The organism is Rhodanobacter ginsengiterrae (assembly GCF_050026815.1).
GTDB lineage: Bacteria > Pseudomonadota > Gammaproteobacteria > Xanthomonadales > Rhodanobacteraceae > Rhodanobacter > Rhodanobacter ginsengiterrae.
In genome coordinates this window covers 1-57,671 of record NZ_JALBWO010000049.1, presented here as the reverse complement: position 1 = coordinate 57,671, position 57,671 = coordinate 1, and the positions used below count along the sequence as shown (strand labels likewise).

The following is a 57,671-nucleotide window of genomic DNA, read 5'->3' as shown; positions in this document are numbered from 1 at the left end:
CAGTTCGTTCTGCTCGGCGGCCGGCAGCGGGTCCTGATGATCGAGCGCGATGTAGCCCGACTGCGGCGTCCAGTCGATGCGGATCGCGTGCTTCTCGCCGGGCTTCATCGGCACGAAGAAGTCGCGGTACCAGGGGTTCCAGTTCTGCCGCCAGTCATCCAGCACCAGCTTGCCGTCGACATACAACTTGAAATACCCGCTCACATATAGCCGGAACTTGTGCAGGCCGGCCACGTCGGATGCCACCGAACCCTTCCACTCCACCGTCTGGCCCGGACCGCCGGTGATGCCCTTGGCATCGGTGAGCTGCGCGGGCCAGCGCTTGAGATCCCTGATGTACTGGTAATTGACCGCGGACTCGTCGCGACTGAGCTTGAGCTTGCCGTCAACGTAGTAGCTCGCGGTGAAGCCGCCGGGCTTGCCGTCGGCATCGAACAGCTTCAGCTGCTGGTCGATCATCTGGTACGGACGCGGATCGCCGAAACGGGTGATCGAGTTGTTGTCCCACAGCAGGCCGTAGTTGCGGCTGGAGACCACGAACGGAATGCCGATGTCCATGTTGTGCTGGGCCAGCTCGACGTCCTTGCCCTTGTAGTTCATGGTGCCGTTCTGGTGCTGGCCCAGACCGTAGAACGCCTCATCGTCGGGTGAGGCAAATTTCTGACGCACCGCGTAGAACGACTGTTTCTGCACGGTCACCGGGGTGAAGCTACGTCCCTTCGGCTGCTCGGCGAGAATCAGCTTGCCGTCCTTGCCGAGAAATTTCACCGCCCCGGTATCCGTCGCCACGTCGGCGGTCAGCTCGGCCGTCTTCAACAGCACATGGCCTGGCTCGGTACTAACGCTGAAGTGCGGATCGCCACCGGTCTTTACCGCCATCAGGCTTTTGGGCAGATCGAACGACCCAGCCGGGATCGCGGTCACGTGGATGATCGTGCCGCTGACCACCTGCAGGCGCACCTGCTTCGCCGCACCAGCGACATCGACAATCACCCCATCCGCAATCTGCTGGAAGGCGGCCTTCGTGGCACCGGCACTGGCCGGCGCGGCGGCCTTGGCGGGATCGGCATGGCTGCTGCAACCCGAGATCAGCGCGACGGTCAGCCCAGCAGCCAGCATCTTCATGTGAGTGCGTTGCATGATTCGGTCTCCCAGCGTCAGGCTGGCTGACAGCGGTGTGTGGTTGGAGGCGTCACCGACATAGACGGTGAAGCGACCCGGATCGACCTGCCAGCCATGCCTGGCGACGTCGTAGTAGGCAAACGAACGTCGATCCAGGGTCAGGCTGATGTGCTTGCTCTGACCCGGCCTCAGCCTCACCTTGCGGAACGCCTTCAGCTCGCGCGCGGGCCGGGCCAGCTTCGCCGAAGGATCACCCACGTAGACCTGGGCCACTTCGGCGCCGTCACGCGCGCCGGTGTTGGTCACGTCGAACGAAACGGTGACCGTGTCGCCCACCTTCGTCGAGGTCGGCGACACGCTGAGCTTGCTGAAGGCGAAGCTCGTGTACGAAAGCCCGTAGCCGAACGCGAACAATGGCTGCGGCTTGTCGGGATACGTCGTATACCAGCGATAACCAAGGAACACGCCCTCGCCGTATTTCACGGTGGGATTCGTGCCGGCGGGATGCGGTGGTGCATCGTAGAAATCATGGGTGGGATTGTCCTTCCACTCACGATCAAAACTGATCGGCAACTTGCCTTCCGGCACGTGCGCACCGAACAGCACCTCGGCGATCGCACGACCACCTTCCTGACCGGGATACCAGCTCTGCAGCAGTGCCGGCACCTGGTCCAGCCAGCCATCGGTGGCATAGGCGTCGCCGGAGTTCACGGTGACGATGGTCTTCTTGTTCACTTCGGCCACCGCCTCGATCAGCGCCTCCTGGCCCCATGGCAGCTGGAAGGTACGATCGAACGCCTCGCTCTCGGAGGTGGGATCGAAGCCGACCGCGACCACCGCCGCGTCCGCCATCGCCGCCATCTTTTTCGCGTCCGGCGAAATCAGCTCGTCCAGCGCGATCACGCCCAGGCCCATGCGGCTGTAGCTGACATCCGGCTGGTAATCGAGACGGAGCGACACCGGCTTGCCGGCAACCAGGTCGAGGGTGACGTACAACGGCGCCTGGCCTTCACGCTTTGGCTGGCTGATCACCGGCTGGCCATTCACCAGCAGTCGATAGGTGTCCTGGCTCGCTGCCGCGGTGAGGAACAGATACTTGCCGCTGTGGCTGGGCACGAAGCTGCCACTCCAGCGGATGCTCTGCCGCTCGGTGGCCGGGGTGGTCCACAGCTCCGGCTTCCACTGGTCGACGTGTTCGTCGGTGGAGCTTGCCCTGGGCTTGCCCTGGAAGTCGGCGTTGGCGAAGGTCTGCCGCAGCAGGCCCTTGCCGCCATCCGGGCCGACGAAGCTCGACTGCTTGAATACCTCGTCCGGTGTCGGCAGGCCGCGGCTGTACAGCACGCGCACCTTGTCGCCGAGCTGATGGGTGATGCCGCTGAGCACGCTTTGCGCCTCGAACGTGTCGACGTGCGAACTGCCGCCGGCGCTGCTGATCGCGGGAAAGGCATTCGGTCCGATCACCGCAATCGTTTTGATCGTTGAGGCATCCAGCGGCAGCACGTGATGTGCGTTCTTCAGCAGCACCAAACCCTCGCGGGCGGACTGCAGCGCGACCGCGTCGCTGGCAAGACTGAACAACGGCTGCGACAGTTCCTTCTGCGGGCGGTCGAGGAAGCCGAAGCGCACCGCCGTGCGCAGGATGCGGCGCACCTTGTCGTCGAGCACGGCGCGCGACAACTTGCCGTCCTGCAGCAGCGGCAACAGCCGTTGCGGCGACATCGCGTCGGCCGAGGGCATCTCCAGATCGAGGCCGGCATTGAACGACTTGACGCCGTCGTGGGCGGCGCCCCAGTCGGACATGAAGATGCCGTTGAAGCCCCAGTCCTGCTTGAGGATGTCGTGGCTGATCGGGTGGTTCTCGCTTAGATAGTCGCCGTTGACCAGGTTGTAGCTGCTCATCACCGCACCGACGTGCGCATCCTTCACCGCCATCTCGAAGGCGCGCAGATAGATCTCGTGCAGGGTGCGCTCGTCGATGATCGTGTCGAGGTGACGGCGGTCGTATTCGGAGTCGTTCGCCACAAAATGCTTGATCGTGGCCACCACGCCCTGGCTCTGGATGCCGTCGATGAAGCCGACCGCCATGCTGCCGGCGAGGAACGGATCCTCGCTGTAGTACTCCATGTTGCGGCCGTTCTGAGGCGCGCGATGGGTATTCGCGCCCGGGCCGAGGAAGAAGTTCACCCCGCGGGCGCGCGCATCACGCCCCATCGCCTCACCCACCCGCTGCGCCAGCGCCGGGTCCCACGAAGCGGCCAGCCCGACACCGGCCATATAGGCCGTCGACGGTCCCACCGAGCGCACCCCGAACGGCCCATCCGACATCTGCAGGCGGGGCAGTCCGATCGATGGTTCGGCGCGGATGAACATGTTGTCCTCACCACCGATCAGCTCGACTTTCTGGGTCAGGCTCAGCTTGGCGAGCATCGCGTCGACGCGGTGCTCGATAGCCGGCGAATCCGCGAGCAGGTCGGTGGAGACGGGCGTGGCGGCCTGCACGAAGCAGCTCACGCCGAGGCAGAGCGGCAGGGTCAGGCAAAGTGGTTTGAAGCGCATGCGGTACATCCCCTAGTACGTTGCCAGCTTGACCCGCAATACCTGCGGCTGGCCGGTGAAGTTGAGTCCGTAGTCGGTCTGGTCGCCGTTCCACACGCGCAGGAACTGCCATTGGCCATGGGCGTCGTAATGGCCTTCCTCCACCCGCTCGAACAGGAAGTGCTCGCCGTCGTGACCCTTCGGCGGCATGAAGTTGACCCGCGCGTGGTAGCCGGTGACCAGGTATTCGTTCTTGCCAAGCTGGGCGATCAATACACCGCCCAGCCTGTTCGGATTGCCCTTGGGCGGTTCCATGCCGAACGGCGGCTGGCCGTAACCGACGTGCACGCGCCAGTCACCCAGGTCCAGCGTCGCTTCGTGCGTGTCGTCCGGCTCGGAAACACCCCACAGCTTGCCCTCGAAGCTCAGTCCGGCGAGCAGGCTTTGCATCGGTGCGATCAGCGCGTAGTTGGCGGCGAACGGCTGGATCGTATCCGCGTCGATCGCCCGCGCACCCAAGGGCCAGTTCGAATACCCGGTGTAATCCATGCCGAACGGCGAGAAGCCGATCGCCTGGTGGCCCAGCGCAGCGAACACGTAGCGCGCATAGGCAGTGTCGTTGCCGGTCTCGCCCACCAGTAGCGGGTTGTCGGAACGGCTGTAGCGCTGCAGCACCGCGCTGTATTTGGCGTCTTCGCGCATGTAGATGTCCGGCGCCAGCAGGTCCAGCGACGGCGCCGCCGCGCGCCAGATGTCGAGCACGTTGTCGGTGGGGCCGCCGCTCGAATAGCTGCCGGGCGGGCCGGGTGCGAGCGGATCGCGCAGGGCCGCGTTTGCGTACATCGGCAGGTCGTAGACGGCCTTGCCGGCGGCAGCGACCTGATCGATGTAGTGCGCAATCGCCCAGGCAAAGGAATACTCGGCCGCATCCTTGCCAAACACCTGCGCCCACGTGCCGGCCGATTTTCCGGTCTTGCGCAACACCGCCGCCGGCACCGGCGACTGCAGCAAACTGTCGCCCGCGGCGGAGTAGTCGCGGTCGGTGCCGTAGGTGCCCGACTCGTTTTCCACCTGCATCATGATCACGGTGTGGCGCTCGCCATCGAGCTGACGCAGGTGCGTCATCAGCGCCACGAACGCAGCGCGGTCGGCGGCCAGCGTATTGGCGCCGAACGGCGACAGCGAATTGAGCGAGCTGCCGTCCTTTTTCAGCACGCGCGGGTAGCGCCGGTTGTCCAGCTTGACCCAGGCCGGGGCATAGTTCGGGCCGTTGTTCTTCCAGCTGGCGAACCACAGCAGCACCAGTCGCACGTGGTGCTCGCGCGCCTGACTCACCAGCGTATCCAGGAAGCTGAAATCGAACTTGCCTTCGACCGGCTCGATCTGCTCCCACGCGATCGGCACCTGCACGGTGTTGGCGTGGATCGCCTCGATCGCCGGCCACACCTGCGGCAGCATCGCCGGCCACGCGCTGGAATTGTTCACCTGGGCGCCGAGGATGAGGTAGGGCTTGCCGTCCACCAGCAGCGCGTGACGGCCGTGCGCACTGACGATCTTCGGTAGCGGCGTGGTGGCATGGGCGAGGCCGTTGCCGGCGAGGACGATGGCAAACAGCGCGGACAGCAGGCGGCGGAACAAGGAGGTCATCGGCATGTCCTGGTCACCAGGTATCGGTACGGAACGGCGACGCGGGCAGGCCGGCGGCGTTGAGCAGATTGGCGTCGGCGGGGTTTTCGCTCCAGCCGTAGCGCACCGCGACGGGTGCGTCGACGTCGGCCGCCTGCACCACCACGTCATCGCCGTCGATGCGCGCCCGGGCCGGGTGGAAGTGCCGGTCGGCGCCGGCGATGGTGAAGCCCGCCAGCGCCTCGCCGCGTACCCGCAGCGCACTGCCGGCCGTGACGAAGTGCAGCCGGATCGCATGGCCCTCGACCGTCATCGCGCGGTACAGCGGACCGCTGTACACCAGCGACTCGCCATAGATCACCTGGCGCGCGGCCAGCGCCAGCCGGTGGCCAACGGCCTGCTTGTTGGTGGGATGGATCGTGTCCGGGTCGCCCACGTCGATGGTCACCGCCTGCGCCGTGTGCGGCAGCGCCAGCGCGGCGGACTGCGACTCGCGCAGCATCGCCCAGCCACTGGTGGTGGCGGTGTCGGTGCCCTGCCTGAAGTTGGCCAGTTGCACCCACAGGAACGGCAGGTCCGGCTGCTGGAAATCGTGCCGCCACTGGCGAATCAGCGCCTTGAACTGGTCGCGATAGACGAAGGCGTCCGCGTCGGCCGCATTGGCCTCGCCCTGGTACCAGAGCACCCCGCGGATCGCCAGCGGCAACAGCGGGTGGATCATCTTGTTGTAGAGCAAGGTGGGGATCTGGTTCCTGTTTTCGACAGGAACCAGGCGCACGGCCTCGGGACGGAACAGCCAGGGCCCGGCGAAAGCCCGGCGCCGGCCGCCATCCGGCCGGATCGCCAGGTCTGACGGTTCGCCATACACGCCGCCACCGGCGCCCAGGTCGTCGACCCGGATCGCCAGCGTGTTGCGCCCCGCGTGCAATGCCGACGCGGGCACGCGGTAATGCCGCGGGCGATTCCAGCCATCGTCGATGTGCCCGACCAAACGGCCGTTGACCCAGGTGACGTCGGAGTCGTCGATCATGCCCAGCTCCAGCGTCACGCCCTTCGCCGCCTCGGCGGCACTGAGCTGGAAGTGAGTGCGATACCAGGCCACGCCGTCCATGCCTTCGTAGCCGGCGGACTCCCACAGCGATGGCACCGCGATCGGCACCCAGCCGTGTTCGTCGAGATCGGCGGCGGCATAGCGCGCCTGGCCCGATGGGGCCGCGGTGACGCCCAGCACCGATGGCCAGCGCGCAAGCACCTGCCGGGTCGCTGCCAGCAGCTTCGCCTGCGCGCCGTCTTCGCGGTGGATGCGCGCTTCGATCGCCTCTGGCGCCACCCCAGCGGTGGTGGCGTCCATCCACGGCTCGATCCGGCTGCCACCCCAGTTGTCGTTGATGATGCCGATCGGCACGTGCTGGTCGGCGCGGATCTCGCGGGCGAAGAAATACGCCACCGCCGAGAACTGGCCCGCCGTCGCCGGCGAGGCGGCCACCCAATGACTGGCCGGCAGGTGCTCGACCGGCCGCACGCTCCAGCTGTCGGGAATCTTGATCTGGCGGATCGCGCCATCAGTGGCGTGTGCAATCGCGGCGGCGGCATTGCCTGCCTTGTACAACTCGAACTCCATGTTCGACTGGCCGGAGGCGAGATACACATCGCCGACCAGCAGGTCGTGCGACACCGTCTCGTCCTTGCCGCTGCGCACGCTCAGTTCGAACGGACCGCCGGCCGCGTGGGCAGGCAGCACCACCGACCAGCGACCTTCGGCATCGGCGGTGACAGCCGTCTTGCTGTGGTCGAACTGCACCTGCAAGTGTGCGGCCGGTGCGCTCCAGCCCCATATGCGCATCGGCTGGTCACGTTGCACGACGGCACCGTCGCCGAACACCTGCGGGAGTTCGATGCGTGCCTGCGCAGCCAGTGGCGCCGCGAGCAACGCCGCGACGAGGAAACAGACGAGGGATGAAACCTTGCGGACGCGACTCATGGCGTTTCCTTCGGTAGGGAAGCCTTGCTGGCAGCGGCCCCGGACACGGCCAGATCGCCGTAAAAAACGCCGCGACCGCGACCGGCGAAGTACACCCGGCCGAACACCCGCGGGTCGCCGGTGACGTGGGAGATGCCGCCGTACTGGTGTGCATCGTCGTTGATGCGCAGCCAGCGGTGGCCACCGTCGATGGAAAGGAACAGGCCACTCTGGCCGCCCAGCTTGCCGGCGAGGAACAGGGTCGGACCGGGCAGGTCGGGCGCCGCCTTGCCGAAGCCCAGCGAATCGGCGGCCTGGATCACGCCGCTCTTCCACTGCACGTGACCCTCGTCGTTGCCGCGGATCAGGCCATCGAAACTGCTGGCCAGAAACAATCCGCCAGCCTGCCCCGGCACGGCATGCAACTGCACCGTGTTCGGGCCATACCAGGGTTGGTGCGATTTCTTCGCGATGCGGCCGAGCGCGCCACCGATCGGCTTGAACTGCTGGCCGCCGTCGTGGCTGACCAACAGGCCGCCGCCTGCCAGGTCCTGCGCATAGAAGCGCTGCGGATCGACCCGGTCGGCCAGCACCCGAACCACCCTGGGCACGCCGCTGGCAGCAAGCCAGTGCTTGCCCCAGTCGCGAGTGAGGTAGGCGGTACCCGCGTCCAGCGGAGACCACAACACGGTGTTGCCGTCGGCAGCGATGGCGATGCTGCCACCACCCTGCCCGCCCGGTTCGCTGGCGAACGCCTGCCACGTTTGCGCACCATCCAGCGAATAGGCAGCGCGCACTGCCTGGCCCGCGCCGCGAATGATTCCGCTGCGCACGACGCGCAGCGGAGCCAGCGCCGCGACGTCGATGCTTTCCGCGTTCGCATAACGCGGTGGCGCGGTGAACTGCAGCGGTGCGACGTCGAGATCGTCATGGCGGAAGCCATCGAGGTCGCCGAGCGCGCTGAGCAGATGCGCGCCCGCGGACGGACTGGCCAGGCCCAGCGCAACGGTTTCCTCCAGGCCGCTGTCCTGGAACCACCAGTCCACGGTGCCGCCATGATCGAACGCGCGCATGTTGCGCGAGGCCCACACGCCGTAGCCGGTGACGAACAGCACGTGATCCGGATCGAACGGGTCGATCGCGATGTCGCTCATCCAGTGTGGATGGGCGTCGCGCGTCCACGGCGCATTCGCGTGGTCGAACGATGAGCGCGGGAATACCGCGGCCCAGTGCCGGCCGCCATCGGTGCTGCGGTAAATCTCGTCGTAGGGCGTGTAATGGCAGAACGTGGTGGCCATCAGGAGGTTCGGGTCGTTCGCGTCGACGGCGACATCGCCCCAGCCGAAGCCGCTCGGCGTGCCGTTGCGCGGGATCGGCGTGATGTCGGTCCAGCGCCCATCGGTCGGGCTGAACTTCCACACGGCGCCATCGTGCATCTGGTCCGGCCCTGGCTCGTCGCCGTAGGTCAGGTAGTAGTTGCCATCGGCGCCGCGCGTCATGTGGTTCGGACGCAGGCCGATCGGCTGACCGGGCACCGCGCTCCAGTGCGCGCCGCCATCGGTCGAACGGAACAGGCTGGTCGCGCGCGTGGAAACGCCGGCATAAAGGACCTGCGTCGGCCGACCCTTTGCGCCACTGGCCGGATCGAATACCACGAACACGATGCCGATCGGCTGTCGCCGCCAGCTGTTGCTCGCCGTGGCGCCCGGCGACGTCGCCACCGCCGGAAAGCTGGCCACCTGCGACCAGTGCGCGGCGTGATCGGCGCTGCGCCACAGCCCCGCGGTGCGCGAGCCGAGAAACAGGATGCCGCCATCGTGCGGATCCACCGCCAACCGCTCGCCATTGCCGCGGCCCAGCTCGTTGCCGCCGAGCGGGAACGGCAGGTCGAATCGCTCGAACTTCCTGCCGCGATCATGCGAGCGAAGGATCGCGGCATGACCCGCCTGCGGCACGGTGTAGGTGCCCGCCGCGAGATACAGCCAGTCGGGGTCGGCAGGATCAAGCGCCAGGCTGTCGATGCCCATCAGGTTGTGATCGTTCGCGCTGATCCAGTCGGTCAGCGGCACCCAGTGCGCGGCGGCGGCGTCCCAGCGGTAGGCGCCGCCGACGTCGGTGCGGGCGTAGTAGAGACCCTTCTCCGTCGGATGAAACACCAGCCCGCTGACGTAACCGCCACCACCGATGCGCACGTTGTGCCAGGCGTAGGAAACGTTCTGCGCAGCGGCTGGCACTGATGCAAACAGGCAGAGCAGCAGCAGGCCGCGGGAAACCCGGCGGAGAATGGCGGTCGGGCCTGGCAGGCGCATCATTTCGTCAGCGCCATGAGTGCGCATGCATGTTCTGACGAGCAGTTGCCGAACCAGTCTTCACTTGACTCCCCTCCAACGACTTTTTGCTGACCTCAGCGCTTCCGCACGACGCTCCGCTCGCCAGCGACGGCCTGGGTGACTACCGCGCGCCCGGGATGGCTTGCCCATGCGCGCGCCCTGCCTTGTCCTGAAATGCGCCACGCGATCTGAACGATGCAAGCTGCATGCTCCGGTTGCAGGCGCGCAGATGCAATTACGAAATCAGCCAGATTGCCTGACGTTTCTTCTTTTGCGCCTGCCGCAACAGGCTGCCGTTTGCGCCCCTCGGACGTCCGCCACTGGCTGCACGTTCCACCGGGTCAACCTGTCTTGTTTGCGACCCCCATCGCGGGTGTCCCCGGGCACGACATCAACGGATGTGTCCGGCAATTCACCACGCTCGCGATCTGGCCTGCGCGCAGGCCGAAGGCCAACAAATGAGCAACGTGGCTCCGATGCGGCTCATCGGCGGCATGGCTCAATGACCCCGGGTCTTCTGCAAGCCGGCGCTGCCCGTTGCTTGCAGACAGGCGTAGGGACCAAACGTGGCGCCGGTGAAACCACCCGCCCTTGCGGCGCTGAGCAGGCTGGCATCCAGCCCGCGCTGCAGGACGTGCCAGCTGCCTGCGTTGACGGCGTAGAAGACATCCAGGCGTGGACCATCCACCTTGAAACGGATGGAGACAGCGATGGTCTTGCCGGGCAAGTCGACATGGCTGAGCGCTACACCCGCAAGCGGGTCGCGCTGGCTCGCGCGCCTGTACAACTCCAGCACGTCGCCCGACTCGTGGCGGACGATGCCCGCCGCATAGTAGTGGGTTTCGTTTTGCAACACGGCGAGTCCCGCCTGTTCGCCGAGCTTCATCCCGCGCACGTCGAAGCGGGCATCGATCGTGGCCCGGTGATGCTGCAGCCGATGCGCGACATAGGCAGGCTGGGCGGAGGTGTCGTCGCCCAACGGCACCGCCGACGGCTGGATGCGAAGGCCTTCACTGCCGGTGGCATACCAGGACGTGCGTGGGGGGTGCAGCGTCATCCACTGCATCGGCAAGCTCGGCGCACGGAAGCGCTCGGTCCAATGGAAAGGCCCGCTCATCGGCACCGCTTGGGCTGCGCGCGGCAAGTCGGGTCGCTGTTCCACCAGGGGAACCGACTTGCCATGCGGCAGGATCACCGGCCAGCCATCGCGCCATGTCACCGGCAGCAGAAAGGTCTCGCGACCCAGGTTGTACTGGTTACCGCGATACGGTCTCGTTCCCAGGAATACCGCCCACCAGGTGCCGTCCCGCAACTCGACCAGCTGCGCGCGCCCCGTCGACGTCACCGGATGCGGCCGGTCGGGTGCGAGGTCGCGCTGGGTCAGGATCGGATTGCCATCCCCCGGCACGTAAGGACCGGTGACCTTGCGGCTGCGATAAATCGTCTCGGCATGCTGCTCGCCGGTGCCACCCTCGGCGGTGCTCAGGTAGTAGTAGCCGCCATGCCGAAACAGATGCGGGCCCTCGACATATTGCGGTTGGATGGCAGGATTCACGCCGCCATCCACCAGCACCTTGCGCGGCCCGATCATCTTCATCGAGGCCAGGTCGAATTGCTGGATCCAGATCGCGCGATGCCCTTCGTAGCGAAGCTTGCCTTCAGGCATGCCGTTGTTCACCACCCACGCGGTGCCGTCCTGGTCGAAGAACAGCGAAGGATCGATCCCTTCGAATCCCAGCCAGGCGGGCTTCGACCACGGCCCGGCGGGATGCTTCGCGGTGACGAGGTAATTGCCCTTGTCGCAATAGAAGCAGGTGTTCGTGATGTAGAACGTGTCGCCGTGGTGGCTGATCGAGGCGGCGAACAGGCCACCGGTCAATTCGCCGTGGCCGTAATCGATCTGGTCGGGGCGGTCGATCGCGTTGCCGAGCTGCGTCCAGTCGACCAGGTCCCGACTGTGAAAGACGGGAAGCCCGGGAAAGTAGCCGAACGTCGAGTTGACCAGGTAGAAATCATCACCGACCCGGATGACGGATGGATCGGGGTAGAAGCCCGTCAATACCGGATTGCGGTATTGCATGGACGAGGGCACGGCGCCGCCATCGTCGCCCCGGTAGCTGATTTCCTTCACCACGACGGATGCGGCAGCCACCTGGCACACCAGCGCGCAGATCACGCCAAGCATGAATCGCTTCATTGCGCTTCCCTCTTGCGTGCCGGGTGAACCGTCGGAACATGCGACGGTTCATGCTCTGCCCGCACTCTTCCATCAGGATCATTTGAGAATGGCGCCGATGTTTCCCGACATGCCGCAGAACGCTTTCTCGCCCTTGCCGCCATCCCGGCCTACGCGCTGAGCATGCCGGACCGCGGCGAGTTCTTTCTGGCGCTCAACAAGGCACCCAACGCCGGATGCCTTGCCCCATGCCGGAACCCCCATCGACGGCTCAGGCACTGCACGATCAGAACGCCACGCGCAGCGTCAGCGCATAACGGGTGTCGTTCACGTACCAAGAAGTGATGTGCTTGCCCGATGCATTCTGGTACATGATCGTGCGCTGTTCGGCCTTGTTGAGGTTGTTCATCTCCAGGCCAAGCTTCACGTGCTCGTTGAACGAGTAGAAGAGCGAACCGTCAAGTTGTCCGTAGGCATCGGCGAATACCGGCAGCTTCCACGGAATGTTGTTGTCGGTACCGTTGTAGCCATTCGGGCCGATCGACAGCAGATACTGGCTGCGCCAGTTGTAGGCCAGCCGGATTTGCCACGGACCGTGCTCGTAGAAGCCGGCGACATTGAGGGAATCCCTCGACAGGCCATCCGCGGGGAGGCTGCCGTAGCCGGAGCCGTCCGTATCCACCGGCACCGCCGTCGTGTCGTTCGGTACATGGGTCCTGCTCCGGACGTAGGTGTAGTTGGCCGACATGCCGAAGCCCTTGATCGGCAGGAAATCGAAGAACTGATTCCAGCCGATTTCCGCGCCATCGATCGTCGCCTTGCCTATGTTCACCGGGCGGGTGATCAGATACTGATAGTTGTTGCCGTCGGTACCTGGATACGTCACGAACTGCGACTCATTGCGGAAATAGTCGCTCAGCCCCTTGTGGAACAGGTTGACCCAGGCCATGCCGCCGCGGTCCTGATCGAAATACCACTCCAGCGACAGATCGAACTGGTTGGCCTTCATCGGCGTCAGGTACGGATTGCTGGTCGACGTGCCAGTCAGGGTCAGCTTGTCGATCGGCAGGGTGGTGGTGCCGGGCGGCGGCGTATAGCCTGACAGCACGGCGGCATTGAGAATCTGATAGGCCTGCATCTGGCTGAAGTCCGGCCGCGCAACCGCCTTGGAAAAGGCAAAACGCGCGATCACGTTCGGAACGAATTCCCACTTCACGTTCAAGCTGGGCAGGATATCGGTGTACTCGTTGCGGGCGTTGATGGGCGAGGACTGGCCCGTGCCCAGATAGGGAGCAAGCGCCTGGTTGGGATACACCAGGAAGCCTTGGGCGGCATTCGTGGTCCTCACCGCCCGCAGTCCGACGTTGCCGCTCAGATTGGCATCGTCCACCCCGAAGTCGAGCATGCCGTACGCCGCGTAGGTCTTTTCGTGCTGAACATTGGTGTGTGCGGCATCGAGTAGCGTGGGCCGGTACGGGACGCCATAGCCGCCGCCGATGTAATACGGAATGGCGGCGTCGTGGATGTCCGCGTAGCTGCCCGGGTAGCCCAGCGCGGTCGACGGTACCGGTGCATAGAACGCACCTGGTACCCCGGCGCCGCCCCGGTAGAAGTTCTTGAACGTATCCAGATGCACCAGGCTGCTATTGACCGTGCCGTTCAAGTCCAGGCCGGGCATGGCACCGCCGGGTATTGCCCAATATTGCATCCAGGTCTGGAACACGGGCATCCAGTTGTAGCCGGTATCGATGTTGTTGGCATAGCGGTTGGTCAGACGAACGCCTGCCTTCACCCCCTGCACGAACCCGTCGGCAAAGCTGTGTTCAATGTCGGCGCGCCAGGCCAGTTCTTTCGCATAGTTCTGATCCTGGTGATCCATGGTGAACCCCCAGTAATAATTGGCCGGGTTCCCGGTGAAATCGGAATCGACGCCGATGTGCGGCGGCTTGGTGCCGTTCAGGCCGACGTCGATGTAGGGCACATTGGTGCCCAGGGACACCGTGGAATCCAGACTGTTGGTGGTGGCCCTGACGAACTGCAACGAACTGGTGACTTCGGTACTCGTACCCAGCCGCCACTTCATTCCGGTGGAGAAGTCCGTGGTCCTGGAGTGGCTATTGGATGCGCGGATGTCGGTGCCCATCGGCATGCCGCCGCTCTGCGTGAGGCGACCTGACTGGAACACGCCGCCATTGATCTGGCTCGGCTGGCTGGCGTCCACCGTCACCTGCGTCGGATCGTTGCTCACGAAGATCGCATCTTCGTTCCAGACTTCGTGGTACCTGCTCTGGAACGCGGTGGCGTAAAAGTCGAGATTGTTGCTGGGACGCCACTGGAAAGCCAGGTAGGCACCATCGCGCTTGCGATCGTAAAGCAAGGTGCGCCAGTCGGCACCGCGCGGCAACCAGATGCCGCTTGCGTTCTTGAAGAACGGACGGACGAACAGGCCATCAGTGCGCGTGGCAAGGCGGGAATCGGCAAGATCGACGAGGAAGCCCATTTCGCCGATGCTGGTGTCCCAGCGATTGCTGTAGAGCACCGAGGCGGACGGCTTGTACTTCTTGACGAAGTCGCCATAGTTCTCGCTGACTGAAGCGGCGATCTTCTGGCCCTGGAAGTCGAAGGGCATGAAGGTGCGCAGGTTCACCGTGCCGCCCAGGCCGCCCTCGATCATCTCGGCCGTCTGGTTCTTGTAGACGTCGACGCCGGACATCAATTCCGACGGCACGTCCTGGAAGCTGAGGGCGCGTCCGCCGTTGGCGGAGAAACTGTCGCGGCCATTCAATTCGGAGCGCACCTGCGTAAGGCCGCGCACCTGCACGCCATTGCCTTCGGCAGAGAAGTGTTCCGGATCGCCCTGGGAGAGAAAATGGTCAATGGTGACGCCGGGAATGCGCGACAGGGTTTCAGTGACGCTGCGGTCCGGCAGCGCGCCGATGTCCGTGGCGGATACCGAATCAACGAAGGTGTCGGCGTCGCGTTTGACGTCCTGCGCCTTCTCGACAGATGCGCGGATGCCGGTCACCTCGACCGCGCCGAGTTGGGTCACGTCCTTTTTCTTGTCCGGCTTGACCTTCTTGTCGGCAGCCTTCGGCTGGCCGGCCTGGGCCACGCCGCCACTGCCGACGTCCGCAGCCGGAACTGGCTGCGCCCACGCCTGGGCCGGCAGATAGAGCATCGCCATGCTCAACGCGATGGCCATCGAAAGACCTGTGCGCAGCGGATGCGCGGACGCCTGTTGCCGAACCTTGTTGCCGGATCGCTCGTTCACCTGTTGCCCCTCCCGATGATGGTTCGCTGACCGCGGGACCTTCACTGCGGGCCAGCGCATCGACGATGGCTCCCGCTGCAACGGCATTCCCCGGTTGACTCTGGCGGACGCACCACCCGTTTCTTTGAGGAAACACGCCATGTGGTCTCGGCGGTGCGTTACGCGTTGCATGCTGCGGTGGCGGGTGCGGAGGCGCAATTACGAAATTGTCCAGCGCGACTCACGATTCTTCTTTTGCGTTTGCCGCAAAACAGCGGCGATACCCGTCGTTTCGCGCGCCGGTTCGAACCGCTGCGACGAGTCAACGCGATTCCGTCAGGGGCGCGCGAGCCGGCTGGCCGGCGCGTCGACGGGTGGCCATCACGCGGCGACAAGGGAGAATTCGTGGCTACGTGGCTGTCGCCGTGATCAGCTGCGCAGCGCGCGGCGCAACCGCCGCCGATCGACCGTGAATGCGGCAAGCGCTGCCAACCTGTTGTGCTGCATGCCAGCAAAAATGGGGTATCGATACCGGAAAGCGGCTGCCGGGCCGGGTCGCCAGCGGCCTGACCTCGCTCATCGACAGCCGCTGCCGTGCGCTCAGCCCGGATCGATCGCACGGTAGGTGAAGTCGCGCAGCACAATGCTGCCCCTGTTCGCGCTGTAGATGCCGATCCTCAGGCTGAGGAACTCCCCGAACACATTGTGGTGGATGCCGGAAACTTCCATGCGAAGCCCGTGAAGGGTCCAGCTTCTGCCGCCGTCGTGCGAATAGTGAAATGTGATCACGTTGCGGTCATTGGTCATGCGCAGGCGCACGCTGGAAGTTGACACCGGCGAACGCATCCACGACAGCTCCGCGGCATACTCGAACGTCTTCAGCGCGGACGGCGAAAATCCAATGCCGACGAACGCCTTCGGGTTGTAGAACAACAGCAGGCCACCTTCGGCATCACCGACAAGGTCCAGGGTGACTTCCGCGACATAGGCGCGATCGCCAGGTATGCAGACCAGTGGCGAGCTGTCCGCGGGCGAGGTTCCACTGGCCGCCAGGTGCAGCGCGCCGGCCTCATGACGCACCCGTTGCATGCCGGTCGAGCCGGGATCGTGAAGGCTCCACTGCACACCGAACTTGTTGCTGGAGAAGTCATCCGAAAGTGCCAGCCCCGACGGGCTGCTGGCGCCGCCGCGCGGTTTCGGCAAAGGCCGCGAAAGGTCACCACCGGTGGCCTTGAACCAGCCACCGGCGGTCCATGCCATCGGCTCCAGCAGGGTTTGCCGGCCCAGTGTGCGGAAGCCGTTTTCGTAGCCGTGATACACCATCCACCAATCACCGCCCGGCCCTTCGACCAGGCTGGCATGGCCGCGCGACCACCAAGGCTCGTCCACCGACGTCGTGCGCACCAGCGGGTTGTGCGGGCAGTTCTCCCACGGGCCATGCACCGACCGCGATCGCGCCGCAATCACCATGTGGCTGGTGGGTGGACCGGCGGTGCCGCCGACGGCACTGATCAGATGGAACCAGCCGCCGTGGCGAAGCAGTTTCGGGCCCTCGGGCGCAAAATCCTCCACTACCCAGTCCTGCGGATAGTGCCAGGGGGTATAGGCATGTTCGAGCGTGCCGTCGATGGCCAGGCCGTCGTCGGTGAGCCGGATCATGCGAATGCCGTTGACGAACAGATAGCGCCTGCCGTCCTCGCCCACGACATGGCCCGGATCGATGCAGCCGGCGATCTTCAGGTCGATCGGGTCGCTCCATGGGCCTGCCATGTGCTCGGCCCAGATCACGTGGATCGACCAGTCGCCGCCGTCGGCCGCTGCAGGGATGTAGATGAAATATCTGCCCCGGCATTTGCACAGGTCCACCGCAAAGACATTGCCCAGCGGCTTGTTCAATGCCGCCGTCAACGGCGTCCAGTTGAGCAGATCGGTGGAATGCCAGATGACCAGGCCGGGACACGCCTGGAAGGGCGTGAATGTCATGTAGTAATCGTTGCCATCCTTGAGGATGGTCGGGTCCGGGTGGTCGCCGGCAACGACGGGATTCAGATAGGTGCCATCACCAAGGTCGGCGCGCCGCTGCCCCTCGATTCCGGGCCGCCAGCCAGCCGCCGCGCCGTGGCCGGCGCCGCACGCGACGGCAGCAGCTGCCTTGAGCGATAACGGTGCGGCCGCCGCACCCACCAGCAGCATCTTGAAAACATCACGACGGGATGCCTCCATGTTTGTCAGCCCTGCATCTGTTCAAGTTCCTTGCCGTTGGTCTCGCTGACATACCTGATCACGAAGACCACCGACAGCAGCGCGGCGAAGGCGTAGATACCATAGGCGGCAGCCAGGCCGATGCCGGCAAGCAGGATCGGGAAGGTGATCGTGATGGCGAAGTTCGCCATCCATTGCGCCGCACCGGCGGCGGCGAGCGCGGAGCCACGGATCTGGTTGGGAAACATCTCGCCCAGCATCACCCACATCACCGGGCCCCAGGAAACATTGAAGAACACCACGTAGGCATTCGCAGCCACCAGCGCGAGCACCCCCATCGGCCCGGACAAGGCCAACTGGCCGCCGGCTCCGGTGCCGGCTGTGGCGAACGCAGCGGCGACCACCGCCAGGGTCACCGTCATGCCGGCCGAGCCGATCCACAGCAACGGCTTGCGCCCGATCCGATCGATCAGCAGCAATGCCACCACACAGGCGCCGATGCTCAAGCCACCGGACAGCACGTTGATCAGCAACGCATCGCTCTCGGAAAAACCCACCGCCTGCCACAGCACGGCGCCGTAATAGAACACCACGTTGATGCCGACCAGTTGCTGGAACGTGGCCAGACCGATGCCGACCCAGACGATCGGCCGGATCCGGTGGCGAGCCTGATCGAACAGGTCGCGCAGTCGCGGGCGGTGATCCGCTGCCAGCGAGCCCTGGATGTCGGTCAAGGTGAGCCGCGCGGTGGCGTCACCGTAGAGGCGAGCCAATACCTGCAGCGCCTGTTCCTTGCGACCCCTGGCCACCAGATAGCGCGGGCTCTCGGGGATACCCGCCAGCGCCAGCAGGAACAGCACGGCCGGGATCATCTCGATCCAGAACATCCAGCGCCAGGCTTCGAAACCCCACCACAGCAGCTTGACTGATGACCCGGCGATGCCCGCCAGTGCATAGTTGCTGAGGAAGGCCGCAAACAGGCCGGAGATGATCGCGATCTGCTGCACCGTGGCCAGCCGCCCGCGATAACGCGCCGGCGACACTTCGCTGATGTAGGCCGGCGACATCACGCTGGCGGCGCCCACCGCCAGGCCACCGATGATCCGGTAGATCACGAAGGCGGTGGAGGTGCCGGCGATGCCCGAGCCCCAGCCGGAAAGGATGAAACACCCGGCCGCGAGGATCAGCACGCTGCGGCGGCCATAGATGTCGGCCATGCGTCCGGCAAAGAACGCACCCACGGCGCAACCCAGCAGCATCGAGGCGACGTTGAAACCGGTGCCGAACGAATCTGCGTGAAAGGCCTTCTGCAGGCCCTCGACGGTGCCGTTGATGACACCACTGTCGAAACCGAACAGGAAGCCGCCGATCGTGGCGACCAGACTGATCAGCACGATGAGTCCGGTGTTTTCGCTGCTCTTCTGCGTCGCGACTGCAACATTCATGACGTTTCCCCTTTGACCGGATTCCTGCGCGGCAGGCCACGGATGGTCGGTAGTGACAGGTTGCCCAAAGGGCACATTCGGCCCAACTTCAACGTGCCGGATCGGCCAGCTGCCCGTGCTGCGGGGCTGCGCTTGCATCAGGCACTTGTTGCAACTGGTTTTCGGCGAGCTCCACCCAGCTTCATTGACAGGTTTTCCTCCCCATCCCGTCAATGCAACCAGCGTGAACGGCACTCATCCTGCGCAGCTCTCTTCACCGGCCGAGGAGCCATCGCGACGCATTCCCTTGAGCCGGAGGTAGAGTTCGCGAAACACCGGCTGGCGCTGCTCGAGATAGTACTCGTGGCGCCCGTTGCACGGTTCCAGCAACTGCACCAGGGGTGGTCGCGGACAGGCGGTCGCTACGTCCGCATCACCATCCACCGCCATCCGCGCCAGGCGCGCCGCGCCCAGTGCCGGGCCGACCTCACCGCCATCGTGCAACTGCAGCGGTTTGCCGATGATGTCAGCCAGCATCTGCAGCCAGTAAATGCTGCGCGTGCCGCCGCCGATGACACTGATCGGCCCGGTATCGACGCCGGCGGCGCGTACCGCCTCGATGCCGTCGAGCAGGCCCAGACCCACGCCTTCGAGCACGGCGTGCGCCATGTCTTCGCGCCGCGTGGCCGACGTCAAGCCGTAGAACGTGCCGGCGGCATCCACGTCGTTATGCGGTGTGCGCTCGCCGTTGAGGTAAGGCAGAAACCACGGCCGCTGCACATCCATCGGGGCGAGCTGAGCCGCCTCGAGCATGCTGCGGATGGCGGCATAGCCACCCCAGCGTGCGGCCACGTCGAGGCAGCTGGCGGCGTTGAGCATCACCGACATCAGGTGCCAGGTATCGGGCAGTGCGTGGCAGAAACTGTGCACCGCCTGCTGCGGCCGCGCATGGAAACCATCGGACACGGCGAAGAACACGCCGGAGGTACCCAGCGACAGCATCGCCTGACCCGGCCGCACCACGCCCATGCCGATTGCGCCGGCCGCGTTGTCGCCGGCGCCGGCGGCGATCGCCACCTCGCCCATCGACCAGCGACGCGCCAGTTCGCCGCGCAGATGGCCGGTCACCCGCGGGCCTTCGATCACCGTCGGCATCTGCTCCTTGCTCAGACCGCAAGCCGTGAGCATGGCCGGGCTCCACTCACGCCGCGCCACGTCCAGCCACAGCGTGCCGGCGGCATCGGACGGGTCGGTCGCAAAATCACCGCTGAGCCGGTAGCGCAGGTAGTCCTTCGGCAGCAGCACCTTGTCGATGCGGGCGAACACCTCCGGCTCATGCTGGCGCAACCACAACAGCTTCGGCGCGGTAAACCCCGGCATCGCCAGGTTGCCGGTGATCACGCGGAAATTCGTCAGGCTTTCCAGCTCGGCGCACTCGGCGGCGCTGCGACCGTCGTTCCACAGGATCGCCGGGCGCAATACCTGTCCGCGCGCATCGAGCAGGGTCGCCCCATGCATCTGCCCGCTGAGTCCGATCGCCTCGATCGCCGCCGGGGACATGTCCAGCTGCACGACCTGCTGCAACAGCTGGTCCATCGCGGTGAGCGTGGCCTGCCACCACTGTTCCGGATCCTGCTCCGACCAGCGCGGATGCGGCTGTGACACGCTCAATGGCGCGAGCGCGCTGGCGCGCAATGCACCGCCACGGTCGAGCAGCACCGCCTTGACGCCCGAGGTACCCAGATCGATGCCGATGAACATCAGGCGTGTGCCCCGCACTGGCGGGCAGGCATGCTCATGGGCTCACCCATGGACGAAGCGGTTGACCAGGTTCTCCAGCCGCTCCTGCTCGCCACTGATGTGGTGCGGATCGAAGCCCTGGGCCAGCGCCTCCTCGCTGATGCTGGCCAGACTGCTGGAACTTCCCAGGATGCGCTGGCCCAGTTCACCGTCCCAGCCGGCGTAGCGGCGCGCCTTGAGTTCGCCGAGCAGGTCGTGTTCGATCATGTCCGCGGCGCGCAGCAAGGCCAACGCCAGCACGTCCATCGCACCGATGTGGCCATGGAACAGGTCGGCCGGACTGCTGCTCTGGCGACGCACCTTGGTATCGAAATTCATGCCTCCCTTGCTGAAGCCGCCAGCCTTGAGGATCTCGTACAGCACCAGCGTGCATTCCTCCACGCTGTTCGGAAACTGGTCGGTGTCCCAGCCGTTCTGCGGGTCGCCGCGGTTCGCGTCGATGCTGCCGAACACGCCCAGCGCGATCGCGGTGGCCACCTCATGATGGAACGAGTGCCCGGCCAGGGTCGCGTGATTGCCTTCGATATTCGTCTTGATCTCGCCTTCCAGGCCGAAATCCTTCAGGAAGCCGGCAACCGTGGCCACGTCGTAGTCATACTGGTGCTTGGTCGGCTCCTGCGGCTTCGGCTCGATCAGGATGTCGCCGTCGAAGCCGAGCTTGTACTTGTGCTCGACCGCCATGTTCATGAAACGACCGAGCTGACGGCGCTCGCGCTTCAAGTCGGTGTTGAGCAGGGTGTCGTAGCCTTCGCGGCCGCCCCACAGGACATAATTGGCGCCGCCCAGCTGCTGCGTGGCGGCCATCGCGTGGGTGACCTGGGTCGCTGCGTAGGCAAACACTTCCGGTTGCGGATTCGTCGCGGCACCGGCCGCATAGCGGGGATGCGAGAACAGGTTCGCGGTGCCCCACAGCAATTTCACCCCGGTCTGCGCCTGCTTCGCCTCCAGCACCTCGACGATCCGCGCGAAGTTGTCCGCGTACTCGCGCAAGCTGCTGCCTTCGGGTGCCACATCGGTGTCATGGAAGGTGTAGAACGGCGCGCCCAGGCGGGCAAAGAAATCGAAAGCGGCATCGGCCTTGGCCAACGCACGCGCCATCGGCTCGCCCGCGGCCTGCCACGGTCGCTCGAAGGTGGGTTGGCCAAACATGTCGACCCCGGGCCAGACGAAGCTGTGCCAGTAACACACCGCGAAACGCAGGTGCTCGGCCATCGTCTTGCCGAGCACCGGGCGGCCGGCGTCGTAATGGCGAAACGCCAGCAACTGCTCGGTGTCCGGCCCTTCGTAGCGCACTGGCGCGATGGAATCGAAATACGACATGGGGTTTCCTTGCAATGAACGGGTAGTGGGGAGGTGGCATCGCCGCCACGACACCTTCGGGGAGAGGGTTGGACGCTGGCAGCGGCGCCGGGCATGCCGCTCCAGCAAGAACGGGCCCCGGCGACCAAGCCCGCTGATTCGCGATTCATGCTGCGGGCAGCGCGGGGGCAGCGCAATTACGAAATTGCCCAGAGTGACTGACGTTTCTTCTTTTGCGCCTGCGGCAAAGCCACCGCGCGCCCCATCGACCCGTGCTAGCCTCCGAGCGAGCCGGGATTGACCCCGACCGCAGTCGCAGATTCGGGTACAGGCAGGCGGAGTGCCGCGTACCCGAGACGCCGCATGGTGACCGAGATGAGCAGTCCACATGGTGTCCATCGCATCGCGTTGCTGTTCAACGCGAACAAGATCTACGACCGGCAGATCATCGCTGGCGTGGGCTCGTACCTGGCATCCACCCGGGTCAGCTGGGACCTGTTCATGGAAGAGGATTTCCGCTGCCGTCTGACCGGCCTGGCCGAATGGTGTGGCGACGGCATCATCGCCGACTTCGACGATCCCCAGGTCTGCGCAGCCCTGCGCGAGGTGAATGTGCCGGTGGTCGCCCTGGGCGGTTCCTACACCGATGCCTCACGCTACCCCGAAGGCCTGCCTTACATCGCCACCGACAATGCCGCGATGGTGCGGCTGGGCTACGACCACCTGATCGAACAGGGGCTGGAACACTTCGCGTTCTACTCGCTGCCGGTGGCACCGGCACACCGCTGGGCGGAAGAGCGCGAGCGGTTGTTCGACAGCATGGTGGCTCGCGACGGCCTGAAGAGCTTCATCTACCACGGTCACGCCACCAGTGCGGCGGGTTGGAGCGATGCGCTGGAGGCGCTGGTGGCCTGGCTGACATCCCTGCCGAAACCGGTCGGCATACTCGCCGCAACCGACGCGCGCGCGCGCCAGTTGCTGCAGGCCTGCATGATGGCGGACATCGCGGTGCCCGACGAAGTCGCCATCGTCGGCATCGACAACGACCCGCTGGCACGCACCTTGAGCCGCATCCCGCTGACCTCGGTGCAGCAGGGCACCGAGGAAATGGGTCGCACCGCGGCCCACCTGCTGCACCGCATGTTGCATGGAGCAGACTGCAGCGACACCCGCGTGGTGGTGCCGCCACAAGGACTGCACGTGGCCGCATCCAGCCTGCATCAGAGCCGGCGCAGCCCGCACGTGATGCGTGCACTGCATTACATCCGCCAATATGGCTGCCTCGGCATCCGCACCGAGCAGGTGGCGAACTACGTCGGCGTGTCGCGCTCACTGCTGGAAGAACACTTCCGCCGCAGCCTCAAGCGCAGCGTCCACCAGGAAATCCTGCGGCACAAGCTGGAAATCGCGCAGGAGTTGTTGCGCGGCGGCGAATGCAGCCTCGCCGACATCGCCGTGCGCTGCGGCTTTACCTCGGTGCAATATCTGTACACCGTATTCCGCCGGGAACTCGGCTGCACACCCAAGGCATTCCAGGAATCGCAGCACGCCGAATTGCAGGAGTGAGGGGGAATGTGCGCCAGGTGAGTTGATGCCACCTTCCTCCCTGACCCGCGTTCAAACCCCGAGCAGACCGCAGCAGTTCACCATCCGTGGCGCAAGCAACGGGAAGTGAGCCGATGCCTGTCCGCGTTAGGTACCGCTGCGCCATCCGGCCAATGCCTGAAGCGACGTCGAGCGCAGCTTGACCCGGATGGCGAAAGGAAACCGGGCTGCGGCAATCCAGCAAGCGTCCTTGCTGCCTCGGACGTCGCCTGGCGCGCGTACCGGTCATACGCGGCTCGACCGAATCGCTCCTCGCCTCAGCGCGTGAGCGGTACGGACACATCCATGTCCCTCAACAGAGGATCCGGCCCGGCTGCATGGAAATGCCGCTTGAACGCCACCTCGCCCACGGCGGGCTCCTCCAACTCCCGCGCATGGCGATGCCCCGCATACACCGCGTGCGCAATCAGCCCCGGTGCTTCGGCGTCGCCGATGCAACGCACTGACTGGATGCCGGCGTCGGCCCATTCGGCTTCGCGCAGCAGCAGGTCCTGGTACAGCGCGTCATCGGGCAAACGCGCGGTGACCGCGATGACCGCGTCGCAGGGAAGTTCGCGCATCTGGTGATCCCAGACATTCTCCAGCTGCAACACCTTGCGATGGAATGCAGCGATGTTGTGCGACACCAGCGGCTCGATGCCGAGTTCGGCCATGCGCTTGCGGATATGCCGGTAGTCCAGCGTGTGCTGGCTCCACGGCGCGATGCTGTCGTCGGTGCTGACGTAGGTTACTTCGCAGCCGCGCTGGCGCAGCAGTTCGGCGGCGACGCTGGCGTAGTAGAAGCCGTCGTCGTCGAACACCACCACACGACCTTCCGGGTAGAGGCCGTCCATCAGGTCGTCGGGCGTGAACACGCGCGCATTGTCGAGGAAGCCCTCGATCGCCGCGCCGTTGCTGCGGCCGTAACCGTCGCGGCGCCAGTGGCAGCCGGTGGCGAGCACCACGTGGTTGGCGCCGAAGTCGAGCACGTCCTGGGCGCTCAGTGCAGAGTCGAGATAGACGGCCACATTGGTGAGCTTGTTGATCTGACCGACGCGCCAGTCGCGCACGCGCGCCCATTCGGCCAGCCCCGGCAGGCGCGCTTCGCGGGTGACCCGACCGCCGAGCTCCTTGCGCGCCTCGGCCAGGCTCACCGCGTAACCGCGCTGGCCCAGCGCGCGCGCAGCTTCAAGGCCCGCCGGGCCGGCGCCGACCACCAGCACGCGGCTGGCCGAGCGCTTCGGCGCGATGCGCTCCGGGTGCCAGTCCTTGCGCCACTCCTCGCCCATGGTCGGGTTCTGCGTGCAGCGGATCGGCGAGATGGTCATGTCGCCGGAGACGCAGATGTTGCAGCCGATGCATTCTCGGATGTCGTCGCTGCGGCCTTCCTCGATCTTCTTCGGCAGGAAGGGATCCGCGATCGACGGACGCGCGCAACCGATCATGTCCAGCACGCCGCGCTTGAGTTGCGAGACCATGGTGTCCGGCGAGGTGAAGCGACCTACGCCGACCACCGGTTTGCTGGTGGTCTTTTTCACGAAGTCGATGAACGGTTCCTGCGCGCCTTCGGCCGCGAAGCGCGAGGGTACCGAGTCGTTGTACCAGGCGGCGATGTTCACGTCCCACAGGTCGGGCAGCTCGGCCAGCATGGCGACGATCTCCTTCGCCTCGGCCAGCTCGACGCCGCCAGGGCCGAGCAGTTCCTCGGTGGCGAAGCGCAACGCCACGGCGCAGCGGTCGCCCACCGCGTCCTTCGTGTCCTCCAGCACCTCGCGCAGCAGCCGCACGCGGTTCTCCAGCGAGCCGCCGTACTCGTCGCTGCGCTGGTTGCGCCGGCGCTGCAGGAAATGCATCGCCAGCGACAGGTCGTGTGCGGCGTAGACGTAGATGATGTCCATGCCGGCGCGCTGGCCGCGGATCGCCGCCTCGCGATGCCAGCGGCGGTATTCGCGGATGTCGTGTCTGGTCATCGCCCGCGCCTGCGACGGATAGCCGTATTTGGACGGCTGGTGCGATGGCGCGATCAATACCTCGCGCGAGTACAGGTTGGACGCGGTGGGACCATTGTGGGTGAGCTCCAGCGCCGCCAGCGCGCCGTGCGCGTGCACCTTGTCGCACATCAGCGCCAGCGCGGGAATGTCGCGGTCATCCCACAGCCGTGCTTCCACATAGGGAGTGAGATCGCCGCTGGGATGGATCTCGCATTCCTCGGTGGAGACCACCGCCCAGCCGCCCGCGGCCTTCATCTCGCGCATCGCCGCATGCGCCAGCGGCATCGCGTGGCCCATGCCATTGCAATGCGGCACCTGGAAGAAGCGGTTCTTGGCGGTGACCGGGCCGATCTTCAGCGGGGTGAACAGGATGTCGTAGCGGGGATCGCGCATGGGGCTCAGGCCTCGACCGGTTTGCGGCGCAGTCGCATGAAGGCATACAGCGGCAGGCCAGCGGCGATCAGCCCCAGCGCATACACGAACGGCTCGCCGCCGATGCCGACGAAGGCGAACACCACGTAGACCACGCCGACGCCAGCCACCAGCAACACGCTGCGCCCGCTGCAGCCCGGCGTGCCGCGTCGCCACAACACGCCCAGCGCCAGCGCGCAGCACAGGTACAGCGGCAGGTTGGCCGCGGTGACCACCCGCGTGAGGAACGTGAACGCCGCGACCAGCGAGCTGCTGTAGCTCATCCATACCATCACCGACGCCAGTGCCCCGGTGATCAACAGGGCGGCTACCGGCGCGCCATGGCGGTTGCCGCGCGCGACCAGCGGCGGCAGCACGCCGTTGTCGGCCATGGTGCGGGTCAGCTGGCCGGCCAGCAGGGTCCAGCCGTTCAACGCACCCAGTCCGCTGATCACCACGAACAGCGCCAGCCAGCGGCCGAAACCGGCGCGCCCGAAGTGGTCCATCAGCAATGCAAACGGGGCGCTGGCATTGGCCAGCACGTCCTGGCGCAACAGCAGCAGCGGCACGGTCGAGACCACCACATAGATCACCGCCACCAGCACGGTGCCGGCCATCGTCGCACGCGGAATGGTGCGGCCCGGATCGTTGACGCGTGACGCCGGAATGCTGGCCGATTCGATGCCGAGCATGGCGAACAGTGCGATGGTGGACGCGGCCATCACGCCACCGAACGTCACCGGCGTGGTCGGCAGGTGGGCCACATAGCTGCCCGGTGTCGTCAGCAGTACCCAGCCGCCGAGGATGGCGATCGCCAGCATCGGCAGCAGCTTCAAGGTGGTGGTGACAATCTGCACCACCCCGCCGGTGCGTACGCCGAACAAGTTGACCAGCACGAACAGCCACACCAGCCCGAGCGCGAACCACACCGCTGGAATCACCGCGAATTGCGGCATCACCACGGTGAGGTAGCCGACCACGCCGGTGGCCAGCGCCGCGTTGGTCAGCCACAGCGACACCCAGTAAGCCCACATCGACATGTAGGCGGGCAGTTCGCCGAGGGTGTCGCGGACGTAGCCGTAGGGGCCATCGGCGCCCGGCAAGGCCGCGGAAAGATGGGCGAACACCCGCGCCAGGGTGAGGCAGCCGAACAGGGTGATGCCCCAGCCGATCAGCGCGTTGAAACCGTACGGCGCCAGCGACGACGGCAGCAGGAAGATGCCCATGCCGATCACGTTGCCGACCACCAGCGCGGTGCAGGTCCAGAAGCCGATCCGGTTGCGCTCTCGCATGGCGGCGTCTACCTGTTCAGTTCGACGGATGCATGGGCGACAGCCATCCGCTCACGCCGATTCCCCGGCCGGACCGGCGTAGGCCGCACGCAGCAGATTCTGGAAGTGCCACACGCCGCCCTCGCGTTTCGGGCACAGCCGACCGGGCGTATACGCGCCCGAAGCCAGCCCGCGCTGCACCGCCTCGCAGATGCCGATGTCCTCGTTCTGCACTTCGTCGCTGAAGCTGCGGTCGGCATCCATGCGCGCCTGCGCCTTGGGATCCTGCGCGTAGTAATAGTCGAACACGATGCGGCAGCGACCCGGCCCCAGCGGCAGGATGCGGTTGGTCTGCAGCCGGCCCGGCATGATGTTGAGCATCACGTTGGGGTAGATGAAATAGTAGAACGCCTCGCCGTCGCCGTAGATGTCGCCGCTGTTGCGCAGCGGCGAGGACTGCAGCGAATGCCATGCGAACAACTCGGTGTCGTAGGCGCGGTAGTCGAGCACCTTCGACAGGCCCGGATGCACGTGTGGCAGGTGGTAGCCCTCGAGGAAGTTGTCGACGTAGACCTTCCAGTTGCAGTCGATGTCGTAGGTGTCGCGGCGCAGGTAGCGCATCGCCGACAGGTCGATCGGCGCGATGCGTTCGGCGATGCCCGCATAGACTTCCTCGAACGGCGGCACGGCGTCGTCCAGCGCCACGAACACCAGGCCCTGCCACTCGTGCACGCGCAGCGGCGGCAGGCGGATGTCCTCGACGCGGAAGTCGCAGGCATCCTGCATCTCCGGCGCGCTGCGCAGCTGGCCTTCCAGCGTGTAGGTCCAGCCGTGGTACTTGCAGTGCAGCGCCCGCGCGCCCTTGCCGTTGCACAGCGCCAGTGGGCCGGCACGGTGACGGCAGACGTTGGGGAACGCCCGCAGCACGCCGTCCTGACCGCGCACCAGCAACAGCGGCACGCCACCGACCTGCTCGACCACGTGGTCGCCCGGCGCGGCCAGTTGTTCCTGCTGTGCCACCAGCTGCCAGCTGCACGCGAACACCGCGCGCTGCTCCATCGCCAGCATCGCCTCACCCGCGTAGTAGCGCGCCGGCAAGGCGCGTGCGCGATTCAGCTCCTCGGCCTTGGTGTCATCAGGCATGACGGATTCGATCCCCTGGTGGAATGGGCGCGACAGTTGGCTGTGCACGTTGCGAAGCAGTGTATGCCCGATCCCGGCTCGGGTGGGTGGTGCGCCTGACGGCGGCGTTGCCTGGTTCGTGATCAGGCCTACTATCACCCGGCGATGTTCGGATGTAGATTGCCACGAGTCCCACGAGGAGTCGTCGTTGCCGATGCCATGCGCTGAGTCCACGCTGCGCCGCGCCAGTTCCGACCGGCATCGGGCCACCCCGCTTCCACGGTGGTCGCGGCCATGACGGAGGCCTCCGCCACCGGCACGCTGGAACAGGCGCTCGCCCATGCCGGGCACCTGCTGGAGAACGACCCCGCGCAGGCGATCGAGCAGCTTGGCGAGATTCTTCAGGTAGCCGAAGGACACCCCGCCGCCTTGCGCCTGCTGGCGCTCGCACGGTCACGCGAGGGCGATGATCAGGGCGCCCTCGACATCCTGATTCCGCTGGCGGTTACACAGCCGAACTGGGCCCTGCTGCATGCCGAGCTTGGCATGGTCCTCGGCCGCCGCGGTCGCGGACAGGAGGCGATCGGCGCACTGCGCCATGCGGTGACGCTGAAGCCCGACCTGCCGCAGGCCTGGAGGGCGCTGGGCGATCATCTGATGGCCGCCGGTGACCAGGACGCCGCCGACGCGGCGTACGCCAGTCACGTGCGGTATTCCACCAACGATCCGCGGCTGCTGGAAGCGGCCATCGCGCTGGCCGAAAATCACCTTCCGGTGGCCCAGAGCCTGCTGCGCGAGCAACTGAAACAGGCACCCACCGACGTGGCGGCAATTCGCATGCTGGCCGAAGTGGCCGCCCGACTGGGCCGCAACGAGGATGCCCTGCACCTGCTGGAACGCTGTCTGGAACTGGCCCCCGGCTTCCATGCCGCGCGCCAGAACTATGCCCTGCTGCTGCATCGAAGCAACCGATCGGAACAGGCACTGATCGAGATCGAGCGCCTGCTTGCCGCGGAACCCGGGCATCTGGGCAATCGAAACCTCAAGGCCGTGGTGCTGTGCCGAACCGGCGATTACGCCTCGGCCATCGATATCTACGCCGACTTGCTGAAGCACTACCCGCACCACGTGAAGATCTGGGTCAGTTACGGCCATGCGCTGAAGACCGCCGGCCACACCGGGCAGGCGATCGAGGCCTATCGGCGCAGCCTGCAGCTGGAACCCTCATCCGGCGAAATCTGGTGGAGCCTGGCCAACCTGAAAACGTTCCGCTTCAGCGCCGATGAGCTGGCGGCGATGCGCGCGCAGCTGGCCCGCGCCGATCTTGCCGCGGACGATCGCCTGCAGCTGGAGTTCGCCGTCGGCAAGGCCCTGGAAGACGCCGCCGATTACGCATCCTCATTCCACCATTACGCCCGCGGCAACGCCCTGCGTCGCGCGCAGGCACCGTACAGCGCCGACGACATCAGCGCGCGCGTGGCGCACATCCGCCAGCGCTACACGCGCGAGTTTTTCGCGGCGCGCGCCGGTGCCGGCAGCCCGGCCCGCGATCCGGTCTTCGTGGTCGGGCTGCCCCGCGCCGGTTCCACCCTGATCGAGCAGATCCTGTCCAGCCACAGCCAGATCGAAGGCACCATGGAGCTGCCGGAAGTCACCTCGATCACCCGCTCGCTGCGCATGCAGGGTGCCGCTGACAGCGCGCTGCCCTACCACGATGCGCTGGCCGAACTGGATGCCGATGCACTGCGTGCGCTGGGCGAGCACTACCTGGCGAATACCCGGGTCCAGCGCAAGACGTCGGCACCCTTGTTCATCGACAAGATGCCGAACAACTTCATGCACCTCGGCCTGATCCAGCTGATGCTGCCGAACGCGAAGATCATCGATGCGCGTCGCCACCCGCTGGCCTGCGGCTTCTCGGTCTTCAAGCAGCACTTCGCGCGCGGGCAGGCTTTCAGTTACGAGCTTGCCGACATTGGTCGCTACTACCGTGACTACGTGGCGCTGATGGCCCATTTCGATACGGTGCTGCCCGGCCGCGTCCACCGCGTCATCTACGAGCGCATGGTCGACGACACCGAAGGCGAAGTGCGTCGGCTGCTCGACTACTGCGGGCTGCCGTTCGAGGATGCCTGCCTGCGCTTCTTCCAGAACACGCGGCCGGTACGCACCGCCAGTTCGGAACAGGTACGCCAGCCGATCTACCGGGAGGGGGTGGATCACTGGCAACACTACGCTTCGTGGCTGGGGCCACTGAAAGCTGCGCTGGGACCGGTGCTGGACGCCTATCCGGACGTACCCGCACTGGAGTGACTGCCACTGTTTCCGCTGGATTGTCGTGAACTGGAAAGGGGAGAGACCATGCACGAAAGAAGATCCACACCGACCACCCGACCGCATCGGGCACGCTTGAGCCGACTGCCGCTGGCGGCGGCGATCTGCCTGGCCATTGCCGCACCGGTGCTGGCGCAGGACACCGGCCAGTCGGGCAGCGACGCGCAGGCGGCCAAGCCCAAGACCACCACCCTGTCCGAGGTCACCGTCACCGCGCAGAAACGCACCGAGAATCTGCAGAAGGTGCCGATCAGCATCAATGTGCTGGCCAACGACCAGCTTGAAGCGCTGCATGTGCAGAACTTCAACGATTACGTGAAATACCTGCCCAGCGTCACCTTCCAGCAAGGCGGTGGCGGCATTGCCACCGGCCCCGGCTTCGCCAGCATCTACATGCGCGGGGTGGCCAGCGGCGGCAACACCAACCACTCCGGCTCGCAGCCCAGCGTGGGCGTGTACCTGGACGACCAGCCGATCACCACGATCCAGGGTCCGCTCGACGTGCACATGTACGACATCGCGCGGATCGAGGTACTGGCCGGGCCGCAAGGCACCTTGTATGGCGCCAGTGCCGAGGCCGGCGCCCTGCGCATCATCACCAACAAGCCCGACCCCAGCGGTTTTGCAGCCAGTTACGGCATCAGCACCGACAAGGTGGGCCATGGCGGCGTCGGTTTCACCACCGAGGGCATGATCAATATCCCGATCAGCAAGAGCGCGGCGATCCGCCTGGTCGGCTGGCACGAGCACGACGCCGGCTACATCGACAACAAGGCCGGCTCGCGTACCTTCCCGTCCTCGGGCATCACCGTCAGCAACGCCGGCGATTGCACCCCGAGCGCGACCCTGGTGTGCTCCGGTCATGCCAGGAAGCACTACAACGACGTCAATACCAACGGCGCCCGGGCGGCGCTGAAGATCGACCTGGACGACGACTGGTCGATCAGCCCCACGCTGATGGGACAGCAGACCATTTCGCACGGCACCTTCGCCAGCGACCCGCAAGTGGGCGACCTGGCCGTGACCCACTACTACCCCGAGCGCGTGGACGACCGCTGGTGGCAGGGCGCGCTGACCGTGCAGGGCAAGATCGGCAATTTCGACCTGACCTACGCCTACGCGCACCTCAAGCGCAACCAGGAGGAATCCACCGACTACAACGACTACGCGTTCTGGTACGACAGCCTGTACGGCTCCGGCGCCAGTTTCTACGACAACAACGGTGCACTGATCAACCCGTCGCAGCACATCACCGACCGCGATCACTACACCAACAGCAGCCATGAGTTGCGCATTGTCTCGCCCAGCGACGATCGCCTGCGGCTGGTGGCCGGTGCGTTCTGGCAAAAGCAGAAGCACGACATCCTGCAGAACTACCAGGTCGACGGGCTGTCTTCGGCGCTGTCCGTGACCGGCTGGCCAAACACCATCTGGCTGACCCGGCAGGTACGTTACGACCGCGATGAATCGGTGTTCGGCGAACTGTCCTTCGACTTCATCCCGGAAGTGCTGACCGCCACCGTCGGCGAGCGCTATTTCCGCACCAGCAACAACCTCTACGGCTACTACGGCTACAGCGCGGGCTTCTCGCCGAGTTCAAGCTACGGCGAGGCCGGCTGCATCTCGGCCGAGCCGTTCCTCGGTGCGCCCTGCCTGGACTTCAACAAGCGGGTACGGCAAACCGGTTCACTCAACAAGGTCAACCTGACCTGGAACATCACACCCGCGGCCATGGTCTACCTGACCCGCTCCAAGGGCTTCCGTCCCGGCGGCGTCAACCGCGCCGGCCAGCTGCCGCCGTACCAGGCCGATTTCCTGACCAATCTCGAGCTCGGCTGGAAGACCAACTGGTTCGGCAACCGGCTCTCCTTCAACGGCGCGGTGTTCCGCGAAACGTGGAACGACTTCCAGTTCAACATCCTCGGGCCCAATGGCCTGACCATCATCAAGAACGCCAATTCGGCGCGCATCGACGGTCTGGAGTCGCAACTGAACTGGCAGGCCAGCTACAACCTGAACCTCAGCGCCGGCGTTGCCTTTTACGATGCCAAGCTGACTGCCAACTACTGCGGCTTCACCGATACCAACGGCAGGCCGGTCACCGATTGCCCGGCCAGCATGCTCAATCCGTCGACGGGCCTGTACGGGCCGCAGGCGCCCAAGGGCACCCAGCTGCCGATCACGCCACGCTTCAAGGGCAACCTGATCGCGCGTTACACCTTCAGCGTGGGCGACAGCGACGCGTTCGTGCAGGCGGCACTGGTCCACGTGGGAACACGCACCACCGACCTGCGCCTGGTCGAGCGCAACCTGCTGGGCAATCTTCCCGCCTACAATTCCGCCGACCTTTCTGCCGGTATCCAGAAGAACAGCTGGTCGCTGAACGTGTACATCGACAACGTGTTCGACAAGCGGGCCGCGCTGTACAAGTTCGCCGAGTGCGGCGTGCAGGTCTGCGGTGCCCACAATGTGGTGGCGGACTACCCCAACGGACAGGTCTATACCGGCTTCAGCCAGCCGCGCACCTTCGGCATCCGCTTCAAGCAGGACTTCTAGCGACCGCTCGAAAGAAAGGCCCCGGTGCGAACCGGGGCCTTTTCGTTGGGCGGCATTCGTCGAATGCGGAACGGCCTGCCCGGCCCGTCCTATTCCACGGTCACCGACTTGGCCAGGTTGCGTGGCTGGTCGACATCGGTGCCGCGCAGCACGGCGACGTGGTAGGCGAGCAACTGCAGCGGCACAGTGAACACGGCCGGTGCGATGAAGCTGCCGCCGGAGTCCACCCGCAGCATCGCGCCATGGCCGGCCATGTCGTCCATGCCGGCCGCACCATCGGCGAACACGATCAGGCGGCCGCCGCGCGCGCGCACTTCCTGCAGGTTGGATTTCAGCTTGTCCAGCAACGGGCCACTGGGCGCCACCGCCACGATCGGCATTTCTTCGTCGACCAGGGCCAGCGGACCGTGCTTGAGCTCGCCGGCCGGGTAGGCTTCGGCGTGGATGTAGGAAATCTCCTTTAGCTTGAGCGCACCTTCCAGCGCCACCGGATACTGCGCGCCACGACCGAGGAACAGGGCGTGCTGGCGATGGATGAACTCAGCCGACAGTTCGATGATCGCCGGTTCCAGTTGCAGGGCGTTCTCGATGGCGCGCGGCAGGTGCTGCAACTCGGCGCACAGCGTGGCGTAGCGATCTTCGGCCAGGCCATTGCGGCGTGCCAGTTCCAGGGTCAGCAGGGCCAGTCCGGCCAGCTGCGTGGTGAATGCCTTGGTCGAGGCCACGCCGATCTCGGGGCCGGCGCGGGTCATCAGCTTGAGGTCGGACTCGCGCACCAGCGACGACTCGGGCGAGTTGCAGATGACCAGGGTGCCGAGGTAACCGCGGCGGCGCGATTCGCGCAGCGCCGCCAGCGTGTCGGCGGTTTCGCCCGATTGCGAGATCGCGACGAACAAGGTGCCCGTCGGCACCACCGCGTCGCGGTAGCGGTATTCGCTGGCCACTTCCACGCTGACCGGCAGCCGCGCGTATTCCTCGATCCAGTACTTGGCGACCATGCCGGCGTGATAGCTGGTGCCGCAGGCGATGATGTGCACGCCGCGCGTGGCCTGCAGCAGCGCATCGCTGTCGATGCCGAAGATGTTGGGCAGCACGCCATGCGGACCGATCCGCGCTTCCAGCGTGTCGGCGACCGCGCGCGGCTGCTCGAAGATTTCCTTCTGCATGTAGTGGCGGTACTCGCCGCGCTCGACCGCGTCTTTCGACAGCTCGCTCTCATGCACGGCACGCTCCACCGGCGCACCATCGAGGTCGAACACCTGCACGCTGTCGCGGGTGATCTCGACCACGTCGTCTTCATCGAGATAGAGCATCTTGTTGGTGACCTGGATCAGCGCCTGCGCGTCGGAACCCAGGAAGTTCTCGCCGATGCCGATGCCGACCAGCAGCGGCGCGCCGCGCCGGGCACCCACCACGCGATCGGGTTCGTCGCGGCTGATCACGGCAATCGCATAGGCGCCTTCGAGCTCGCGCACGGTCGCCAGCACCGCCTCGCGCAAGGTCACGCCCTTCGCATAGCGCCGGTCGATCAGCGCGGCCATCACTTCGGTGTCGGTGTCGGAGGTGAAGACATGACCACCGGCCTGCAACTCGGCGCGCAGGCCGGCGTAGTTCTCGATGATGCCGTTGTGCACGAGCGAAATCCGCCCGGCCACATGCGGATGGGCGTTAGCCTCGCTCGGTACGCCATGCGTGGCCCAGCGCGTGTGCGCGATGCCGGTACCGCCCGGCAGCGGATCGGCCAGGTACAGCGCCTCCATCTCGCGCACCTTGCCCTTGGCGCGCACGCGACGGATCTCGTGGCGATCGAGCACGGCCACGCCGGACGAGTCGTAGCCCCGGTATTCGAGCGCCTTCAGGCCGGCAATCAGCAGCGGCGCAACATCACGCTGGGCAACGGCAGCAACAATTCCACACATCAGGACAACTTCCTTTGATGGGCAGCGAAGCTTCAGGCTCCGCCACGGGCAAGCGATTTTGACAGGGCTGGATTAACCCAACCTTTCACGGACGGTCGCCATCAAGGCACCCGCCCGCATGATTCAGTTCACCTTGCGACGCAGCCAGTTCAGCAGGTCGATGCGGGTGATCAGGCCGAGGAAGTCGTCACCGTCGACCACGATCGCCACATGCCCGCGTTCGAACACCGGCAGCAGTGACTCGACCGGCGAGCGCACGTCGAGCATGTGCAGGTCGGTGATCATCGCGGTGGAAACCGGATCGCGGAAGCGCGTCTCGTCGGCATGCACATGCATCAGCACATCGGACTCGTCGACGATGCCGACCAGCTTGCGGCCATCCATCACCGGCAGCTGCGACACGTCGTACAGCTTCATGCGGTTGTAGGCGGTGATCAGCAGCTCGTGCGGAGCGACCACCACGGTGTCGCGCTGGGCGAACGGACGCAGCAGCAGGTCGCGCAGGTCGCCATGTTGTTCGCGCTCGATGAAGCCGTTGTCGAGCATCCAGTAGTCGTTGTAGAGCTTGGACAGGTATTTGTTGCCGGTGTCGCAGACGAAGCTCATCACCCGCTTCGGCGTCGCCTGCTCGCGGCAGTAACGCAGCGCAGCGGCCACCAGGGTGCCGGTGGACGAGCCGCCCAGGATGCCTTCCTTCGCCAGCAATTCGCGCGCGGTGAGGAAGCTTTCCTTGTCGGGGATCGCATAGGCCTTCTTCACCCGGGTGAAATCGCTGATCGAGGGCAGGAAGTCCTCGCCGATGCCTTCGACCATCCAGCTGGCGGACTTGGTCGAGAGCGTGCCCTCGTTGATGTATTCGGCGAGGATCGAACCGACCGGATCGGCCAGCACCAGTTCGGTCTGCGGCGAATGTTCGGCGAAAAATTTCGACAGGCCGCTCAGCGTGCCGGACGAGCCGCAGCCGACCACCACCGCGTCGACCTTGCCGTCCATCTGCTCGAGGATTTCCGGGCCGGTGCTGGCGATGTGCGCGGCCGGATTGTCGGGGTTGCCGAACTGGTTGATGAAGTAGGCGCCGGGGGTTTCGCGGGCGATCCGCTCGGCCATGTCCTGGTAATACTCGGGGTGGCCCTTGGCCACGTCCGAACGGGTCAGCACCACTTCGGCGCCCATCGCCTTGAGATTGAAGATCTTCTCGCGACTCATCTTGTCCGGCACCACCAGGATCAGCCGGTAGCCTTTCTGTTGCGCGACCAGCGCCAGGCCCAGGCCGGTGTTGCCGGCGGTGCCCTCGACCAGGATGTCACCCGGACGGATGCGGCCGTCCTTCTCCGCACCCTCGATCATCGACAGGCCGATGCGGTCCTTGATCGAACCGCCGGGGTTGGCGCTCTCGAGCTTGAGGAACAGTTCGCACAAGCCGGTGTCCAGGCGCCGGGTGCGGACCATCGGGGTGTGGCCGATCAATTCGAGGACGCTCTGATGGACCGTCATGCAGACTCCGTGTTGGGTGGCGACTCGGTGGAATGCGGCCGCGACAAGACCGCCATGATAACCGAGCAGCCGGACCGGGCGTCGCAAACGCGGCGGCCCCGGCGCCCTTCCCGTCAAGGCGGGAGAGCCCGGGGCCGCGTTCGCGAACAGCCTGGGGTCAGTGGACGAGGTGCGCTCGATCCGTCCACATGCGCTCGAGTCGCGCCTTGGCCAGCAACTTCTCCTTCTTCATGCTGGCCAGGGTCACATCGTCGATCGGCAACACGCCGATGTCGGCGTCGTGCACCTTGCTGTCGAGTTCCTTGTGATGCTGGTAAAGCCGGCGGAATTCCGCGTCCGCCTTCATCAATGCCTCGACATCATCACGCTGCTGGTTTTCAAACATGATCCGACCTCCTCGCGAGTTGACATGCGGATGCGACAGGACGCCTCCGCAGACGGTGAACCAGGGCGCGCACCCTCGATCCGCGCCGGAAAGCCGGATGCGGAAGACGCTTGCAAAACGTGGGATACGCGCATGGTTCGGGTCAGTGACCCACGAGGCCGGAATGCCTCGTGGGACTTTGACCCTACTCCCCCGCCAGAGGGGGTGCAACTCTTTTGACGGCGTTTTCGGAAACCCTGAAAAGTTCCATAAAAAGCTGTCAAAACATGATTTTACATTCAGCGAACGGATGCCCGCCCATGCACCGCCCGGACAGGCCCTCACGGGCCGGTGTCCGGGTTGGAAGCGTCTTTCAGCGGTGCTTTTTCGACGCTTTCGGAGCGGGCGCTGCGGGCTGGTCGGCGTTCTCCAGCTGTGAGCGCATCGCCTTCGCCGCTTGCGCGGCCAGCTCGGCCTGACGCTTGGCGGCCCGCGCCACCTTGCTCTGGGCCGCCGCCAGCTTCTTCGCCTGATCGGCCTCGGCGCGCGCCTGCTCGGCTGCCTGTGAATACTCCAGGCCCTGCGCCTGCAGACGTGCGGTCTCTTCCTGCGCCAGCTGGTATTGCAGGCGCTGACGCTCCAGCTCACGCCGGGCCAGTTCCGCATCGCGGCGGCTGTTGTCGAGCAGGATCTGATCGTGTTCGCGATCGAGCTGGGTCAGTTTGACCTGGGCGTCCTGCACCTGCGCGGCGGTCTTGGCCAGGTCGACGCGGCGCTCGGCCAGGTACAGCGCATGCGGGCGGTCGCGCGAGCTGGCCTGGGCCAGCCGGCTGATGGCATCGCGGGCACGCGCCTGCTCGGCCTGGGCGTACACGCCAAGGCTGGGGTCATTGGCGAGCTGGTTCAGGCTGCCGTTCAGGCGGTTGATGTCGATGTCGTCCTGGCGGGCGTGCGCCGCGCCAAGGGTGGCCAGCGCCAGCGCGATGGCGGCAAACGTGGTGGCGGAACGTTTCATGGCTGACCTCCCGCGGGGTTCACCGGCGGTTGCGGGGTATTGTCAGGCACGGTCTGGAAACCGTCACCGGACGGAGCGGACAGCGCCGAGCTGGGCGGCGCCGGCATGTCTTCGGTCGGTTGCGCGCTGGACGTGGTCGGTGCCGGCGCTACCGGTTGGGCCTGGGCGGCCGCGGCCGCGGCCGCGGCCGCGCCCTCCTCGCGCAGCCGGCTGTTTTCCTGCATCTTGCTCTGGATCTGGGCGCGCGCCGCGCCCAGACGGGCCTTGGCCTGCGCCAGTTCGGCGTCGGCGCGGGACTCTTCGGCCAGACTGGCTGCATCGGCATATTTGCGCTCGGCCATCGCCGATTGCGCCAGCTGGAACTTGTCCTGGGCGAAACCCAGATCCACCGGTGCATAGTCGGCCGCGCCGGCATCGCGGGCCATTTGCAACTGGCTCTGGGCCATGTTCATCGAGTCATTCGGCGGCGGCACCGAGGCGCAGCCGGCGATGAACAGAGTCAGGGCCAGCGCAAGCAGGACGGTGCGGCCGGTGCGGATAGGTCCGGCCGGCGGGGAAAAGATGTACATCACATTCCTCATGGTGTGTCGCAGCGTATTGTGGGCGGGCATAATCCATCATTGCAACGCGCATTTCGCAAACTAGGGGTCATTCGTGGACATCGGCTACTTCCTCAAGCTTATGGTAGACAAGGGCGCGTCGGACATGTTCCTGTCCACCGGCGCCCCGGTGAATATCAAGGTCGAGGGCAAACTGTATCCGTTGGGCAATACCGGCCTGCCCAGCGGCATGGTCAAGAAGATCGCCTATTCGCTGATGGACGAGGGCCAGGTACCGCAGTTCGAGCGGGATCTCGAGTTGAACATGGCGCTGGCGGTGAAGGAAGCCGGCCGCTTCCGCATCAACGTGTTCAAGCAGCGCGGCGAAGTGGGCATGGTGATCCGCGCGATCAAGAGCGAAATCCCCAGCATCGAGCAATTGCAGCTGCCGAAGATCTTCCGCGACCTGATCATGGAGCCGCGCGGACTGATCCTGGTGGTCGGCGCCACCGGCTCGGGCAAGTCGACCACGCTGGCAGCGATGCTCGATCATCGCAACACGAACTCCTCAGGCCACATCCTCACCATCGAGGATCCGATCGAATACCTGCACCGGCACAAGAAGTCGATCGTCAACCAGCGCGAGGTGGGCCTGGACACCCATACCTATCACGAGGCGCTGAAGAACGCGATGCGCGAGGCGCCGGACGTGATCATGATCGGCGAGATCCGCGACACCGACACGATGGAGGCGGCGATCGCGTTCTCCGAAACCGGCCACCTGTGCCTGGCCACCCTGCACTCCAACAATGCCGACCAGACGCTGGAGCGCATCCTCAACTTCTTCCCCGAATCGGCGCACAAGAACGTGCTGATGAACCTGGCGCTGAACCTGCGCGCGGTGATCAGCCAGCGTCTGGTGATCGGCAAGGACGGCCGGCGCATTCCCGCCGCCGAAGTGCTGCTGAACACGCCGCTGATCCGCGACATGATCCGTCGTGGCCAGACCCACGAGATCAAGGAGGCGATGGATCGCAGCCTGCAGGAAGGCATGCAGACCTTCGACCAGTCGCTTTACCGGCTGTACAAGGAGGGCCGCGTGGATCTGGAAGAGGCGCTCAACAAGTCCGACTCGCGCGACGGCCTGGCCCTGAAGATCCGGCTCGCCGAAGGCGGCTCCAACGACCAGGAACTGGCTGGCAACGATCCGTACGGGATGGGGTTTTAGGAGCGAAGAGTGAGTGGAGCGGAGTGAGCAGTGAGAGGAGGCACAAGCCACCTCGCACCGCGCGCTCTCTCACTTCTCACTTCTCACTCCGCTCAACTCACTTCTCGCTCTGTGGCGCATCCGGCTGAGCCTCCGGCGCCGCCCGCTGGAAGGCTTCCAGCTCGTTGCAGGCGCGGTGGATGCGCGCGATGGTCGGATAGTCGTCCATCGGCAGCTTCCAGCGCAGCGCGTTGTAGACCTGCGGTATCAGGCAGGCATCGGCCATGCTCGGTGTCTCGCCGTGGCAATAGCGGCCGGTCGCGGCACTGTCCGACAATTGCTCTTCGATCGCCTTGAAGCCCACCGACATCCAGTGCCGCGACCAGCTCGCGCGCTGTTCCTCGCTGGCGCCAAAATCGGCCTCAAGCTGTTGCAACACGCGCAGGTTGCCCAGTGGATGGATGTCGCAGGTGACCGCCATCGCCAGCGCCCGCACCTGGGCGCGGCCGCGGGCGTCGACGGGCAGCAGCGCCGTCTCCAGCTCGGGGTGCATCTCGTCGAGGTACTCCATGATCGCCAGCGACTGGGTGATCACCCGATCGCCGTCCAGCAGGCACGGCACCATTTCCTGCGGATTGAGCGCCCTGAACGCCGGCGCATGCTGCTGGCCGCCGTCCTGCACCAGGTGCACCGGTCGAATTTCGTACTCGAGCCCTTTCAGGTTCAAGGCGATGCGCACGCGATAGGCGGCGCTGGAGCGCCAGTAGCTGTAAAGCACCAGACCGGTGGCCATGGGCAGTCCCCCTCTGCGCGGTGATGGCAATCAGGTGACAGTGTGGCCCGGGCCGGGCCGGCCCGCAACGCCCGTTTTCCGGCCGCTGCGGTTTGCATCGGCACCGCAGCGGCCGGACAATACGCGGCTGCCGCCCGTTCGGGGCGACGCCCCGCCAATCACTGGAGTCCTGCCGTGTCCGTCATCCGCATGAGCGACCTCGATTTGCGCGACCAGCGTGTGCTGATCCGCGAAGACCTGAATGTGCCGTTCGACGATCATGGCCAGATCACCTCCACCCAGCGTCTGGATGCGGCCCTGCCCACCATTGTGGCCGCCCGCGACGCAGGCGCACGCGTGATGGTGATGTCACACCTGGGCCGGCCAAAGGAAGGCCAGTTCGATGCGGAATCCTCGCTGGCGCCGGTGGCGCTGTGGCTGAGCAGCAAACTGGACCAGTCGGTGCGGCTGGTGGCGAACTACCTGGTCGATGGCGTCGAGGTGGCCCCGGGCGAGGTGGTGCTGCTGGAAAACTGCCGCATGAACGTCGGCGAGGGCAAGGACGACGAAGTGCTGGCAAGGAAGTATGCCGCGCTGTGCGACATCTTCGTGATGGACGCTTTCGGCACCGCGCACCGCGCCCAGGCCTCGACCCATGGCGTGATCCGCTTTGCCCCGGTCGCCGCCGCCGGCCCGCTGCTGTGTGCCGAGCTCGATGCGCTGGGCAAGGCACTGGAGCATCCGGCGCATCCGCTGCTGGCGATCGTGGCCGGCTCCAAGGTGTCGACCAAACTCACCCTGCTGGACAACCTGATCGGCAAGGTCGACCAGCTGATCGTCGGCGGCGGCATTGCCAACACCTTCATCGCCGCGATGGGTCATTCGGTCGGCAACTCGCTGGTGGAGATGGATCTGCTCGATGCAGCGAAGAAGGTGCTGGCGGACGCCAAGCGACGCGGCGCCGAAGTACCGATGCCGGTTGACGTGGTGGTGGCGCCGACCTTCTCCGCGCAGGCGCCGGCCACGGTGAAGCTGGTCGATCAGGTAGGGCCTGACGAGATGATCCTCGACATCGGACCGCAAACGGCGGCCATCTATGCCGAGCTGATCGCCAGGGCCGGAACGGTCGTCTGGAACGGTCCCGTCGGCGTGTTCGAATTCGATGCGTTCGGCAAGGGCACCGAAACCCTGGCTCGCGCAATCGCCGCATCCAATGCATTCTCGATCGCCGGCGGCGGCGACACCCTGGCCGCGGTCGACAAGTACGGTATCGCCGACCAGGTGTCGTACATCTCCACCGGCGGCGGTGCCTTCCTCGAATTCCTGGAAGGCAAGGAACTGCCGGCGGTCACCGCACTGAAGGCGCGGGCCGCGAAGTAATGCTCTGCCTGTTCGACCTCGACGGCACGCTGATCGATTCCGAGCACGGCATCACCGCCTGCGTGAAGCACGCGCTGGCGCGGCTGGACGTGCCGGCGCCGGCGCACGAGGAGTTGCGTCGCTGGATCGGTCCGCCGCTGCGGCACAGCTTCGCGCCGCTGCTGAATCACGATGTCGAACGGATCGAGGCGGCCGTCGGGTACTACCACGAGCGCTTCAACACGCTGGGCTGGCAGGAACACGACATCTACCCAGGCATCGAGGCGCTGATCGGGCAACTGCACGCTGCCGGCCACCAGCTCGCCGTGGTCACCAGCAAGCCGCACCGGCATGCCGCCCCGATCATTGCCCACCTGCCATTCGGCGAAGCCTTCCTGCGCCTGTACGGCCCGCATCCGGACAGCCCGCACAGCGAGAAGGCCTCGATGATCGCCGAGGCACTGGCGGATTTCAGCACCGACCCGGCGGACGCCGTGATGATCGGCGACCGCCACTTCGACATCGACGGAGCGGTCGCCAACCAGGTGCGCGGCATCGGCGTGCTGTGGGGCTTTGGCGGACGCACGGAACTGGAACAGGCCGGCGCCCATGCCATCGCGGCTACGCCCGACGAACTGGCCCGCCTGCTGAGCCGCGTTTCGTAGGAGCCCGCTAGCGGGCTCCTGCAAGGCCAACGGCGTCAGCGGACGACGCGTTTCACCGCATCGACGACATGCGCCACGCTGAAGCCGAAGTGTTCGAACAGCTGCGGTGCGGGCGCGGAGGCGCCGAAGGTGGTCATGCCGATCACCTCGCCGTCCAGGCCCACGTACTTGCACCAGAAGTCGGCGGTGGCCGCTTCCACCGCCACGCGCGCACGGCACCAGGTCGGCAGCACGCCTTCGCGGTATTCCAGCGGCTGCGCATCGAACACCTCGGTGCACGGCATCGACACCACGCGCACGGCCACGCCCTGCTGGGCCAGCGCCCGCGATGCCTCCATCGCCAGTTCCACTTCCGAACCGGTGGCGATCAGGATCGCCTTGAACTTCGTGTCCAGCGGATCGGACAGCACGTAACCACCGCGCAGGATGTCGGCGACCTGCTGCGCGCTGCGCTGCTGATGCCTGAGGTTCTGCCGCGAGAAGATCAGGCACGACGGCGCACCCTTGCGTTCGATCGCGGCCTTCCACGACGCCGCCGATTCCACCGCGTCGCACGGACGCCACAACTGATTGTTCGGGATGTAGCGCAGGCTGGCCATGTGCTCGACCGGCTGATGGGTCGGGCCGTCCTCGCCCAGACCGATCGAGTCGTGCGTGTAGACGTGGATCGCGTGCGCCGGGATCAGCGCGCTCATGCGCACCGCGTTGCGCGCGTAGTCGGAGAACACCAGGAAGGTGGCGTCGTACGGGATGAAACCGCCGTGCAGCGCCACGCCGTTGGCGATCGCGGTCATGCCGAACTCGCGCACGCCGTAATAGACGTAGTTGCCCCTGCCGTCGGCGCTGTTGCCGTTGGCGGCGTCGAGGCTGCCGCTCCACTTGGTGAGGTTGGAACCGGCCAGGTCGGCCGAACCGCCGAGCAGTTCCGGCAACAGCGGGCCGAACGCATTCAGGGTCATCTGCGAGGCCTTGCGCGACGCCACTTCAGGGCCTTCGACCTGCAGCTTGTCGATGTATGCCTGCGACTTTTCCGCCCAGTCTGCGGGCAGCTCACCGGCCATGCGACGCTTGAATTCCGCAGCCAGTTCCGGATGTGCCGCGGCGTATTTCGCAAAGGCGTCGTTCCACGCCTGCTCGGCTTCATGGCCTGACTTCTGGTGATCCCAACCGGCGTAGACGTCGGCGGGAATCTCGAACGGCGGATGGTTCCAGCCCAGCTGTTCACGGGCAGCGGCGATCTCGTCCTTGCCCAGCGGGGCGCCGTGGCTTTCTTCCTTGCCCTGCTTGTGCGGTGCGCCGAACCCGATGATGGTCTTCGCGCAGATCAGGGTCGGCTTGTCGGTCTGCGCGGTGGCGGTCGCGATCGCCTGCTTGATCGCCGCAGCGTCATGGCCGTCCACACCGCGGATCACGTTCCAGCCGTAGGCCTCGAAGCGCGCCGGCGTGTCGTCGGTGAACCAGCCATGGACTTCGCCGTCGATCGAGATGCCGTTGTCGTCGTAGATCGCCACCAGCTTGCCCAGCTGCCAGGTGCCGGCCAGCGAGGCGACTTCGTGCGAGATGCCTTCCATCAGGCAGCCGTCGCCGAGGAAGACATAGGTGTGGTGATCGACCACGTCATGGCCGGGGCGGTTGAAATGCGCCGCCAGGATCTTCTCCGCCAACGCGAAGCCCACCGCGTTCGCCAGGCCCTGGCCGAGCGGACCGGTGGTGGTTTCCACGCCGGGCGTTTCGCTGGCTTCGGGGTGGCCGGCGGTCTTCGAATGCAGCTGGCGAAAGTGCTTCAGCTGATCCATCGGCAGATCGAAACCGGTCAGGTGCAGCAGCGCGTACTGCAGCATCGAGCCGTGGCCGTTGGAGAGCACGAAGCGGTCGCGGTTGAACCACTTCGGATTGGCCGGGTTGAACTTCAGGAAGTCGTTCCACAGCACTTCAGCGAGATCGGCCATGCCCATCGGCATGCCCGGATGACCGGACTTGGCCGCCTCGACGGCGTCCATGGCAAGGGCTCGCACGGCATTGGCGAGTTCGCGGCGGGTGGTCATCGGGCAGTCTCCGGCGGGTGCAAAAGCGCACATTGTCGCCGATCGCCTGCGCGCTGTCGCCCGCGCGCCGCGCATTAATCACCGCTTAACCTCCGCACCCCCTGGTTCAGCGAGCTTCAGCCTCGACCCACTATCACTACTCCCCGCAGCGCCATCCCCAGGCACTGCCCGATTGCACATGGCCGTCCGTCAGGCCCGTGCGTCCGGATCAAAGAAGAGGACTACCCCATGAACAAGAATTTATTCGCACTCGCCATCGCCGCCACTGCACTGTGCACCATGCCGGCCTTCGCCCAGGATGCCCCGGCTTCGGCGGCAGCCACCGACAGCAGCAGCACGACCGGCGGCAATTTCCAGCCCGGCCAGCCGATCGGCAGCGGCAACTGGTTCCTCAGCGGCAGTGTCGGCCAGGCCCACATGCGCGTGGGTCCGTACAACGATCATCCGACTACCTATGCGCTCAACGGCGGCTATCGCTGGAAAGCCGGCCCGGACCTCGGCCTTGGCGTGGAGGTCGGCTACAACGACATGGGCAACTTCAAGCTCAAGAACGCATTCAACAGCAACGACGTCAACCTGACCGATCGCCGCAATGCGCTGCGCGGCTGGACCGCCGGCGTCAACGGCAAGATCAACGTGTGGCAGGGGCTGTATGTCAGCGGCCGCGCTGGCGTATATGGTTGGAAGGGCCACGGCTATGCCAACCAGGACATCAACCGGCATGACCTGGACCAGGTCGACTGGTATGCCGGCGTGGGTGCCGGTTACGACTTCAACCCGCATTTCAGCCTGGGCCTGGCGTACGACTACTACCGCGCCAACAAGGACAAGGTCGGCCTGACCTCGGACGCCGCCTCGCTGACGGCCGAATACCGCTTCTGATTCAGGCCTCGGCCGGGCCGCTTCCGTTAACGCCCGCTTAATACTGAACTATTCGGTATTGAATCTTTCCCGGCCCAACCCATCTAAGTCCCGTGTCGCTAACCACCTTGGACGGCGCACCACCAGCAGCGGCCACTCCCCCCTTGGGCCGACTGCCATGACAACAAAACTGGAGAAGCTCCATGAAAATGAACAAGACCCTTGTTGCCCTCGCCCTGGCCACCGCTGGCGTGTTCGCCGGCCCCGCCGTGTTCGCGCAGAGCGCGCCGACCCACAATGACGGCTGGTTCGTCAACGGCAACGTCGGTCGCACCTCGATCAACCATGGTGCGTACAACGACAGCGACACCGGCTACGGCATCAATGGCGGCTATCGCTGGGCATTGAATCCGTCGGTGGCGCTGGGTGCCGAGGTGGGTTACAACGACCTGGGCAACATCCACGCGAAGAACATCTTCAACAGCCAGCCCGTGGTGGCAGACAACAAGTCGCAGCTGCACGGCTGGACCGCCGGCGTGAACGGTCACTTCAACCTGAGCCCGAACTGGTACGTCAGCGCGCGTACCGGCGTCTATGGCTGGAAGGGCCACGGCCTCAGCAACGATGCCAGCCCGGTGCGCAAGGGTCTGAACGACACCAGCTGGTACGCCGGTGCGGGCGTGGGCTACGATTTCAGCAACAACGTCAGTCTCGGCGTGAACTACGACTACTACGACGCGAAGAAGGATCGCGTGGACCTGAGCACCGACATGGTCTCGGTCAGTGCCGAATACCGCTTCTGATGCTGCGGTCTGCACCAGGCTGAAAAAAAACGGGCGCCGCAAGGCGCCCGTTCTTTTTCATGCTGGCTGTGAAGCCATGCCTCGCCGCAATCAGCCCTTCCACTGACCCAGCGCGGCCAGGCCGTTGTCGCGCGCGCGCGCATGGACGGTCTTCTGCGCCTCGGCGTAGTTCGCCTTCATGTCCTTCGACCACAGCTTCAGCGCCGCCTGCTGCATCGCGCGACCGTAGGAGAACGACAGCGGCCACGGGTGCGGGCCGAGCTGGTTCATCGCGTTCAAATGGGCGGTGGACTGCTCGTCGGTCTGGCCGCCGGAGAGGAACACGATGCCCGGCAGCGAGGCCGGCACGGTGGTCTTGAGCACGCGCACGGTGGCTTCGGCCACTTCCTCGACGTCGACCTGCTCGTCCGAGTCCTTGCCCGGAATGACCATGCTGATCTTCAGGATGGTGCCTTCCAGCATCACGTTCTGCTCGTACAAGGCATTGAACAGGCTGCGCAGCACGGCCTCGTGCACTTCGTAGCTGACCTCGATGCTGTGATCGCCGTCCATGATCACTTCGGGCTCGACCATCGGCACCAGGCCGACTTCCTGGCACAGCGCGGCGTAACGGGCCAGCACGTGGCAGTTCGCCTCGATCGCGGTGGAGCTGGGGTTGTCTTCGCTGATGTTGATCACCGCGCGCCACTTGGCGAACTGGGCACCGAGTTTTGCGTATTCCTGCAGGCGCTCGCGCAGGCCGTCGAGGCCTTCGGTGACCACATCACCGGGGAAACCGGCCAGCGGCTGCGGGCCCTTGTCGACCTTGATGCCGGGGATGATGCCCAGCTTCTTCATCAGCTGAGTGAACGGCACGCCGTCCCTGGTCGACTGACGGATCGTCTCGTCGTACAGGATCGCACCGGAGATGTGCTCGTTCAGGCCCGGCGTGGTCAGCAGCAACTCGCGATAGGCGCGGCGGTTTTCCTCGGTGTTCTCGATGCCGACGGCCTCGAAGCGCTTCTTGATGGTGTTGGTCGACTCGTCGATGGCGATGATGCCCTTGCCGGGCGCGACCATCGCCAGGGCGATGCTTTCGAGATCTTCAATACTCATGACGACTCCGTGGTGCGGCCGGGTTCACGCCCGCACATGGTTGAAGCCGCCTCGGAGACGAAGCGGCATGGTTCAAAACGGCAATTATAGGCCAGATTCACCAATGGGCGTGCCGGGCCGCCCGCGGGCGGCGCATGGGCAGCCTCAGGGCGTGTAACCGGGGAGCTTGCAGGCGTCGATCAGCTGCTGGCGCTGGACCGGGTCCTTGGGCGCATTGAACGGCACGATGTAATACGTGGCCATCGGCTCGCCGATGCGGTTGCTCAGCGACGGGCCATAGCGGAAGTTGGACACCGCGCTGCGCGCCACCGGGCCGAGATCGCTCTTGGGCACCACCTTGGCCACCTGCACGTTCATCGGCACGCCGTCGGAACCGACCGTGTAGGTCACCGCCGCGCAGCCGGGCTTGTCCAGGTTCAGTCCCGTATTGGGCACATCCATCTGCACCTGGGTGTTGAGCAGGATCCAGTAGCGGTAGAGATCCTGCTGATCGATCTTGCGCGCCTGCTGGGCCATCGCCGGGGCGATGAAGCCGAGAGCCAGGGCCAGCAGCAAACCGCGGTGCAACGGACGGGAAGTGATCTTCATTGCCTTGAACTCCAGCGCAGGGAACGGGGGGAAGTGTAGTCCGCCGAGTGTCTACCGGCAGTCATCAGGGACGGACCGGACAGCGCGCCGTCAGGATTACAGATCGCGCAGGCACTCGACCATGCCGTCGTCGCCCACCGAAAGCAGCTTCAGGGTATTGGTGCCGCCGCCCTGGCCGACGTGGTCGCCCTGGGTCAGCACCACGCGGTCGCCCTCCTGCAGGTGGCCCTGGGCGAACAGTTGCTGCACGGCCGAGCGCGCGGTTGCCACCGAAGTCAGTCCTTCATGGGAAAACGCGACCGGCTGCACGTCACGCAGCAGCAGCATGCGTCGGCGCGCCGCGGCCATCGGCGACAGCGCAAAAATCGGCACCGCGCTGCCATAGCGCGACAACCACTGCGCAGTGGCGCCGGATTCGGTCAGGGCCACGATCGCCCGCACCTTGAGCTGACCGGCCAGCATCATCGCCGCCAGCGCGATGGCCTGGTCGGTGCGGTCGAGCATGTGGCCGCTGGCGCTCAGGTCTTCCTTCGGCTCGAACTGGCGCTCCGCGCCGAGGCAGATCCGGCGCATGGCGGCCACCGCCTTGTCCGGGTGTGCACCGGCGGCGGTTTCCTCCGACAGCATCACCGCGTCGGTGCCGTCGATCACCGCGTTGGCCACGTCCAGCACTTCGGCACGGGTCGGGATCGGCGAGCGCACCATCGACTGCAGCATCTGCGTGGCGGTGATCACTGCGCGGTTGCGCTGTACCGACTCGCGGATGATCTTCTTCTGCAGCCCGGGCAACTCGGCATCGCCGATCTCCACGCCGAGGTCGCCGCGCGCCACCATCACCACGTCGGAAGCGTCGATGATCTCGCCCAGCACGGGAATCGCATCGGCGCGCTCGATCTTCGCCACCAGCGCCGCATGACCGCCGGCCTCGTGCAGCAGGCGCCGGGCCTGGTGCATGTCCTCGGCCGAGCGCACGAACGATACGGCGAGGAAATCCGCGCCGATTTCGGCGGCCAGCTTGATGTCGGCCTTGTCCTTGTCCGATAGTGCCGTCACCGACAGCCCGCCGCCCTGGCGATTGAGTCCCTTGCGATTGGACAGCTTGCCGCCGATCAGCACCTGGCAACGCACCTCGCTGCCGACCACGTCGAGCACGGTCAGCGCCACCAGCCCATCGTCCAGCAGCAGCACATCGCCGGCATGCACGTCGCCGGGCAGGCCGTAATAGCTCACCCCGACCCGGGTAACGTCGCCGGGCGGAACGTCGGGTCGGCAATCCAGCACGAACGAGGCGCCATCGAGCAGTTCCACCGGCCCGTTTGCAAACGTCTCGATGCGGATCTTCGGCCCCTGCAGGTCGGCCAGGATGCCCACCTCGCAACCGGCTTCGCTTGCCGCGGCACGCACCGCGTTGGCACGTGCCCGATGGTCGTCGGGCTGGCCGTGGGAGAGGTTCAGCCGAACCACGTTGACGCCTTCGGCGATGACTCGCGCCAGCATGCCTGGCGCATCGGTGGCGGGGCCCAGGGTGGCAACGATCTTGGTACGACGCAGCGGATTTTCGTTCATGGGTCGAGGCTAGCAGATGAGGGACGACACGCCATCACCCTGCAATCGTATGCATGGCGACGATGACGGGGGAAGCGTGCAACTACTTCGACAGTGCAAGATTCAGCACGGCGGCCAAGCGACGACCGGCCTGGCGCAAGCGCAGGTCCGCCGCGGGCAACTCGGCCTTGACGTAGGCCTTGTCGATGGTATGCGTGGCGGGATAGAAGCCCGCCTCGGCGGTGATCCGGCAGGACTCTTCGGCCCACTGCGCGTACGGGTTGTCCAGCGGGGCGATCGGCGCAGGCAGCACCACCGGCACCGCCGAATCCAGCATCTGTGCATAGCTCTGCCAGTCCAGCCCGCGGCTGTAGAGCATGCTCGAATCCCACACCTTGTGCAGGTTGCTGCCCTTGCCGTCGAACTGCACCTGGAAGGTATTGCCGCCCTTGTCGTCGCGATAGCCGGCATGCAGCGGCTGGTGGATGTCGCCGACAAAATGCACCACGAACTTCAGCGCATTGCGCCTGGCCTGGTCGCTCTGAGTGCGATCGCCCAGAACCCCCACGTAATACTGCAGCGCAGACACCACGCAATTCCCGTTGCGGCAGTCGCGCGGGGGCACGTAATCGCAAGCGCTGCCGCCATGGAAGTTGATGTAGTGCTGGCCGCGCGTCTGCTTCCACAGGGCGGCCATGGCCGGATCGTCCTGGATCTGGTCCGGCCAGTTGGCGACGTCGGCCAGCGACCTGGTGTGCTCCGGCGCCAGCAGACGTTCGACCTCGGCCTCCGCAGACGGACTCAAATGGCGTTGCGCCAGGTCGGCCACGACACTGTGACCCAGCGGCCCCCACGCCTGGGCCGGCGCAATGACGAGACAGGCCAGCAGGACGGCGGCACGACGGGCAAGACGCATGGAGGGTGATCCGGCAGGATGATTGCCGCAGTCTGCCACAGACCGCCGCGGCTTTTTGTCGCTCACCAAGGCGCGCCGCCAGCAGTCGCCGACGTCACGGCATCCGCGACCTTCCCGGCCACCCGGGCCGGCCGGGCAGGCTGTGCTGATTGGCTGTAAAATGGCGGCTTTCCGGCCGCTGGCGCGGCCTTGCCTGCCATCCCCCAAGAGAGGACGTTCACTCATGACCATCAAGGTCGGCATCAACGGCTTCGGCCGCATCGGTCGCAACGTGCTGCGCTCTGCCGTGCAGAACTTCGGCAACGATATCGAGATCGTGGCGATCAACGACCTGCTGGAGCCGGACTACCTTGCCTACATGCTGAGCTACGACTCCGTGCATGGCCGCTTCAAGGGCGACGTGAAGATCGTGGACGGCCACCTGGTGGTCAACGGCAAGACCATCCGCCTGACCCAGGAACGCGACCCGGCCAACCTGAAGTGGAATGAAGTGCATGCCGACGTGGTGATCGAATCCACCGGCCTGTTCCTGACCAAGGAAACCGCGCAGAAGCACATTGATGCCGGCGCGAAGAAGGTGATCCTGTCCGCGCCGTCGAAAGACGACACGCCGATGTTCGTCTACGGTGTCAACGACAAGACCTACAAGGGCGAGGCGATCATCTCCAACGCCAGCTGCACCACCAACTGCCTGGCGCCGATCGCCAAGGTGCTCAACGACAAGTGGGGCATCAAGCGCGGCCTGATGACCACGGTGCACGCCGCCACCGCCACCCAGAAGACGGTTGATGGTCCGAGCAACAAGGACTGGCGCGGTGGCCGCGGCATCCTGGAGAACATCATCCCGTCCTCCACTGGGGCGGCCAAGGCCGTTGGCGTGGTGATCCCGGAACTCAACAAGAAGCTCACCGGCATGAGCTTCCGCGTGCCGACCTCGGACGTGTCCGTGGTTGACCTCACCGTCGAGCTGGAAAAGCCGGCGACCTACGCGGAGATCTGCGCCGAGATGAAGGCGCAGAGCGAAGGCGCGCTGAAGGGCATCCTCGGCTACACCACCGACAAGGTGGTCGCCACCGACTTCCGCGGTGATGCACGCACCTCGATCTTCGACGCCGAGGCCGGCATCGCGCTCGACGACACCTTCGTCAAGCTGGTCAGCTGGTACGACAACGAGTGGGGCTACTCGAACAAGTGCCTGGAGATGGTTCGCGTCATCGCGAAATGATCGGCTGATCCGCCAGCATCGAAGCCCGCGCCGAACTCGTCGGCGCGGGCTTTTTCATGGGCGCTCGCCGCTCAATGCGCTTCCACCCGTGCAGCAGCGCGAACGCCCAGCCAGGCCCTGATCGAAGCGATCACCAGCGGCAGCGCGCCGAAGCCGATGAAGATCAGATCGCCCGGCAGGCGCAGCCACTCGACCAGATGCGAGCGCGGCATCGCCAGATATTCCGCGCTGCGCGCGTGCCAGTAGCCGTGCTTGAGCACGTCCCACAGCTGCATCACGCCGCTGGGGAACAGGCTCATCACGATCATCAGGCCCAGCCCGATATTGGTGCCCCAGAACGCTACCCTGATGTACTTCTCGATACCCGGCCAGCGCTCATCGCTGCTGGCCTGGCGCAGGCAGAACACCATCAGCGCGATCGCCAGCATGCCGAACACACCCATCAGCGCCGCATGGCCATGGGTGGGCGTGATCTGCGTACCCACTTCGTAGTAGCTGACGATCGGCAGGTTGAGGAAGAAGCCGAACATGCCCGCGCCGACGAAGTTCCAGAAGCCCACCGCCATCAGGAAGTAGAACGTCCACTTGTGCGGCACCGCCACGGCCTTGCCGCACACGTCGCAATCGCCGCGGGTGGTGCGCACGAAGTCCCAGGCATCCAGCGTCAGCAAGGTCAGCGGCACCACCTCGAGCACCGAGAACAACGCCGACAGCGACATGTTGAAGTTGGTGTGGCCGGTGAAATACCAATGGTGACCGGTGCCGATCAGGCCACCGAGGAAATACAGGATGGCATCCAGGTAGATCACCCGCAGCGCCACGTTGCGCCGGGTCAGGCCCAGTTGATAGAAGGTCAGCGCGACCACCGTGGTGGCGAAGAATTCGAAGAAGCCCTCCACCCACAGGTGGATGATCCAGAAGCGCCAGGTATCGACCACCGTGTAATTGGTCCTGGCGCCGAAGAACAGCGCCGGCACGTAGAACACCGGAATGGCGACGGCGGCAAACAGGAACATCCTTGCCAGCGGTCGTGCGGCCGGGTTGGCTATCGCACGCGGACGCGCCAGCACCCACAGGATCGCGAACCACACCAGCAGGCCGACCACCAGCAGGTATTGCCACACCCGGCCAAGTTCCAGGTATTCCCAGCCCTGGTCGCCAAACCAGAACCACCAGTGGCCCAGCTTCTGCGCCATGCCGGCCCATACGCCGAGCAGGCTGCCACCGATCACCACCACGAAGGCGGCAAACAGCAGATGGATCCAGCCGGCCAGCCAGCGTGGCTCGTCATCGGGCGCGCGCAACGAGCGCCCGATGAACAAGGCAGCAGCGACGTAAGCCGTGGCAATCCAGAAAATGGCCGTCTGCAGATGCCAGGTGCGCAGCAGGTTGCTGGGGAAGATGTTCTCCAGCTGGAAGCCATAGAAACTGCCCGGATCGGCGCGAAAGTGCGCCACGCCGCCGCCGACCAGCGCCTGCATCAGGAACAGCAAGGCCACCACCACAAAGAACTTCACCAGCGCACGCTGGCCCCGACTGGCTTGGCCCGGCAACAATTGCGGGTGCACATGATGACCGCGGCTGATCCAGCCCAGATAATCGAACTTGCCGAACGCCAGCAGCACGGTCGCGATACCGGCCAGCAGCACCAGCAGGCTCAGTGCGCTCCACAGCAGCGCGCTGCCAGTGGCGACATTGCCGACACTCGGGTCGTAGGGGAAGTTGTTGGTGTATGACGCATCCGTATCCGGCCGGGTCGCCACCGAAGCCCAGGCGGCCCAGGTCACGAAGGCAGTGAACTGGTGCAGCTCGGCGGGATCGGTGATCAGGTCGGGTTTGAGCCCGCCGTTCTTCGTCGGGTCCTTGAAGTAGTTCGTCCAGTAGCCGATTTGCTTCCGATAGGCCACCGCTTCGGGTTCGATCAAGCGCAACACGCCGCTGCGCGCGTCGTAGCGGTTGGTTTTCAGGGTCACCGCGGTTTCGGCATGCACCGCGGCCTGCTGCTGCGGATCCAGCGCCGCGACCGGTTTGCCGTATTGCCCGGCGGCCATCGCGGTGGCCGTGTCCTCACCGAGGCGATGCAGCGCTTCGGCGGAGTAGTCCGGCCCGAGATACGCGCCGTGTCCCCAGATGCTGCCGTTGTCCATCAGGCCATATTTGAGGAAGACCGCCTGGCCGTTGCGGATATCGTCGCCGCTGAACAGCGCAACGCCCTGGGCGTCCACCACCTGCGCCGGGATCGGCGGCGCATTGCGGTAGGCCAGCGACGTGATGGCCAGCAAGCCGGCAAAGCCGATCACCATTACGATCACCACCGTTCGCAGCCACCACGGTGACTGTTCGGTATCGTCGTCGGTCAAGGGTTGGGCTGCTTCATTCATCGCTGATCTCCCAGGCAAACCGAAACACCGCCAGCCGCGACGTGCCGAGAGCGAAGCCCTCGACCGCGGGGCGATTCATTTCAGATGACCGATCGGCGAGTGGATGAAGGCTAGAACACTCCGGCCAGGCTCTGCCGTCGAGCAAACCAGCATCCGGTATACACCGTTTCCCGTTTGCGCGAGTCGACAGATCCCGTCAGCGTTCGAGCAGCGGCAGCTTGTCCGGCACCCCGTCCCACTTGGCGGCGTCTTCCATCGCCGCGATCTTGCTGGTCAGCACCGGCCATTGGCTGGCCAGTTCGGCGTTGATCGACATGAATATCTCCTGCCCCGCCGGCACGTCCAGCTCGGGGAAGATCGCACCCACCGGACATTCCTCCACACACAGCGTGCAGTCGATGCATTCGTCGGGATCGATCACCAGAAAATTGGGACCGGCGTGGAAGCAGTCCACCGGACACACCTCGACGCAATCGGTGTGCTTGCAGTTGATGCAGTTTTCGGTGACGACGTGCGTCATCTTGCCTCCTTCCGACGCCTGCCGGTCTGTGGCTACAGTGTCAATCACGGATGGTGCGGGTCACCATGATCCAGATCAGTGTGGACCTCGCGCCACCATCGCAGAATTCATCCGAGCCCCCACTTCCCCAAGGAGCAACACCTGATGCGCAAACTGATTGCAATTGCCCTGCTCGGCCTGCTCTCCACGCCGCTGATGGCCGCCGAATGCGCGACCACGGTCGAGGCCAACGACGCCATGCAGTTCAACACCAAGACGATCACCGTACCCAAGACCTGCAAGTCGTTCAAGGTCACCCTGAAGCACACCGGCAAGCTGCCGGCCACCGCGATGGGTCACAACTGGGTGCTGACGCACGGCAGCGACGAAGCCGGCGTGATTTCCGACGGCATGAAAGCCGGTGCGGCCAACAGCTACGAGAAGCCCGGCGACGCGCGCATCATCGCGCACACCAAGCTGATCGGCGGCGGTGAATCGGATACCGCCACGATCCATGTGGCCAAACTCAAGGCGGGCGAACAATACGCGTACTTCTGCACCTTCCCCGGCCATGCCGCACTGATGAAGGGCACGTTGAGCCTGGGCCAGTAAGCTCGCGGACCAGCGACGCATCCGGCTGTCATGGCCGGATGCGTTTTTTGTTGGCGCCGGCATCACACTTCGCTTCGCGCACGGATCCATCATGTCTCGCATGAACCTGCAGTCACCACTCGATGAAGCCAGCCTGGCGACCTTGGTCGATCACTTCTACGAGAAAGTGCGACGCGACGCGCAGATCGGCCCGATCTTCAACGCCGCCGTGCACGACTGGGACGAACACAAGCGATTGCTCACCTCGTTCTGGGCTTCGGTGGCGCTGCGTGCCGGCAGCTATCGCGGCAACCCGATGGGCGCGCACCGGCCGCATCCGATCCGCGCCGAACACTTCGACCGCTGGCTGGAACTGTGGCGCGAAACCTGCGCCGAGGAGCTGGATGAATACGCCGCCGCCACCATGCTGGAATACGCCCGGCGCATCGGCCGCAGCCTGAAATACGGGCTGGGCCTGAACCCGGACGCGCAACCGTTTGGTGTGCCGATCGTGGGCGTGTAGGAGCGCACCCCGTGCGCGATGCTTTCCGTCGCGTAACGAAGGGCATCGCGCACAAAGTGCGCTCCTGCGTCGTCCGAGTCGGGCTGCTCAGCCCAGCGCCTTCAATGCCGCGTCGTAATCCGGCTCATGCGCGATCTCGCTGACCAGCTCGGCATGGATGACCGTGTCGCGCTCATCCAGCACTACCACCGCGCGCGCGGCCAGCCCGGCCAGCGGTCCGCTGGCGATCGCCACACCGTAGTCGTTGAGGAACTGGCGCCCGCGCATCAACGAAAGATTGATCACCTTGTCCAGTCCCTCGGCACCGCAGAAGCGCGCCTGCGCGAACGGCAGATCGGCCGAAATGCACAGCACCACGGTGTTGTCGAGCTTGCCGGCCAACTCGTTGAAGCGGCGCACCGAGGTGGCACAGACGCCGGTGTCGACGCTGGGAAAGATGTTCAGCACCTTGCGCCTGCCCGCATAGCTCGACAATGCCACATCCGACAGGTCGCCACCGACCAGGCTGAACGCTGGCGCGGTCGAACCCGCTGCGGGAAACTGGCCATTGATGTTGATCGGCTGGCCCTTGAACGTGACTTCGGACATCGTGCACCTCGCTGCTGGATGGATGGCTGCAAGTAAAACATGGTCTTGGCAAGGAATACGATGCCGACCATCAAGGCCGGTACGATGCGATGGGTGTGCCCGAACGCGAGCCTGCGCCTGGCCACCCGCTGCCGCGACATGGATCGACCGACGGATCAGGCACCCGGTCAGCCGCCTCAGTGGCGCGGCTGCTCCGCCACGACCTTGCCGATCGCCTCGACAAACCCCGGGTCAAGCTTGCCGATCCGCGTGGTGCGCGCGGCAATGCGGCCGTCGGCGTCCAGCAGGATCAACTCGCTGCTGTGGTTGAACTCGAGGTCGGGCAACTGGCGGTACTGCAGGCCGAGCACGCCGGACAGCTGACGCACCTGCGCCGGATCGGCGCGCGCCAGGGTCCAGACACGCCGGTCCAGCTTGCGCTTCTCGGCGTAGCTGTGCAGCGTGGCCACGTCGTCACGCGCCGGGTCGAAGCTCACTGCCAGCAAGTCGATCTGCGCGCGCGTCGCCGGGTCCAGCGCATTGCGGGTAAGCCGCATGCTGTCGATGATCATCGGGCAGACCATCTGGCACGAGGTATAGAACATCGTCACCAGCTGCGGCCGGCCGCGTCGCTCGGCCAGTTTCTGCTGGTGGCCGTCCTGGTCGGTCAGCTGCACCGCCAGGTTGTAGATCGAGTCGCCCGGCAACGGCACGGCTGCCCGCGCGCTGCCGAGCAGCAGGAACATCGCAAGAAAGGGCAACAGACGCTTCATGGTGCTTGCCTCATTCGGACTTCGCGCAACGGAAGCCCATGTTGTTGGTGGTGTTGGCGGCCTTGAGCGCGGACAGCATGGCGATGCGCATCAACACCGCGTAATTTTCCTTCTCCTGCAGGCTGATCGCACCAGCGCCGCAGAACTTCAGCAAATCCGGGTCGCCTTGCTCGCGGCTGTCACTGGCCACCATCAGTGCGTTGAAATCATCGACCCATTCCCACACCAGACCGTTGATGTCGCGCACGCCGTAGGCATTGGCGACGCCACCGACCTCGGGCAGTGCCGTGCTGGAGGGGCGCGCATACCAGCCCAGAATGCTTTCGCGCCAGGCCGGGTCGGCCCGCGCGTCGCGGCGCGTGGCATCGGCCGCCGCCGCGTATTCCCATTCGTACCAGCTGGGCAGGCGCGCCTGCTCGCTCTCGCAATACGCCTGCGCGGCAAACCAGCTGATCCGCGTCACCGGTTGGCGCGGCAGCACGGCGTCACCGAGTGCGTCGGGACTGGCCCATTGGGTCAGGTAACGTGCATCGGCCAGGATGCTGGCCACCTTGTCGCGCCGCCATTCCGGGTGCTTCTTCACGAACGCCAGGAACTCGCCGTTGGTGACCAGCTCGGTGCGCAGGCGAAACGGTGCCACCTGTGCCGGTGCCGTCTTGCCATCGGCCGGCAACACGCTGGTGAAAGTGCCGCCCGGCAGGGTGACGTAATCCGCCGCCGCTGCCGGTAGTGCCAGCATCAGGCCAAGCAGCCCCAGTGCCAGTCGTACACGCATGTCAGTGCTCCGCAGGCGCAGCAGGAACCACCGCCGCGCGTGCCTTGGCTACCTCGTCCTTGCTGATCTGACCACCCGGGTTGCCCCAGCTGTTCAGCACGTAGGTGAGGATGTTCGCCACTTCGTCGTCGTTGAGCTGGCTCATCGGCGGCATCAC

40 protein-coding genes (1 of these 40 running past the window's edge) are annotated in these 57,671 nt (G+C 65.5%); 11 read left to right on the top strand and 29 right to left on the bottom strand.

All coding sequences use genetic code 11. The features are described from left to right. The 10 genes from ACQGNJ_RS05980 to xylA all read right to left on the bottom strand — a co-directional run. Positions 1–3,678, bottom strand: partial view of a TIM-barrel domain-containing protein gene (locus ACQGNJ_RS05980; RefSeq protein ID WP_426688324.1) — the 5' portion only. Its footprint begins 1,764 nt before the window's first position; only the first 3,678 of its 5,442 coding nucleotides appear in the window; it begins with the start codon at positions 3,676–3,678; its stop codon lies beyond the left edge, outside the window. 12 nt (positions 3,679–3,690) lie between these two features. Beyond that, positions 3,691–5,304 carry a GH35 family beta-galactosidase gene (locus tag ACQGNJ_RS05975; RefSeq protein ID WP_426688323.1) on the bottom strand — a complete coding sequence of 538 codons (1,614 nt, stop codon included), beginning with the start codon at positions 5,302–5,304 and terminating at the stop codon, positions 3,691–3,693. 13 nt (positions 5,305–5,317) lie between these two features. Continuing rightward, positions 5,318–7,264, bottom strand: a complete 1,947-nt coding sequence (locus ACQGNJ_RS05970; protein ID WP_426688322.1) for a sialate O-acetylesterase — start codon at positions 7,262–7,264, stop codon at positions 5,318–5,320. Then, complete coding sequence (locus ACQGNJ_RS05965) at positions 7,261–9,555, bottom strand: WD40/YVTN/BNR-like repeat-containing protein (RefSeq protein WP_426688321.1); 2,295 nt, start codon at positions 9,553–9,555, stop codon at positions 7,261–7,263. The genes ACQGNJ_RS05970 and ACQGNJ_RS05965 overlap by 4 nt, the downstream gene beginning before the upstream one ends. A 517-nt stretch (positions 9,556–10,072) precedes the next feature. After that, entirely contained in the window at positions 10,073–11,758 is a 1,686-nt protein-coding gene (locus ACQGNJ_RS05960) for a glycoside hydrolase family 43 protein (RefSeq protein WP_426688395.1), read from the bottom strand. A gap of 277 nt (positions 11,759–12,035) precedes the next feature. Continuing rightward, on the bottom strand, positions 12,036–14,951 hold the full coding sequence (locus ACQGNJ_RS05955) for a TonB-dependent receptor (RefSeq protein WP_426688394.1): 2,916 nt from the start codon (positions 14,949–14,951) through the stop codon (positions 12,036–12,038). Between the two features lie 648 nt (positions 14,952–15,599). After that, positions 15,600–17,222, bottom strand: coding sequence for a family 43 glycosylhydrolase (locus ACQGNJ_RS05950; protein WP_426688320.1), 1,623 nt, complete (start codon positions 17,220–17,222; stop codon positions 15,600–15,602). Positions 17,223–17,227: 5 nt separating this feature from the next. After that, positions 17,228–18,646 carry a sugar porter family MFS transporter gene (locus ACQGNJ_RS05945; protein ID WP_426688319.1) on the bottom strand — a complete coding sequence of 473 codons (1,419 nt, stop codon included), beginning with the start codon at positions 18,644–18,646 and terminating at the stop codon, positions 17,228–17,230. 234 nt (positions 18,647–18,880) lie between these two features. Next, positions 18,881–20,386, bottom strand: a complete 1,506-nt coding sequence (gene xylB / locus ACQGNJ_RS05940; protein WP_426688318.1) for a xylulokinase — start codon at positions 20,384–20,386, stop codon at positions 18,881–18,883. A gap of 42 nt (positions 20,387–20,428) precedes the next feature. Beyond that, positions 20,429–21,745 carry a xylose isomerase gene (xylA, locus tag ACQGNJ_RS05935; RefSeq protein WP_426688317.1) on the bottom strand — a complete coding sequence of 439 codons (1,317 nt, stop codon included), beginning with the start codon at positions 21,743–21,745 and terminating at the stop codon, positions 20,429–20,431. A 354-nt stretch (positions 21,746–22,099) separates the two neighbouring features. Here xylA and ACQGNJ_RS05930 point away from each other — a divergent pair, with 354 nt between their 5' ends. Beyond that, positions 22,100–23,290 (top strand): XylR family transcriptional regulator, encoded by a 1,191-nt coding sequence (locus ACQGNJ_RS05930; protein ID WP_426688316.1) that lies wholly within the window; start codon positions 22,100–22,102, stop codon positions 23,288–23,290. 296 nt (positions 23,291–23,586) lie between these two features. Here the strand turns inward: ACQGNJ_RS05930 and ACQGNJ_RS05925 are convergent, their stop codons facing one another. Genes ACQGNJ_RS05925 through ACQGNJ_RS05915 form a run of 3 tightly spaced genes read right to left on the bottom strand, consistent with a single transcriptional unit; the run spans position 23,587 to position 28,124 of the window. Further along, positions 23,587–25,692 carry an oxidoreductase gene (locus ACQGNJ_RS05925; RefSeq protein ID WP_426688315.1) on the bottom strand — a complete coding sequence of 702 codons (2,106 nt, stop codon included), beginning with the start codon at positions 25,690–25,692 and terminating at the stop codon, positions 23,587–23,589. A 5-nt stretch (positions 25,693–25,697) separates the two neighbouring features. Beyond that, a complete protein-coding gene (locus ACQGNJ_RS05920; protein WP_426688314.1) occupies positions 25,698–27,002 on the bottom strand; it encodes an amino acid permease in 1,305 nt (434 codons plus the stop codon). 51 nt (positions 27,003–27,053) lie between these two features. Then, positions 27,054–28,124: an aromatic ring-hydroxylating oxygenase subunit alpha gene (locus ACQGNJ_RS05915; RefSeq protein WP_426688313.1), complete on the bottom strand. Its 1,071-nt coding sequence runs from the start codon at positions 28,122–28,124 to the stop codon at positions 27,054–27,056. A gap of 273 nt (positions 28,125–28,397) precedes the next feature. Between ACQGNJ_RS05915 and ACQGNJ_RS05910 the strand changes: the two genes are divergently transcribed. Continuing rightward, complete coding sequence (locus ACQGNJ_RS05910; RefSeq protein ID WP_426688312.1) at positions 28,398–30,416, top strand: tetratricopeptide repeat-containing sulfotransferase family protein; 2,019 nt, start codon at positions 28,398–28,400, stop codon at positions 30,414–30,416. A 48-nt stretch (positions 30,417–30,464) separates the two neighbouring features. After that, complete coding sequence (locus tag ACQGNJ_RS05905) at positions 30,465–32,993, top strand: TonB-dependent receptor (RefSeq protein ID WP_426688311.1); 2,529 nt, start codon at positions 30,465–30,467, stop codon at positions 32,991–32,993. An 89-nt stretch (positions 32,994–33,082) separates the two neighbouring features. Here ACQGNJ_RS05905 and glmS read toward each other — a convergent pair whose 3' ends face one another. The 5 genes from glmS to ACQGNJ_RS05880 all read right to left on the bottom strand — a co-directional run bounded on the left by glmS (position 33,083) and on the right by ACQGNJ_RS05880 (position 38,354). Continuing rightward, positions 33,083–34,912, bottom strand: coding sequence for a glutamine--fructose-6-phosphate transaminase (isomerizing) (gene glmS / locus ACQGNJ_RS05900; protein ID WP_426688310.1), 1,830 nt, complete (start codon positions 34,910–34,912; stop codon positions 33,083–33,085). Between the two features lie 123 nt (positions 34,913–35,035). Next, positions 35,036–36,406, bottom strand: coding sequence for a pyridoxal-phosphate dependent enzyme (locus ACQGNJ_RS05895; RefSeq protein WP_426688309.1), 1,371 nt, complete (start codon positions 36,404–36,406; stop codon positions 35,036–35,038). Between the two features lie 157 nt (positions 36,407–36,563). Beyond that, on the bottom strand, positions 36,564–36,791 hold the full coding sequence (locus ACQGNJ_RS05890) for an HP1242/YdcH family protein (RefSeq protein WP_426688308.1): 228 nt from the start codon (positions 36,789–36,791) through the stop codon (positions 36,564–36,566). 352 nt (positions 36,792–37,143) lie between these two features. Further along, positions 37,144–37,785 (bottom strand): hypothetical protein, encoded by a 642-nt coding sequence (locus ACQGNJ_RS05885; protein ID WP_426688307.1) that lies wholly within the window; start codon positions 37,783–37,785, stop codon positions 37,144–37,146. Further along, the gene (locus tag ACQGNJ_RS05880) at positions 37,782–38,354 is read right to left on the bottom strand and encodes a DUF4398 domain-containing protein (protein ID WP_426688306.1); all 573 of its coding nucleotides are present in this window, start codon (positions 38,352–38,354) and stop codon (positions 37,782–37,784) included. Before ACQGNJ_RS05880 ends, ACQGNJ_RS05885 begins: the two co-directional genes overlap by 4 nt. Positions 38,355–38,439: 85 nt before the next feature. Between ACQGNJ_RS05880 and ACQGNJ_RS05875 the strand changes: the two genes are divergently transcribed. After that, positions 38,440–39,552, top strand: coding sequence for a PilT/PilU family type 4a pilus ATPase (locus ACQGNJ_RS05875; RefSeq protein WP_426688305.1), 1,113 nt, complete (start codon positions 38,440–38,442; stop codon positions 39,550–39,552). 97 nt (positions 39,553–39,649) lie between these two features. On the opposite strand, the gene maiA is transcribed toward ACQGNJ_RS05875, so the two are convergent. Then, positions 39,650–40,324 carry a maleylacetoacetate isomerase gene (gene maiA / locus ACQGNJ_RS05870; RefSeq protein ID WP_426688304.1) on the bottom strand — a complete coding sequence of 225 codons (675 nt, stop codon included), beginning with the start codon at positions 40,322–40,324 and terminating at the stop codon, positions 39,650–39,652. A gap of 174 nt (positions 40,325–40,498) precedes the next feature. Here maiA and ACQGNJ_RS05865 point away from each other — a divergent pair, with 174 nt between their 5' ends. Further along, the gene (locus ACQGNJ_RS05865; RefSeq protein ID WP_426688303.1) at positions 40,499–41,683 is read left to right on the top strand and encodes a phosphoglycerate kinase; all 1,185 of its coding nucleotides are present in this window, start codon (positions 40,499–40,501) and stop codon (positions 41,681–41,683) included. After that, positions 41,683–42,327, top strand: a complete 645-nt coding sequence (locus ACQGNJ_RS05860) for an HAD hydrolase-like protein (RefSeq protein ID WP_426688302.1) — start codon at positions 41,683–41,685, stop codon at positions 42,325–42,327. The genes ACQGNJ_RS05865 and ACQGNJ_RS05860 overlap by 1 nt, the downstream gene beginning before the upstream one ends. A gap of 35 nt (positions 42,328–42,362) precedes the next feature. On the opposite strand, the gene tkt is transcribed toward ACQGNJ_RS05860, so the two are convergent. After that, positions 42,363–44,372, bottom strand: a complete 2,010-nt coding sequence (tkt, locus tag ACQGNJ_RS05855; protein ID WP_426688301.1) for a transketolase — start codon at positions 44,370–44,372, stop codon at positions 42,363–42,365. A 228-nt stretch (positions 44,373–44,600) separates the two neighbouring features. Between tkt and ACQGNJ_RS05850 the strand changes: the two genes are divergently transcribed. Beyond that, the gene (locus tag ACQGNJ_RS05850; protein ID WP_426688300.1) at positions 44,601–45,254 is read left to right on the top strand and encodes an outer membrane beta-barrel protein; all 654 of its coding nucleotides are present in this window, start codon (positions 44,601–44,603) and stop codon (positions 45,252–45,254) included. Positions 45,255–45,436: 182 nt separating this feature from the next. Beyond that, positions 45,437–46,036 carry a porin family protein gene (locus ACQGNJ_RS05845; protein ID WP_426688299.1) on the top strand — a complete coding sequence of 200 codons (600 nt, stop codon included), beginning with the start codon at positions 45,437–45,439 and terminating at the stop codon, positions 46,034–46,036. Between the two features lie 90 nt (positions 46,037–46,126). Here ACQGNJ_RS05845 and ACQGNJ_RS05840 read toward each other — a convergent pair whose 3' ends face one another. From ACQGNJ_RS05840 to ACQGNJ_RS05825, 4 genes are all read right to left on the bottom strand, one after another. Continuing rightward, complete coding sequence (locus ACQGNJ_RS05840; RefSeq protein ID WP_426688298.1) at positions 46,127–47,131, bottom strand: class I fructose-bisphosphate aldolase; 1,005 nt, start codon at positions 47,129–47,131, stop codon at positions 46,127–46,129. A 144-nt stretch (positions 47,132–47,275) separates the two neighbouring features. After that, positions 47,276–47,719 (bottom strand): energy transducer TonB, encoded by a 444-nt coding sequence (locus tag ACQGNJ_RS05835; protein WP_426688297.1) that lies wholly within the window; start codon positions 47,717–47,719, stop codon positions 47,276–47,278. 96 nt (positions 47,720–47,815) lie between these two features. Then, on the bottom strand, positions 47,816–49,285 hold the full coding sequence (gene pyk, locus ACQGNJ_RS05830; protein WP_426688296.1) for a pyruvate kinase: 1,470 nt from the start codon (positions 49,283–49,285) through the stop codon (positions 47,816–47,818). Positions 49,286–49,367: 82 nt separating this feature from the next. Beyond that, complete coding sequence (locus ACQGNJ_RS05825; protein ID WP_426688295.1) at positions 49,368–50,180, bottom strand: S1/P1 nuclease; 813 nt, start codon at positions 50,178–50,180, stop codon at positions 49,368–49,370. A gap of 223 nt (positions 50,181–50,403) precedes the next feature. Between ACQGNJ_RS05825 and gap the strand changes: the two genes are divergently transcribed. After that, positions 50,404–51,405, top strand: a complete 1,002-nt coding sequence (gap, locus tag ACQGNJ_RS05820) for a type I glyceraldehyde-3-phosphate dehydrogenase (RefSeq protein WP_426688294.1) — start codon at positions 50,404–50,406, stop codon at positions 51,403–51,405. Positions 51,406–51,476: 71 nt separating this feature from the next. Here the strand turns inward: gap and ACQGNJ_RS05815 are convergent, their stop codons facing one another. Then, positions 51,477–53,786 carry a nitric-oxide reductase large subunit gene (locus ACQGNJ_RS05815; protein WP_426688293.1) on the bottom strand — a complete coding sequence of 770 codons (2,310 nt, stop codon included), beginning with the start codon at positions 53,784–53,786 and terminating at the stop codon, positions 51,477–51,479. 196 nt (positions 53,787–53,982) lie between these two features. Then, positions 53,983–54,306: a ferredoxin FdxA gene (gene fdxA, locus ACQGNJ_RS05810; protein WP_426688292.1), complete on the bottom strand. Its 324-nt coding sequence runs from the start codon at positions 54,304–54,306 to the stop codon at positions 53,983–53,985. A gap of 144 nt (positions 54,307–54,450) precedes the next feature. Between fdxA and azu the strand changes: the two genes are divergently transcribed. Next, positions 54,451–54,897 (top strand): azurin, encoded by a 447-nt coding sequence (gene azu, locus ACQGNJ_RS05805; protein ID WP_426688291.1) that lies wholly within the window; start codon positions 54,451–54,453, stop codon positions 54,895–54,897. Positions 54,898–54,997: 100 nt separating this feature from the next. Beyond that, complete coding sequence (locus ACQGNJ_RS05800) at positions 54,998–55,399, top strand: group III truncated hemoglobin (RefSeq protein WP_426688393.1); 402 nt, start codon at positions 54,998–55,000, stop codon at positions 55,397–55,399. Between the two features lie 87 nt (positions 55,400–55,486). On the opposite strand, the gene tpx is transcribed toward ACQGNJ_RS05800, so the two are convergent. The 3 genes from tpx to ACQGNJ_RS05785 form a co-directional block, all read right to left on the bottom strand. Then, positions 55,487–55,987 carry a thiol peroxidase gene (gene tpx, locus ACQGNJ_RS05795; protein ID WP_426688290.1) on the bottom strand — a complete coding sequence of 167 codons (501 nt, stop codon included), beginning with the start codon at positions 55,985–55,987 and terminating at the stop codon, positions 55,487–55,489. 176 nt (positions 55,988–56,163) lie between these two features. After that, positions 56,164–56,739: an SCO family protein gene (locus ACQGNJ_RS05790; RefSeq protein ID WP_426688289.1), complete on the bottom strand. Its 576-nt coding sequence runs from the start codon at positions 56,737–56,739 to the stop codon at positions 56,164–56,166. A 10-nt stretch (positions 56,740–56,749) separates the two neighbouring features. Next, the gene (locus tag ACQGNJ_RS05785; RefSeq protein ID WP_426688288.1) at positions 56,750–57,514 is read right to left on the bottom strand and encodes a formylglycine-generating enzyme family protein; all 765 of its coding nucleotides are present in this window, start codon (positions 57,512–57,514) and stop codon (positions 56,750–56,752) included. Between the last annotated feature and the right edge of the window lie 157 nt (positions 57,515–57,671).

Coding starts and splice junctions, on each gene's coding strand:
- ACQGNJ_RS05975 (WP_426688323.1), bottom strand. CDS start 5,304: ATGACCTCCTTGTTCCGCCGCCTGCTGTCCGCGCTGTTTGCCATCGTC.
- ACQGNJ_RS05970 (WP_426688322.1), bottom strand. CDS start 7,264: ATGAGTCGCGTCCGCAAGGTTTCATCCCTCGTCTGTTTCCTCGTCGCG.
- ACQGNJ_RS05965 (WP_426688321.1), bottom strand. CDS start 9,555: ATGATGCGCCTGCCAGGCCCGACCGCCATTCTCCGCCGGGTTTCCCGC.
- ACQGNJ_RS05960 (WP_426688395.1), bottom strand. CDS start 11,758: ATGCTTGGCGTGATCTGCGCGCTGGTGTGCCAGGTGGCTGCCGCATCC.
- ACQGNJ_RS05955 (WP_426688394.1), bottom strand. CDS start 14,951: ATGGCCATCGCGTTGAGCATGGCGATGCTCTATCTGCCGGCCCAGGCG.
- ACQGNJ_RS05950 (WP_426688320.1), bottom strand. CDS start 17,222: ATGGAGGCATCCCGTCGTGATGTTTTCAAGATGCTGCTGGTGGGTGCG.
- ACQGNJ_RS05945 (WP_426688319.1), bottom strand. CDS start 18,646: ATGAATGTTGCAGTCGCGACGCAGAAGAGCAGCGAAAACACCGGACTC.
- xylB (WP_426688318.1), bottom strand. CDS start 20,386: ATGTTCATCGGCATCGATCTGGGTACCTCGGGCGTCAAGGCGGTGCTG.
- xylA (WP_426688317.1), bottom strand. CDS start 21,745: ATGTCGTATTTCGATTCCATCGCGCCAGTGCGCTACGAAGGGCCGGAC.
- ACQGNJ_RS05930 (WP_426688316.1), top strand. CDS start 22,100: ATGAGCAGTCCACATGGTGTCCATCGCATCGCGTTGCTGTTCAACGCG.
- ACQGNJ_RS05925 (WP_426688315.1), bottom strand. CDS start 25,692: ATGCGCGATCCCCGCTACGACATCCTGTTCACCCCGCTGAAGATCGGC.
- ACQGNJ_RS05920 (WP_426688314.1), bottom strand. CDS start 27,002: ATGCGAGAGCGCAACCGGATCGGCTTCTGGACCTGCACCGCGCTGGTG.
- ACQGNJ_RS05915 (WP_426688313.1), bottom strand. CDS start 28,124: ATGCCTGATGACACCAAGGCCGAGGAGCTGAATCGCGCACGCGCCTTG.
- ACQGNJ_RS05910 (WP_426688312.1), top strand. CDS start 28,398: ATGACGGAGGCCTCCGCCACCGGCACGCTGGAACAGGCGCTCGCCCAT.
- ACQGNJ_RS05905 (WP_426688311.1), top strand. CDS start 30,465: ATGCACGAAAGAAGATCCACACCGACCACCCGACCGCATCGGGCACGC.
- glmS (WP_426688310.1), bottom strand. CDS start 34,912: ATGTGTGGAATTGTTGCTGCCGTTGCCCAGCGTGATGTTGCGCCGCTG.
- ACQGNJ_RS05895 (WP_426688309.1), bottom strand. CDS start 36,406: ATGACGGTCCATCAGAGCGTCCTCGAATTGATCGGCCACACCCCGATG.
- ACQGNJ_RS05890 (WP_426688308.1), bottom strand. CDS start 36,791: ATGTTTGAAAACCAGCAGCGTGATGATGTCGAGGCATTGATGAAGGCG.
- ACQGNJ_RS05885 (WP_426688307.1), bottom strand. CDS start 37,785: ATGAAACGTTCCGCCACCACGTTTGCCGCCATCGCGCTGGCGCTGGCC.
- ACQGNJ_RS05880 (WP_426688306.1), bottom strand. CDS start 38,354: ATGTACATCTTTTCCCCGCCGGCCGGACCTATCCGCACCGGCCGCACC.
- maiA (WP_426688304.1), bottom strand. CDS start 40,324: ATGGCCACCGGTCTGGTGCTTTACAGCTACTGGCGCTCCAGCGCCGCC.
- ACQGNJ_RS05860 (WP_426688302.1), top strand. CDS start 41,683: ATGCTCTGCCTGTTCGACCTCGACGGCACGCTGATCGATTCCGAGCAC.
- tkt (WP_426688301.1), bottom strand. CDS start 44,372: ATGACCACCCGCCGCGAACTCGCCAATGCCGTGCGAGCCCTTGCCATG.
- ACQGNJ_RS05850 (WP_426688300.1), top strand. CDS start 44,601: ATGAACAAGAATTTATTCGCACTCGCCATCGCCGCCACTGCACTGTGC.
- ACQGNJ_RS05845 (WP_426688299.1), top strand. CDS start 45,437: ATGAAAATGAACAAGACCCTTGTTGCCCTCGCCCTGGCCACCGCTGGC.
- ACQGNJ_RS05840 (WP_426688298.1), bottom strand. CDS start 47,131: ATGAGTATTGAAGATCTCGAAAGCATCGCCCTGGCGATGGTCGCGCCC.
- ACQGNJ_RS05835 (WP_426688297.1), bottom strand. CDS start 47,719: ATGAAGATCACTTCCCGTCCGTTGCACCGCGGTTTGCTGCTGGCCCTG.
- pyk (WP_426688296.1), bottom strand. CDS start 49,285: ATGAACGAAAATCCGCTGCGTCGTACCAAGATCGTTGCCACCCTGGGC.
- ACQGNJ_RS05825 (WP_426688295.1), bottom strand. CDS start 50,180: ATGCGTCTTGCCCGTCGTGCCGCCGTCCTGCTGGCCTGTCTCGTCATT.
- gap (WP_426688294.1), top strand. CDS start 50,404: ATGACCATCAAGGTCGGCATCAACGGCTTCGGCCGCATCGGTCGCAAC.
- ACQGNJ_RS05815 (WP_426688293.1), bottom strand. CDS start 53,786: ATGAATGAAGCAGCCCAACCCTTGACCGACGACGATACCGAACAGTCA.
- fdxA (WP_426688292.1), bottom strand. CDS start 54,306: ATGACGCACGTCGTCACCGAAAACTGCATCAACTGCAAGCACACCGAT.
- azu (WP_426688291.1), top strand. CDS start 54,451: ATGCGCAAACTGATTGCAATTGCCCTGCTCGGCCTGCTCTCCACGCCG.
- ACQGNJ_RS05800 (WP_426688393.1), top strand. CDS start 54,998: ATGAACCTGCAGTCACCACTCGATGAAGCCAGCCTGGCGACCTTGGTC.
- tpx (WP_426688290.1), bottom strand. CDS start 55,987: ATGTCCGAAGTCACGTTCAAGGGCCAGCCGATCAACATCAATGGCCAG.
- ACQGNJ_RS05790 (WP_426688289.1), bottom strand. CDS start 56,739: ATGAAGCGTCTGTTGCCCTTTCTTGCGATGTTCCTGCTGCTCGGCAGC.
- ACQGNJ_RS05785 (WP_426688288.1), bottom strand. CDS start 57,514: ATGCGTGTACGACTGGCACTGGGGCTGCTTGGCCTGATGCTGGCACTA.